Genomic DNA, 57,671 nt, shown 5'->3' on the forward strand with positions numbered 1-57,671 from the left:
CCGTTGTCCTGCCAGACACCCCACTCGCCGGTGGTCCCGGGCGTCTCACCCTGGGTCCACCACCGTGCGGTGTACTTGCGGCCGTTGTGCTGGACGACGGCGCCGCTGGTGTAGACCGTCGCGGCGTTCCACAGCGGGCCGCAGCCGGTGGGCGGCGGTGGGTCGGTGGGGTTGCCGGTGCCGTTGACGTTCACGTCGGAGCAGGCGTAGAAGGCCATCGCCGTGTCGTAGATGTTCCACACCGCGAGGATCTTGTGGCGTCCGCCGGGCAGGCCGGTGAGCTGGTGCGTCACCGATGCTCCCGGCTGGGCGTTGCCGTTCGTGAACGTCTGGTGCAGACGGCCGTCCACGTAGTACTCCCAGTTGAGCGTGCGGTGCATGGCGGTGTTCTTCCACGTGAACGCCGTCGCGCTGCCGATCGACGTCACGCGCCAGCCCTTGCCGTCGTCGTCCAGCACGGTGAAACTGCTGCCGCCGCTGCACTTCTGCGAGCCCTTCTTGGCCTCGACGCTCTGCGGTTCGTACTGGATCTGGCCGCAGTTCGCGACGGCGCCGGTGGCGCACTGGTCCTGGCGGCTCGGGGGACTGGTCACCCAGCCGTGCGCGCTGGCTGGGGATGCCGGCACGAGCACGGTGAGCAGGGGTGCGGTGAGGATGGCGACCGCTATGGACGCCAACCTTTTTCGGAGTGTCATGTCGCTCCTTCGGGAAGCGAAGGCCAACCGTCGAGGACCGGGCTGTCAATCGACGTGGACCTTTTTATAAGGAAACGGCTAGACATTGATGTTTGTCAACGACCTGGTATGGACCACTTCCGGGAACCTGCCGGAGCCGGGCACCAGCGGTTGACATGCGCCGATGCCTGGCTGACTCTGTGGAGACTCCACCGGCCGCCGGATCAGGCGATCCGGCACGCATGAGGGGGCACCCCCGCCATGTCCCTGTCGCCCCGCACCCGCCTGGCCGCGTTCGCGGTCGCCGCCGTCGCCCTTCCCGTGCTCGTCGCCGTTCCGGCCGCCTCGGCCGCACCGGTCACGGTCGCCGCCGACGCCCTCGACGGCACCTGCGCGACCCTGCGCGTCCACAACGGTTCCAGCGACCTCGGTTACGCGGTCCGCGACGGCGCCGGATACCGCTTCGCCGGCTCGGGCGCGACGCCGTTCCGGCTGGAGGCCACGCAGCTGGGCCGCTACGAGGTGCTCGGCCCGGACGGCAGGCCCGCCTACCAGAGCGTCATCGGGTTCATCTTCGCCGGCGACTCCTACGGCGACCGCGCCGACTTCACCGTGGCGCGGGTCGGCGACCGGTACCGGTTCACGGCGACGGCCACCGGCCAGACCATGGGCTCGTTCCTGGGGCGGCTCGGTGGCGCCGGGTCCGCGTACACCGTCGCGCTCGCGACGGCCACGGGCTGTTTCACCCCGCCGGACATCGATCCGGGTGTCACCGGTACCGCCGCGCCGGGCGTCGACAACCAGGGCAGACTCGTGGGAACGGTGGACGCGCACGCGCACGTCACCGCCGCGGCCGCGTTCGGTGGCCGGATGCACTGCGGCGAGGCGTGGGCCTCCGGCGGCGTGCAGGTGGCGCTCGCGGGCTGCGACACGCACCGCAGCCTCAACGTCGGCGCGCTGTTCGAGGCGATCGTCGGCGGCACCGACGCGATCAACTCGCCCGAGGACGGCTGGCCCACGTTCGGCGACTGGCCGCAGCACAACTCGCTGCTGCACGAGCAGTCCTACTACCGGGGTATCGAACGTTCCTGGCGGGCCGGCCAGCGGGTCCTCAACGCGCTGCTGGTGGCCAACCGCGCGATCTGCGAACTCTTCCCGTACCGGGACACCTCCTGCGACGAGATGGACCAGATCCGGGTCCAGGCGCGCTACCTGTACTCGATGCAGGACTACATCGACGCGCAGAACGGCGGCGCCGGCAAGGGCTGGTTCCGCATCGCCACGACACCCGCGCAGGTGCGTGCGATCGCGGCCCAGGGCAAGCTGGCGGTCACCGTCGGCGTGGAGAACTCGGAGATCTTCGGCTGCCGCGAGGTGAACGACGTTCCGCAGTGCACCACGGCCCAGATCGACGCCGGCCTCGACGAACTGCAGGCGCTCGGCGTCTCCGGCCTGTACCCGGTGCACAAGTTCGACAACGCCTTCGGCGGCACGCGCTTCGACTCGGGCCTCACGGGGGCGTTCGTCAACCTGGGCAACCTGCTCTCGACCGGGCACTGGTGGACGGCGACCAGTTGCACCGGGCCGTCCGACAACGAGCAGCCGCTCGTCAGCGACGATCTGGTCCGGCTGCTGAGCTTCGGCGTCGTCAACCTGCCGCCCGGCGCGGTGCTGCCGGTCTACCCGAGCGGCAAGATCTGCAACACCCGCGGACTGACCGGTCTCGGCCGCCATCTGGTCCAGCGGATGATGGAACGCGGCATGATCATCCACGTCGACCACATGAGCGTGAAGACCGCGCAGGCCGTGCTGGACATGGCCGCCGCGGCCAACTACCCGGGCGTCACGTCGGTGCACAGCTGGTCCGACCCGACGATGGTCGACCGGATCCTGACGGTCGGCGGGTTCGTCGCCTCGTACGCGCACTCGGTCCCGGAGTTCCTGGCCGAGTGGCGCACCAACCGGGCGGCCCCGCACGGCAACGCGATCACCGGCTACGGCTACGGCACCGACGTGAACGGCCTCGGCGACCAGGCCAACCCGCGCCCGGACGCCGCCGCGAACCCGCTCGTCTACCCGTTCACCGCCCCGAACGGCACCACGGTGAACCGGCAGGTCTTCGGCACCCGCACGTTCGACGTCAACACCGACGGCGCCGCGCAGTACGGCCTGTTCGCCGACTGGACCACCGACCTCATCGGGCAGGCCGGCGCCGACGGCGCACAGCTGCGCCAACAGCTGATGTCCGGCGCGGAGGCGTACGTGCGGATGTGGGAGCGGTCCATAGCCTGGTAGTTGGCGCCCGGCCGGCAGTCGTTTCTGTCGTACGGCCCACCTACGATCCCGCGTCATGAGCCGTACGACGCCGCCGCGCCCGTTCGACATCACGGCCGTCTTTCCCGAGCTGCGGGAGCACTCGGCGACGGCGACCCGGCTGCATCCCCGGCCGGGCGCGCCGACGGCCGCCGACAGTTCGATCGGGGGACCGCTGCGCTGGCCGGCCGACGAGCCGTGGCCGCACTGCGAGGAGGGCGACCTCCATTACGCGCACCGCGTCCTGACCCCGTCGACGGTCCGCCGCATGCGCCGGATCTACGCGGCCGCGCAGGCCAGGGCGGACGCGACGGGCACCCGCTACGCCCCCACCGCCGAGGAACGCGCACAGCTGCCCGATCCCACCTTCTCCGAGCCGCACGGCCTCCTGGAGCAGCCGATCCCGTACGTTCCCGTGGCACAGCTGTACCGGCGGGACATCCCCGACTTCGCCGGGCCCGACGGCACGGACCTGCTCCAGGTGCTGTGGTGCCCGCTGGACCATCCGGAGGACCAGTACTGCCCACGGATCCGGCTGTACTGGCGCCGCGTCGCGGACCTCGGCCCCGTGCTGACCGAGGTGCCCGAGCCGCCGGTGGTCAACGACAGCTACCTGCCCGTCCCGTGCGCCGTTCACCCGGAGCGGATCCTCGAACACCGCAACGACGGCATGCTGCCGGACGGCCTCGACGCCCGGATCCGGGCCTGGGAGAAGGAGAGCGGCCTCCGGTACCACGCCGACCTGTCGCTCGCGCCCGGCTGGAAGGTGGGCGGCTTCGCGCACTGGGGTCTGACCGACTGGTACGCGGTCACGTGCAAGGAGTGCGGCACCTCGATGACGCTGCTGCTCACGGTGGCCTCGTTCGAGTGGAACGGCACCGGCGGCACCTGGCGCCCGATCGAGGAGCCGGCGGGCGCCGGGTCGAATCCGACCAGGGTGGTCATCGGCCGGGGCTACGACCTGTTCGTCTTCCGGTGCCCCGAATCCTTCGACCATCCGCACGCCACCGCGATGCAGTGACCCCGCGCCGCCGGACGCGCCCGGGTCAGGCCGGCGCAGGGCTCGGCGACACCGGCGCCGTGTCAGGTGGGGCGTCGGTAGCCGCACCCGCGCGCCGCGCGCGGAATCCCCCGGCGACGCACAGCACCACGCCGACGGCCGACCACACCAGCAGCACGGCCAGCGGGCCGTTCGCGGCGTGCCCGTCGAAGAACGCCGTCGAGCGCAGCAGCGCCCCCGAGGCCCCCGGCGGGAGGAGCTGTCCCAGGTCGCCCGACCGGCCGGGCAGCATCTGCGGCGCGGAGGTGGCCCCCGACAGCGGGTTGCCGACGAGCATCATGAGCGCCGCGCCGATGCCGAGCCCGGCCGTCCCGAGCAGGGACTCCAGGCCGAGCAGGGTCAGCGCGGTGGCGGCCACCGACAGCGCGATCACCCCGGCGTTGGCCAGGTAGTTCCCGTCGATCGACCCGAGCCAGAACTGCATCAGCGCCGCCATCGCCAGCCCACCGGTCACGGCGAACGCGAGCGCCCCGACCACCCGACGCGCGGTGCCGCGCACCCGGCTCGTGATGAGGAACGCGGCGAGCAGCCCACCGATCACGAGCGGCAGCGCGGCGGCGCCCAGTCCCGCCCCGCGCGGGTCGTCGGAGGGCAGCGGCGCGAGGTCCCGCACCGGTACGCCGCCGGCCTGCCCGCCCAGCCCGGCGGCGACCCCTTGCAACGCCTGCGCGACGACCGGGCTGCCGGCCGACGCGATGATCACCTGGGGCGCGCCGGTACTGAGGTCGATCGCGCCGTACACCTCGCGATCGCGGACCGCGCGTTCGGCCGCGGCGGTGTCCGGCACCCGCACCACGTCGAACGCCCCCGGCTGCCGCTGCTCCAGCGCGGCCGCGACCCGGTCGGTGGCGGCCGCCGGTCCGGCCAGTGCGATCGGCACGTCGTGCACCGAGGAGCGCACCACCGGCCACGCGAACGCGGTCAGCAGCACGCTGATGACGGCGGTGAGCAGGGCGACGGTCGCCGCCACCCGCCGCCACGGGCTGGATGTCCCCACGGGGTGCCCCCTAATTCCACGACTGTAGAGTTCCTCGCCACCATAGAATTCCACACGTGTAGAAGTCAACAGTCGGTGAACTGCGCTACCGTCGGGGCCGTGACACAGGCGGGGCGGCGACCGGGCGGGAGCGGCACGCGCGCGGCGATCCTGGCGGCCGCGCGCGAGCAGTTCGCCGACAAGGGATACGGCGGCGCGTCGTTGCGCACCATCGCGGCGGCCGCGGGCGTCGACCCGGGCCTGATCCGCCACTTCTACGGCAGCAAGGACGACCTCTTCGCCGCCGCGCTGGAGGTGCCGGAGGAGATGGCCGAGCTCATGGTCCGCGCCCTGACCGGCCACCCCGACGGCCTCGGCGAGCGCGTCCTGCGCGCCTACCTGGCCGTCTGGGAGGACCCGGCGATGGCCGGCCCGCTGCTGGCGGTGGTGCGTTCCGCCGTCACCTCCGAACGCGCCGCCGAGCGCCTGCGCACCCTCATCGGCGCGCGGCTGCTGGCCGAGGTCGCGCCGCATCTGGGGCCCGACGGCGACGTGCGGGCCGGCATCACGGCCGCGCACCTGATGGGCATCGCGGTGTCGCGTTACGTCTTCCGCGTCGAACCGGTCGCCAGCCTCGACCGGGAGGTCCTGATCGGCGTGTGCGCCCCGGTGATCCAGGCCTATCTCACGGGACCGCTGGGCAGGAACTAACCCCGCAGGCGGTGGAGTTTCAGCGCCAGGTGCAGGCAGAGGCGTTCGTTGCCGTCCTTGAGGTCGGTCTCGGCCAGCTGCTCCACCCGCTGCAGCCGGTAGTAGAGCGTCGTGCGGTGCAGGCGGAGCTGCTCGGCCGTCGCGTGGGCGTTCCCGGCCAGGTCGAGGTATGCCTCCAGGGTCTCGAGCAGCACCTGGTTGGAGTCGTCGCGCAGCAGGCGCTCGAGGCCGGGGTGCACCCCGGCGAGCTGCTGACCGTCCATTCTGGACAGTACGCGGTAGATCCCCAGGTTGGCCCAGGAGACCACCGGCCCCAGCGCCGGCAGCTGCACGCCGACCCGCGCCGACTGCAGCGCCTCGTCGTAGGACTCGATGGCGTCGGCGAGGCCGGCCCGGGTCTGTCCCACCCCGACGACGGCTCTGGCCACAGAGGACAGTCGCCGCGTGGACGCCTGCAGCGCCTCGCTCAGATGGGTGGCCACGCGCGTCACGGACGGCCGCCCGGCGAAGCGCCCGCCGAACGTCAGCAGCACCCCGTGGTCGTGCCGTACCAGGTGCAGCGCCTCGCGGATGCCGACCCAGCGGCGGGTGCTGACGAGCGCCTGTTCCAGGGCGATGCGGGCCACCTCGTCGAGCGCGTGCCCGCGCGGCGGCACGAGGTGCGCGACGAGCGCCACGGTCGGCCCGTCGCCGGCCACCACCCCGTCGGCCAGCAGCGAACGCACCGCCGTGTCGCGGGTCTCCGCACGGTCCACCAGAAGCGTGCGGGCGGCCTCGGCCTCGCGCTGCGACGCCAGTTCCCCCAGAAGGTTTTCCCGGTAGAGGGCGAGGGAGAGGTCCCCGGTGGCCTCGGTGACGATGGCGATGTCGGCGTCGGTCATGTCCTCGTCGGCGTCGATGAACCAGACGAAGCCCAGCAACAGGTCCTGGTGCCAGATCGGCACGCAGACCCGGGGGAGCAGCTCGAGCGCCTCGCACGCCGGGGTGCGCACGGGCTCGCGGGCCTTGTTGATGCCGACGTCGCGGAACCACGCGATGACGTCCGGGGTGGTGTGCCGGCGCAGGATCGACGTGCGGCGCACCTCGTCGATGACGCCGGTGTGCTCGGAGTAGACGACCACGCGCTGGCGCCGGTCCTCGATCAACGCGGGCCGCCCGACGCGCGCGGCGACGGTGTCGACGATACGTTGCAACTTCGCCTGCATATCGCCCTCCATCTATCGTCGGAAACCTTCGCACGTATCGACGGGTATTTCGGCAGGTGTCGGAAGACCGCAAGGGTTAGCCCTTCCTACCGTTGCGCGGATGAACGCCTGGCAAGGGGTCGTGGTGGCGCTGCCGACGCCGTTCCGCGCCGATCTCTCGCTCGACCTGGACCGGCTGCAGGAGCACGTCGGGTGGCTTGCGGCGGCCGGCTGCGACGCGGTGAGCCCTTGCGGCCCGCTGGGCGAGTACCAGAATCTCAGCGACGCCGAGCGGGCCGACGTGGTGCGCGCGACGGTCGAGGCGGCGCCGGCCGGGTGCGCCGTCGTCGCGGGCGCCGGCGGATACGGCAGCAGGCAGGCGACGTTCTGGGCCGCGCAGGCCGCCGACGCGGGCGCGCGGGCCGTCCTGGCGCCGCCGCCGCACCCCTACCGGGCGAGCGACGCCGAGGTGGTGGCGCACTACCGGGCCGTCGCGGCCGTGGGGCTGCCGGTCGTGGTGCACAACGACCCGTCGACCCTGGTCGAGTTGCCCCCGGACCTGCTGGCCCGCATCGCCGAGACGCAGGGGATCGCGGCCGTCACGACGATCGGCGCCGACCTGCACCGCCTCCGCGACCTGTGCCCGCACCTGGACCTGGTCGCCGGCGCCGACGACATGCTGCTGGAGGCGGTGGTCTGCGGTGCCACCGGCTGGCTGGCCGCGCTGCCCAACGCCTTTCCCCGCCTGGGCGTGGACGTCTACGCGCGCTGCGCGAGCCGGGACGTCTCCGCCGCACTGCCGCTCTACTCCGACCTCCACCCGTTGCTGCGCTGTTCGGGGTCGGTCCAGGCGGTCAAGTTCTCGATGGAACTGGCGGAGCGCTACGGCGGGCCGTCCCGACCGCCCCGTGCCGCGCTGCCGGCGCACGACCGGGCCGCGGTGACGGCCGCCGTCGCCCGGGCACTCCTGCATGTGTAGAACGTGCAACATCGAGTTACCGACATCTGCACGGTGACCCCAGGCGTCGACGCCCATAGATTCGCCCCAACCTTTGGGGAGGTGGGTCTCGATGTTGAGCACCAGAAGGCGATGGCGTCCGGCCTTCGTCGCGTTGGTCGCCACCGCCGTGGTGGTCTCCGGTGCGAGCGCCGTGTCGGCGGCTCCCGGCAACCCTGCGGGCGGCACCGGGCCGTTCGAGATCCTGGATCCGCAGAACTGGGCGAACCCCGACACGATGACCTGGGACGACTGGGTCCCGGTCCCCGGCAAGAACTGGGCCGACCCGACCGTTCGCGGATCGGTGCGCAACTTCCGCATCGCCCTGGTGACGCTCGACTACCCGGATCAGCCGTTCGTGGTGACCCAGCCGGCGCGCTCGACGGTGTTCGGCAACCCGCAGGCGACCGCGGCGAACATCCCGCGCGCCAACGTGGCGCAGTTCTACCAGGACTTCCTCAACAAGCCGATCGGGCTCAACCGCGGGCACACCCTGCACGAGTACTGGATGCAGGACTCCAACGGCCGCTACGGCGTGGACCTGACCGGGTTCGGCCCGTACCAGATGCCGTCGAAGTCCTACCAGTACGGCATCGACAGCGGGTTCAACCCGGGGGCGTGCCCCACCGGTGAGCAGTGCTCGAAGAACATCCGCACCGACGGGCTCGGTGCCTGGCGGGCCGCGGTCGGCGACGACGTCGCCAACTCCTTCGAACTGGTCTTCATCCTCGGCGCCGGTCAGGACGAGTCCGGCACGTGGCAGGAGTTCGGCCAGATGATGTTCCAGAACAAGGAGGACGTCCCCGACGCCTGGGGGCCGCCGGACCCGGCGCTGCCCAACTGGTCGGCGACCCGCTACGTGCCCTGGACGTCCTGGAAGGCGGCGGCGTCGATCTGGCCGAACGCCGGCGGCGGCTCCTCGACCCAGGCCGAGTCGAGCGGCCAGTCGACCTACGCGCACGAGCTGACGCACCTGCTCAACATCGGCGACAACTACAACAATCCCTATGGAACGCCACTGAGACGCGCCTACAGCGGCATTTGGAGCATGATGTCGCGGGGCACGTTCAACGGGCCGGGCGGCCCGCACAGCCGCTGGCAGATCCCGCCGGTCAACGGCGCCTCGATGGGTTCGCTGCACATGGTGCGGGACAAGGCGAAGATCGGCCTGCTCGGCGAGGAGAACATCCTGCGCCTGTCGCGTGAGGCGCTGGCCTCCTCGGGCATGGTCGTCGCGAAGGTGACGGCGCGGGCCGTGGACGCCGGGCCGAACGGCATCACCGGCATCAACATCGCCATGAACCGCGACCGTTCGCCGCGCTGCGACGTCAACACCGAGGTGCTCTGCGACGGCGGCAACTACAACAACTACACGGTCGAGGTGGTCGACCGGATGGGCGCGGACTCGTTCACTCCCGACCAGGGCGTGCTGATCAGCAAGACGAAGAACGCCGACAACGCCCCGTTCGTCTGGGTGGTCGACGCCAATCCGCAGGACATCGACATGGTGGACTTCTACCAGCCGAACGGCACCCCGCAGAAGATCACCATGGGCGATTACCGCCAGCTGTCCGACGCCCTGTTCCACGCCGGTGCGCAGTCCGGCAGCGAGTACGAGTACGTCGACGAGGCGAACCGGCTGAAGTTCTACATCATCGACCTGAAGCGGGACGCGGCCGGCGTGCTCTCCTACACGGTCGCGGTGAAGTCCCTCGACGGGACCGGCGGTCCCAGCGCGCACGGCGTCGCGCTCGGCGACGGCGCGGTCAGCACCCCCAACAGCCGGCCCACGCAGCGCGGGGTGACCTGCTCGTTCGAGCTGACCAACACCGGCACCTGGTCGGCCGGCGGCCAGCAGCACCCGGAGAACGTCAACGCCTACACCAGGTCCGACGTGTACCGCCTCTCGGCCACTGTGGACGGTCAGGGCTGGCGCACCCAGGTGCCCAACGCCCTCGCGACCGCCGAGTTCGGCAAGTCGACGACGGTGCGGGTCTCGGTGGGAGCGAGCCAGTCGGCGGCGAGCACCGGCGTGGTGAACGTGACGGCCACGTCGGAGAGCGACCCGTCGAAGACGGTCACCAAGCAGTGCCGGGTCGAGAAGTCCTAACCCTGACCCTCGCGGCGGCTCTGGTCTGCGGAGCCGCCGCGGGGTGTTCGGGGGAGGACACGTCGAAGCTGACGGTGCGGCTCCTGGTGCGCGACATCAATCTGCGCGCCGAGGGCGTCGACTGCGCCGGCACCGGTCCCTACCAGCACGTCCACAACAGGTCCGCCTTCACGGTGCTCGACGGCGCGGGGAAGCGGCTCGCGTCGGGCGAGCTGCCGCCGGGCCGGTCGGTCGGCACCTTCGAGGAGGACCTCGGGGTCGAGAAGGTGCCGACGTACTGCGAGTTCGCGGTGCCGGTGGAGGTCGCCGACCGGGCCGCCTACCGGCTGGTGGTCGAGGGGAAGGCGCCGATCGACCTGAAGAAGGACGCCGGCAACCTCGTGGCGGTGGTGCCGTGAAACGCCTCGCGTGGCTCGTCGCGCTGCTCCTCCTGGCGGGCTGCGCGGCCGATCCGAAGCCGCCGCCGCCGATCGGCGGGAAGGACGCGCTTCCCGGGCCTGTCCCGAGTGGACTGTCGCTGCGGCCCACCCCGTCGGGCGCGGTGGCGGCGCCGGCCGTTCTTCTTCCGCTCACCGACGGCTCCGTGCTGAACGTCGCGGACCTGTGGGCGCAACGTCCCGTGGTGCTGGTCTTCTTCAGTTCGTGGTGCACCCAGTGCGCCGCCCGGCAGGACGCCCTGAGCGAACTGGCCCGCGGCTACGCGGACCGGGTGCTCTTCGTCGGCGTCGCCGCCGAGGACAAGGACACCGACCTGCAGGACTACCTGAGGGCGCATCGCGTCGACTACCCGGTGGCGGTCGATCGCACCCGCGCGGTGTGGGAGTCCTACGCGGTGCGCGAACCCCCGGCGATCGCGCTCGTGGCGCCCGGCGGCGCGTTGCTCCGCGGCTTCACCGGCGGCCTGGACGCACCGGCCCTCGACGCCCGCCTGCGCGAATTGATCCTGGCATGATCTACCGCGGCCTGAAGTCACCCCTGGAACGGTGCCTCGCCGCCGTCCTCATCCTCGTGCTCGGCCCGGTCCTGCTGCTGTGCGCCCTGGCCGTCCTCTTCGACGGCGGCGGCCCGGTCCTGTACCGGCAGACCCGGGTCGGGCGGCACGGCGTCCCGTTCCGGATCCTCAAGTTCCGCACGATGTGCGTGGACGCGGACCGGCGGGTCATGCCGCACGTCGGCTCGTCGGTCCTCTTCAAGCTGCGCCAGGACCCGCGGGTGACCCGGGCCGGCCGGTTGCTGCGCCGCTGGTCCCTCGACGAGCTGCCGCAACTGGTGAATGTCCTCCTGGGACACATGTCCCTGGTCGGCCCCCGGCCGGCACTGTCCACAGAGGTCGCACAGTATCCGCCGGCCATGTACCGCCGGCTGGACGTGCGCCCCGGGATGACCGGCCTCTGGCAGGTCAGCGGCCGTTCCGACCTGCCGTGGGACGAGGCCGTGCGGCTCGACCTGCTGTACGTGGAGCAGCGGTCGTTCGCGCTCGACGCGCGGATCCTGCTCCGCACACCGGCCGCCGTGCTCACCGGCGACGGAGCCTACTGAAAACCTACTGACCAGCCCTATCAAGACAGTCAGGTATCGATGCACAAAAGTGACGGTGCTAGATTGCCGCGACCCGGCGAAGCAGCCGGTCAGGGGAGGCGGAGCGTGGCACAGCGCACCGGGTGGCGGCCGCTGAGGATCGCCATGATCGGCCAGAAGGGTGTGCCCGCCACGCACGGCGGCATCGAACGCCACGTCGAGGAGATCTCGACGCGGCTGGTCGCACTCGGCCACGACGTGACCGTCTACTGCCGCACCAACTACGGCGCCGAGGCCGCCGACGGCGCCCGCGACCTCGGCCCGGTACGGCTGCGCCCGGTGCGCACCGTCTCCAGCAAGCACCTCGACGCGATCGTCCACAGTGGCCTGTCGACCATGCTGGCCGTCGGTGCCCGACCGGACATCGTGCACTACCACGGCCTCGGGCCGGGACTCGTCGCGCCGCTGCCCCGGGTGCTGTCCCGGGCGCGCATCGTGCAGACCGTGCACGGCCTCGACAACCAGCGCGCCAAGTGGGGGAGGGGCGCCCAGTCGGTCCTGGGCCTCGCCTACCGGATGAGCGGCCGGGTCCCGCACGCCCGCGTGGCGGTCTCCCAATGGTTGGCCGCGCACTACGACCAGCGCTTCGGCAGCCTCACCCGCTACCTGCCGAACGGCGTCAACGAGCCCAAGCACCTGCCGCCCGGCGAGATCTCCGAGCGCTTCGGGCTGCTGCCCGGCCGCTACGCCCTCCTGGTCGGCCGCCTCGTGCCGGAGAAGTCCGCGGACCTGCTGATCCGGGCGTTCCGCCGGGTCGACAACGACCGGTACAAGCTGGCGATCGTGGGCGGCTCCTCGTACACCGACGAGTTCGTCGCCGAGTTGCAGCGGCTGGCCGACGGCGACCCGCGCATCGTCCTCACCGGCTACGCATACGGCGACGTGCTCGCCGAGCTGTACTCCAACGCCGCCCTGTTCGTGCAACCGTCCCATGTGGAGGGTCTGCCGCTGACGCTGCTCGAGGCGGTCTCCTACGGGCTGCCGGTGGTGGCGAGCGACATCCCGCCGCACCGCGAGGTGCTGGTGCGCGACGGACTCGGGCGGCGGATGTTCCGGGACGGGGACGAGGAGGATCTGGTGCGGGTGCTCTCGACCGCGCTCGCCGACACCATGGGCGAGAGCGAGGGCGTCTTCGACTACCGTGACCGCGTGATGGCGCACTACCACTGGGACGACGTCACCCGGGAGCTGGAGCACCTCTACCTAGACCTGGTGTCGTGAGCCCGTTCGTCGTCGGCTTCCTCTGCGGGGCGGGGCTGCTGGCCCTGACCCGGTTCCGCGCGTACGTGCTGCTGATGCTCGGCGTGCGGGTCATGGTGGACCTGTTCAAGGGCGGCGAACGCCTCACCGGCGCCACGACCCTGCTGGCCGTGCTGTTCCTCGTGACGGCGGGGCTGTGGCTCGCGGCGCGGCTGCACTCCCACAAACGACTCAAGGGCTCGCCGCTCGGGGTCGCCCTGCTGCTCGTGGCGGCCACGGCCGGCGTGAGCGCGCTCGGCTCCACGTTCCCCGCGGCGAGCCTGCCGGAGGTGCTGCGCATCCTCACCGTGGTGACGATGTTCGTGGTGCTGGAACAGCTGCTGCCGGAGCGCGGGACGACCGCGCGGGTGCTGATCGCCTGCTACGCGGGCCTCGCGCTGGCGCTCACGTACACGGCGGTGCTGACGCTGACCGGCCACCCGCCGTCGGAGGTGAAGGGCAGCTTCACCCGGATCAGCGGCCCGTTCACGCAGTCGACGACGTTCGGCCGGTACCTGATGTTTCTTGTGGTGTTCGGCTGCGGGATCCACCGGTTCGCCCCGAAACGGTGGAAGTCGGCGCTGACCGTCCTCATCGGACTGTCGCTGGTGTTCCTCGCCGCCACGAACACCCGCAGCGCCATCATCGGCACCGCGCTCGGACTGCTGGTCGTGGCGCTGCTGCACCGCAGTGCCGCGCTGGTGGGCGTGCTGGTCGTGGCGGCGCTCGGGACGGTGCTGCTGCTGCCGGCCGTCTCCGACCGCTTCGCGCAGCTCGGCGACGCGCGCACCACGGGCGGCGACCCGACCGGTAACACCATGGCCTGGCGGCTCGACTACTGGTCCGAGATCGTGGGGTTGGCCGATCGCAACCCGGTCACCGGCATCGGCCCCAACGTGACGCAGCGGGAGACGGACGAGGCGAAGCGGCCGCACAACGACGTGCTGCGCGCGTACGTCGAGACGGGCGTGCTCGGGCTGCTGGCGTATCTGGCGATGCTGGCCGCCTGCCTGCATACTGCGTCCCGGGCGCTGCGCAGGGCGCCGCCGGGCACGTTCGCGCGCGGGATCGCGGTCGGCTTCGCCGGTTGCGCGGTCGCGTTCGTGGCGGTCAGCGCCGTCTCGAACGTCGTGTCCAATGTGGTCACCATGTGGTACTTCATCGCCTTCGCCGCGCTGGCGTCGGCCGTGCGCCGCACCGACGAAGAGAAGACAGAGACAGAGAGCAGTGGAAATAATGGAGTACCTGCGCTCAGCGCGTAGACGCTGGTGGATCGTGCTCGGCATCCCGCTGCTGGCCGTCGCCGGGACCGCCGCCGTCGGGCTCGCCGCGGCGCAGCGTTACACCGCGACCGCCTATGTGGCCGCACCCGCGCTGCCGTTGACCGGCACCCAGGCGGTGAACCAGTTCGTCGCCGGCTTCAGCGCGGCCGTCACCGCGCCGGTCGTCATCGACGGCGTGTCGAAGGAGACCGGCGTGCCGGCCGGCACCCTCCGCGACGGGCTCGCCGTCGAACAGGTCGGCGCGAGCAGCCAGCTCACCGTCACGTACACCACCACGAAGCGGGACACCGTCGCGCCGGTGCTGCGCGAGGCGACCAAGCGCGCGTTGACGTTCCTCTTCTCGTCGCAGGTGACGATCGCCAGCGGGCAGGTCGACGCGGCACAGTCCGATGTGGACGCCGCGACGAAGGCCATCACGGTGTGGGAGACGGCCAACCGGGTGTCCCAGCCGGACAAGCAGTACCAGGCGACCCTCAACGAGATGGCGTCGCTGCGCCAGCAACTGCTGTCGATGCAGGCCGTCGGCAACCAGACCGGCGCCCGCGCAGCGCAGGCGGCGATCGACGCGGCGCAGCGGCGCCTCGACGAGCTGGGCCCGAAGCTGCCGGACTACCAGGCGCTGGTGCTCGCGCGCGACGCCGCCACCGGCACCCTGTCGCGGGCCCGCGAGACGCTGCAGGCGGCGCGGGCGCAGCAGGCCGCGGCCGATCCCGAGAAGGTCGCGACGATCGGTGCGGTCGGGCCGGTGTCGCGCGGCAAGGATCTGCTGAGGACGCTTCCGGCCGCCGCCGGCGCCGGGCTGTTGCTGGCCGTTCTTCTGGTGATGGGGCTGGAGTGGCGAGCCGCGCGCCGGCGATGATTTCCGGGGTGGCGCGCGGCGGCGTGCTCAACCTCGCCGGCGCGGTGGTCAACCAGGCCGCCCTGTTCGGCACGATGCTGTTGCTGGCGCGGGTGCTAGGCGCGGCCGACGTGGGGCGCTACGCGCAGTGCTACGCCGTGCTGGCCCTGCTCAACCTCCTCGCGCTGTCCGGGTTGCGGGCCGGGCTCACCCGGTTCGTCGCGGTCGACCTCGCCGACGGCGACCCGGGTGCGCTGCGCGGCACCGTCCACATCGGACTGTCGGTGTGCGCGGGTGCCGCCGTGCTCGTGGGCGGCGCGCTGGCGCTCGCTGCGCCGTTCCTGGCCGCCGCGCTGCACGACGACGGGCTCACCACCGGGCTGCGGCTGGTCGCGCTGACGCTGCCGGCGTCCGCGCTCGGCGAGGCCGCGCTCGCCGCGACGCGGGGGTGGCGCACGCAGCGGCCGTCGGCGTTCATCGGGCAGGGCTTCGAGCCGTTGGCCCGGCTGGCGCTCACCGCGCTCGCCCTCGCCTGCGGCCTCGGGCTGGCGGGCGCGTTCTGGTCGCTGGTCGTCGCCGCGTGGGCCGCTGCCGCGTTGTCCATCCTCGCGCTCCACCGCCGCGTGGGAACGGTCGAAGCGGCCCCACCCCGCCCGCAGCTGCGCCGGCTCTTCGGCTTCTCGACGGCCAGCTGGGCGGCCTCCCTCGCCACCACCGGACTCCTGTGGCTCGACACGCTGCTGCTCGGGGCGTTCGACGATCCGGACGTCGGCGTGTACCACGTGGCGACCCGGCTGGTCACGCTCGCCGTGTTCGTGCTCGCCCCGGTGAACGCCGCCTTCGCGCCGGCCATCGCCGACCTGCACCACCGGGGCGAGTTCGACGGCGTGCGGCGGCTGTACAAGGCGGCGACGGGATGGGTGGTGCGGCTGTCGGTGCCGGCGTTCGTGGCCCTGCTCGTGCTGCCCGGCGACCTGCTCGCGCTCTTCGGGCCGGCGTACCCGGCCGGCGCGGCGGTCACCGTCATCCTGGCGGCCGGTCAGCTCGTCAACGCCGCCACCGGCCCCTGCGGCACGCTGCTGAACATGTCCGGACGGGTCACGCTCAACCTCCTCGACAACGCGGCCGCGCTGGCCCTGAACGTCGTCCTCAACGTGTGGCTGATCCCCGCGCACGGCATCGTCGGGGCGGCCGTCGCGTGGAGCGCCTCGCTCGTGGTGGTCAACGTCGCCCGTGTGCTGCAGGTGCGGCGGCTCGTCGGCGTCCTTCCCGTGACGCCCGGACTCCTCAAGGGCCTCCTCGCGGGCGCCGTCTCGTTCGCGGTCGCGCTCCCGCTGTCGCCGCTGCCCGTGCTGCTGCGGCTGGTCGTCATCGGGGCGGTGTACACGGCGGTCGTGCTCGGCCTGCGACTGTCCACAGAGGACAAGGAAACGCTGCGGGCGGTCCTGCGGCGGAAGGCGGCCGCGTGAGGCGCCGCGCCGTCGACGGGCTGCGCCGGGCGGTGCGCGGCGCGCGGGCCTACATCGGGCCACCGGGGGACCTGCCGGCGTTCGTCATCATCGGGGCGCAGCGCTGCGGCACCACGTCGTTGCACCGCTGGCTCTCCGAGCACCCGTCGGTGACGCCGGCCACCGGCAAGGAGCTGCAGTACCTGACGCTGCACTACGCCCGCGGCGAACGCTGGTACCGCGGCCACTTCCCGCGCGGGGCAGTCTCCTTCGAGGCCACCCCGTACTACCTCTTCCACCCGCTGGCACCCGAACGGGCCGCGGCGGCGCTCCCGCACACGCGCTTCGTGGCGGTGCTGCGCGACCCCGTCGAGCGCGCCTGGTCGCATTACCTGCACAGCCGCGCGTACGGGCTGGAGCCGCTCTCCTTCGTGGACGCGCTCGCCGCCGAGGAGGAACGCCTCTCCCGTGGCGACGACCGCGCCCGGCGCGCCTTCTCGTACGCGGCCCGCGGCCGGTACGCCGAGCAGCTGCGCCGCTGGTACGCGCACGTCCCCCGGGAACGGCTCCACGTCCTGCGCACCGCCGACCTCGCGGCCGGCTACCACGGACTGCTCGACTTCCTGGGGCTGGAACGGCACACGCCCGCCTACGTCAGGCACACCCGCCGGGCCGACCCCGCGCCCATGCCTCCTGAGGCGAGGCACGCGCTGGAGAAGACGTTCGACCGAAGCGACCGGGAACTGGCGACGCTCCTGGACTGGCCCGACCCCCTCTGGCAGTGATCACCTCTCGCGCGAGCGGATGAGTCGGGTCGCCGCGACCGCCCGGAGCAGCGCCACCACCCCCGCCAGGACCGCCACCGCCACCAGCGCCGCACCGAGGTCGGGCGTCCACAGCAGCGCCATCCGCAGGTCCGCTCCCATTGCGGCGGGCACCCCGAGCGTGACCGCGCCGATCAGTACCGCGCATCCGAGCACCCACCACGCCGCGGTGCGCGCCCGCCCGCGCGGCCGCGCGACGAGGACCGCCGCCCGGGCGACGCCGACCAGCAGCAGCGCCGCGATGAGCACCGCCGCGCCGAGCGACCAGCGCAGCAGCGGATCCGGTGCGAGGGCCGGCGCCGCAGCGTCCCGAGCGAGCGCGAACGCCCGCGCGGCGAGCGCGCCGTCGAGGGCCGGGCTGTAGGCGTTCGCGAGGTAGACGACCGCGCGGCCGCGCTCGGGCATCAGGATCACCTGGGCGAACGATCCGGGAGTGGCGCCGGCGTGCCACACGATGCGGGTGCCGTCGAGCGTCCCCTCCCGCCAGCCGAGGCCGTAGCGCCCACCGCCGCCGGTGTCGACCCGGCCGGTGTGCAGCTCGGCGAGGCCGGCCGCGGTGAGGTTCGCCTGCGCGAAGCGGACCAGGTCGTCGAGGGTGGAGGCGACGTAGCCGAACGGCGCGCCGGACTGGTCGTAGCCGCGGTCGAACGCCCGGGTCCGGCCGAACAGGTAGCGATGGCCCGGCGGCACGCCGATCCGGGAGGCCTCCGACGCGGTGGCCGCGGAGCGTCCCATGCCCAGCGGCGCGAACACCGCATCGCGCAGGTACTCGCCGAACGGCTGCCCGGAGACCGCTTCCACGATCGCGCCGAGCACCGCGTAGTTGGCGTCGCTGTACCGGTGGGTCGTGCCGGGCGGCGCCTGCGGCGCGACGGTGGCCAGTTCGCGGACGGAACGCGCGAGGCCCTCCGGCGTGTTGTCGAACCGGTCGGTGCGGATCGCCCACTGCGCCAGCCCGCTGGTGTGGGTGAGCAGGTGCCGCACGGTGACCCGCCCGGCCGCGTCCTCGTCGGCGAGCCGGAACCACGGCAGGTGCCGGCGCACCGGGTCGTCGAACGTCAGCCGCCCGGCCTCGACCAGTCGCAGCACCGCCGTCGCCGTGAACGGCTTCGACACCGACCCGATCAGGAAGGGCGTCTGCGTCGTGACGCCCGCGCCGTGCGTCTCCGAACGGAGCACCGCGTCGCGCGACACGACCGCGAGGGCCGTCCCGGGAGGCGGCGCCGGAGCACCGATCGCCAGCAGTGCCGACGGAAAGCACAGCGCCACCAACAGAATCCAGACACGCATGCCACGTCCCCCATAACCGTATGGCTGTATGGCAAACATTGATACCGTATCGCGGTATGGTTATGCAATGCCGCGCACCGCCGATCACGACGCCCGCCGCCGCCAGGTCGCCGAGGCGGTCGCGCAGCTCGTGGCGACCGACGGCTTCGACGCGGTCACGGTCGCGCGGACGGCCGCCGCCGCCGGCATCTCCGTGGGGCTGGTGCAGCACTACTTCCCGAGCAAGGACGAGATGCTGCTGCACGCGTTCACGCTGGCCCGGGAGCGGATCGAGCGGCGGGTGCACGACGAGGTCGAACGCGCCGACCGGGCCGGTGCGCGGATCGAGCACATCCTGCGCGACGCGCTGGCCGAACTTCTTCCGCTGGACGCGCGTCGCCGACGGGAGTGCCGGGTCGAGCTGGCGTTCACCGGGCGGGCGATCGACAACCCGCGGCTGGCCGAGGCACTGGGGCGCAGCAACGCGCACGTGCGGGCGCAGCTGGCCCAGGCCGTGCACAACGGCAAGGAGTGCGGCGAGGTCGAGCCCGCCGTCGACGGGAACGCCGCCGCCCAGCGGCTGCTCGCCCTCGTCGACGGGCTGCGCCTGCACGCATACACCGAGCCCGACACGGTCACCGCCGACGCCGCCCGCGACGCGCTCGCCGACCAGCTCGCGCGCGTCTTCACCGGCCGCTGCCACCACCGGAAAAGCACTCGCGGCGGCCGATAGCCTGGCAGCAGGCGACGACGGAGACGAGTAGCGCCACGTCCACCGGAGTCGGAGAGAGCCGCCGGCAGCTGCGAAGGCGGACTCCGGCCGCGGCGCGAAGACACTCCCGAGCCACGCAGGACAAGAGGCCGTGGCGACGCGGCGAAGGTGTGGTGGCACCGCGAGGCTCCCGCTCGCCCACACCCCTCAGGGACCTACCCGAGGAGGTGACCTCCGTGCGACGGACGATGTCGGACCGGCTTCCCGAACACATCGGCCAGCAGATCAGACTCATGGGCTGGGTGCACCGCCGGCGCGTGCTGCGCGACGTGGCGTTCCTGATCCTGCGGGACGCCCACGGGCTGGCGCAGATCGTGGTGCGCGACGGCGGAAGGCTCACGCCGTTCCCCGAGGAGACGCCGGTGTCGGTGGTGGGTGAGGTGATCGCGCGGCCGGCCGCGCCCCACGGCGTCGAGGTCGTCGAACCCGCGATCACGGCGCTGAGCGACCCGGCGGCGGCGCCGCCCTTCGACCTCTACCGGCCCGAGCTGAGGGCGGGCCTGCCGACGCTGCTCGACCACGCGCCCGTCGCGCTGCGCCACCCGACGCGCGCCCACGTGCAGCGGGTCGCGGCGGCGGCGGTCGGCGCGTTCCGCGGCGCGCTGGAGCGGCAGGGGTTCGTCGAGATCCACACCCCGAAGATCGTCGGCGCGGCGACCGAGAGCGGCGCCGACCTCTTCGCGCTGGACTACTTCGGCCGCCCCGCCTACCTCGCGCAGTCGCCGCAGCTCTACAAGCAGATCATGGTCGGGGCGCTGGAGCGGGTCTACGAGGTCGGCCCGGTCTTCCGCGCCGAGCCGAGCGACACCGCACGCCATCTCGCGTCGTACGTCTCGCTCGACGCGGAGCTGGGCTTCATCGAGGACCATCGGGACGTCATCGCCGTCTGCCACCTCGCCCTGCGCGCCATGCTTCAAGCCATTCCGTCGAACGACCTGAGGGTGCCCGCGGAGCCGCTCATCGTGCACTTCACCGACGTGGCCGAGGGCGAGGACCTCTCGCCGGCGGACGAGCGGCGCATCGGCGAGTGGGCCGGGCGCGAACACGGCACCGACGCCGTCTACGTGACGGGCTACCCGACGGCGCACCGGGCGTTCTACACCCATCCGGACCCGGCGCGCCCCGGCCACTCCCGCGCGTTCGACCTCATCTTCCGCGGCGTCGAACTGGTCAGCGGCGCGCAGCGCCTGCACCGCCACGACGACTACGTGCGCGCCCTGGCCGAACGCGGCGAGACCGACCTGACCCCGTACGCCGCCTACCTCGACGCGATGCGCCACGGCATGCCCCCGCACGGCGGGTTCGCGTTCGGGCTGGAGCGGTTCGTCGCCGCGGCGCTCGGCCTGCCGAACGTCCGCCACGCCGCCCTCTTCCCGCGGGACCTGCACCGCCTCGCTCCCTGAGGGCTACTCATGGGCACGCGCGGGCTGCCGATGTCGGAACGTGTCGCCGGACCGGCTGCCCGCGCAGATCCCGTCGTTCGGGCCCTGGCACCACCTGGGCCTGCGCGTGTACGCGCTCATGTCCCGCGGCCACGCGACGGCGGCGCTGCGCCTGTCCGAGGAGGTCGAACGGGTCGCCCGGTTCCTCGGCGACGACCGCGCCGTCGGCCAGGTGCTGCAGAGCCGCATGTACGCCCTGGTGCGCCTGGAACGCCTGCCCGACGCGCTGGCCGTCGGCGACGCCGTGCTGGAGCTCAACCGCCGCGCCGGCCTGCGGGTCGCCGAGGCGAAGGCGCTGGCCGACACGGCGGAGATCCTGGTCAAGCTGGGCCGCCTCGACGAGGGGCTGTACCGGCTGGCGGCGGCGACGGTGCTGCTCGACGCGGCCCCCGCCGGGCACCCGCGCTACGGTGCCGCGCTCTCCTCGGTCTGCGGCGCGGCCCAGGGCGCCCAGCTGTACGAACTGGCCGACGACGCCTGCGCCCGCGCGCTGCGTGCGTCGCCGTGGCAGGCGAACTCGCTCACCCTGCAGCGCGCCGAACTGTTGCTGGAGTGGGCGCTGGGGCTGGAGCACGTGGGGCAGGCCGAGGAGGCCGAACGGATGTTCGCCCGCAGCGTGGAGCTGACCGAGCGATGGCTCGCCGAGCACAGCATGCTGGCCGACGAGGGCGGGAAGGCCGCCGACGCGCCCCTGGCCGCCGCGAACCTCGCCGTCGGGCTGGCCAAGGTGGGCCGGCACGCGGCGGCCGAGAAGCTGGCTGTGTCCCTGATCGGGTCGGGCGCCACCGACATGGACTCGCGCAAGGCGCACCTCGCGTACGGGCTCGTGCTGCGTGCGCGCGGCGACCGGGCGGCCGCGCGGCGGGAGTTCGTCGCCGCCGAGGAACTGGCCGACAGCGACTGGGAGCGCACCACCTACCGCTACGAACTGGCCCTGCTGGCGGTCGACGGCGACGAGCCCGCCGAACGCGCGGTGCTCGCGGCGCTGCGCGGGCAGGCGCGGCACCTGTGGCGGCAGCGGCTGGAGCGGCGGGCGATGATGCAGCAGGCCCGCCGCCGCGTCGAACTCGAGGCCGCGCAGGCCGAGGCGCAGCGCGTCGCCGCCCAGGACCCGCTGACCGGCCTGGGGAACCGGCGGCAGTTCGACCGGCGCATCGCCGGGCTGGACGAGTCGTACGTGCTGGTGCTCATCGACGTGGACCGGTTCAAGGAGATCAACGACGGCTTCTCCCACCAGGTCGGCGACCGGGTGCTGTGCGAGGTGGCCGCCACGCTGCTGGCGCACTGCCGGGCCGAGGACAGCGCGGTGCGCCTCGGCGGCGACGAGTTCGCCATGTTCCTGCGAACGGACCTGCCGGGCGCCGCCCGGGTGGCCGCCCGGATCCGGGAGGTGCTGGCGGCGCGGGACTGGGACGCGTTCGGGCCGGGGCTGCGGGTGACGCTGAGCATCGGGCTGGCCAGGTACGCGCGGGGGATGGACGGCGCTGCGCTGTACGACCGGGCCGACCGCCAGCTCTACACGGCCAAGCGTGCCGGAAGGGACCGCGTATCTGCCTGACCTCGGTGAATGCCTTTGTGAATATCAATCGCATTGGTGATGGTCCATCGGGCGTCCGTCTGTGCCTATTCGGTCAATCGTGCGTGGCGTGCGGCCTGATTAAGCTGCGCCGTGTTCCGGGGCCGAGGTCTTGCCCCGGCGCCAACTTGATCTCAGGGCGGGCACGCCCGCGAATCGTGGAGCATGATGTCCGAAACGGAGATCGGTCAGGGTAAAAGGCGTGCGGCTTCGATCCGCGCGGACGTGGTACAGATCGGTGACAACAACATCCAGATCGTGCGGTATGGCCGACCGGGATCCGAACATGACGCCCTTGAAGTCGAAACGGCGCGCTGGGACGGGTGCCCGTATCTCGGCCTACGGCAGTTCGAGGAACGACATTCCCCGGTCTTTTACGGCCGTCGACGTCTGACCGACCGGCTCATCGAGCGTATTCGCCACCAGTTGGCCGAACGGGGACCACTGGTGGCGGTCGGCCCGTCCGGCGCAGGCAAGTCGTCGTTGCTGCGAGCCGGCCTGATGGCTGCCCTTGCGACGGGCGCTGATGTCCCGGGATCCGAGCGATGGCTCCGGCTCGCGATCACCCCGACAGCCACCCCGCTCACCACACTTGCCACGAAACTCGCGACGCTCGCGGGCGCCGATCCGATTTCCACGCTCGATGCGCTCACCGCCGCACCCCATCGAGCGCACCTCCTGATCGGTCAAGCGCTCAGTCGTTCGGATCATGACTGCGGTTCCGGATCCTCGCCACGCGTGACATTGGTGGTCGACCAGTTCGAGGAGTTGTTCACACTCGTCGAGGACGATTCGCAGAAGGATTGCTTTCTGGAGGCTTTGCGGGCAATCGCGGCGGAGCCTGTATCGTCGGACGGCAGCCCGGGAGCATTGGTCGTCCTGGGCGTGCGCAGTGACTTTCTCGATCAAATCACGGCCGTTCCGTTCCTGCGTGATGCTATCGAGTCTGGGCCGTTCGTAGTCGGTCCGATGAACGAGTCGGAACTGCGCGAAGCGATCGTCGGGCCGACAACCGAAGCCGGTGTCGCCGTGTCGAGAGAACTCTGCGATGTGATCCTCGAGGATCTTCGCGAGCAGACCAGGAAGGTCGGCTTCGACAACGGTGCGCTTCCCCTGCTTTCGCAGGCCATGTTCGTCACGTGGCAGGGAATGTCGGGCGACGTGCTCATGGTCGAGGACTACTACCGCGCGGGAGGAGTGGCGGGTGTCGTCCATTCCTGTGCCGAGGCCGCGTTCGAGGGCCTCGACGATTCGCAGCGGGAAGCCGCGCGGCGCCTGTTCCTGCATCTCGTGGTCGCGGCTGATGGCAAACTCACCCGCCGGTCGGCCTCCCGCCGTACCCTGACGCAGCTCGTGGGTAGCGACGTTCGCGGAGTACTCGAGGCCTTCGCGGCGCAGCGATTGATCACCTTGGACGACGACCGCGTCGAGATCGCCCACGAGGAACTTCTGCGGTCCTGGTCGCTGCTACGCGACTGGCTACAACCGCAGCTGACCGACCAGGTCCTTCAGCGAACCCTCGTCGAGGACACCGACGAGTGGGTGAGGAGCGGGCACAATCGGTCATACCTCTACGGCGGTGAACGACTCGTAGTGTTCCGGGACGCCGTCGAACGGTGGACAGCGGATTCGGCAGCGGGTCTTGAGGCGCCACCCGCCTCGGTGGAGTTCTTGGGCGCAGGCGTCAAACGCGAACGTCGGCGGCGGAAACTCGTTCTATGCGTGGCGGCGGTTCTGGTCGCACTCTTTGCCGCCAGCGCGGTTGCTGCGGTGGTTGCCCGGGAGAATGCCGAACGTGCTGACCGCAGCGCGGACCACGCCGACTACCAGCGGAGGTTGGCTGAGTCCCGGCAATTGGCCGGGCAAAGCCGCCAGTTCAGCGGTTCCGACCGCTACCAGTCGATGAAGTTCGCGGCTGCCTCTCTCGCCGTGGCCGAGACCGACGAGGCCCGCGAAGCGGCCAGTTCCCTGCTTGCGGAGTATCACTTCAACCTCAGCCACCCGGTCGGTGTGCGTTCCGTGGCCGCGAGTCTGGACGGTCGTCTCCTCGCTTCCGGTGCCGAGGACGGGACGATCCGTCTGTGGAAGCCCGAAACCGGCGAGCAGGTGGGCCGTCCCGTCGTTGGCCATGCGAGTCCCGTGGTCTCGATGGCGTTCAGCCCGGACGGCAAGTGGTTGGCGACCGGCGGAGACTTCAACGATTGGACCGCACGCGTCTGGGACGTGGCCACCGGGAAGATGATCAGCCCTCCGATGGGCGGCCACCAGGAGCGGGTCGGCGCCGTGGCCTTCAGCCCGGACGGCACCCTGTTGGCCAGTGCAAGTGACGATCGGATGGTCCGTCTGTGGGATTCGAGGACCGGCGAGCAGGTACGCACGCGGTTGGAACACGGGGGTCCGGTCGTCGCGATCCGGTTTCTGTCGGCAGGCAAGCTGTTGACCGCCGGCAATGTTGACGGGCATGGCGTCATCCGGACGTGGGACCTCACCAGCGGAAGCGCACTGCCGGCCGAAATCAGAACGACAAGGGAGATCGTCGACATCGACCTGAGTCCGGATTCCACAACCCTAGCCGTGGTCCAGGGAGCGGCCGGCGAGCCGGGCGACATTCAGCTGTGGAACATCAAGACGAACAGACCCGCAAGCCCGCTACGCCCTCAGCCCGAGGCTACAGGCGTGGTCAGGTTCAGTCCCGACGGCACGCAGATAGCGGTCGCTGCAGGCCGGATGATCGACGGTGGGGCGTCGATACGGCTGCTCAAGGGCTCCGACGCGACCGCGCTCGCCGCGGCGCCACCGGGGCACGCCGGCGGAACGCGGTCACTCGCGTACAGCGGCGACGGCCGAATGCTCATCTCCGGTGGCGCCGACAGATCCGTCCGGCTCTGGAACCCGGAGAGCGGCCGCCCGTACGGCTTCGCCGTCACGCTGCCAGAGCAAGGCTATTGGGCCGTGAGTTCGGACGTCGCGAAGATTGCGGTGGCCACCAGTGGCGCTGGGTCGACCTACGACGTGCGTCTGTTCGACACGACCAGTGGACGTGCGTTAACCGGAGCGATGCATCTTCCGGGTTTCGTTGATGGGATCGCGTTCAACGGTGACTCCACAATTATGGCGACGGCGTACTCCACGCAGGAGGGGGGAGCTGTCCTCTACTGGGACGCTGGTAACGGCCGCGTGATGTCCGGACCGTTTGCCACCCCAGGGCCGGTGATGAACATGCGATTCACCCATGGTGGGGAGTTGAAGGTGGTCACGACATCTCCCGATGGTGAATGGCTGCAGGTCTGGGACGGACGATCGCCAACCGCTAATGGTCCGCGAATGCCTGCAGGAGACAGTCGTGGTTATACGATCATCAGCCCGGACGGCAGGTCTTTCGCGGTAGTGGTGGACCAAGCCTCATCAATCGTGTCCTGGCGGCACGAGCCGCGTGGCGCGACGAGCGTCCGGCTCGGGCCGCATGACGGATACGTCAGAACGGTTGAGTTCAGCCCGTCCGGAAGGCTTGTAGCGGTGTCGTTCAATGCCGGCGGAATCGCTAGCGGCGACCCCGGTGTATATGTGTGGGAGGCGGTCACGGGGCGCTTACGGTCGGGGCCGTTGCGCCACTCCGGGAGCGTCAGCGACGTCGCCTTCAGCCCGGACGAGGAGGTTATCGCAGTGGCCCACCGATCGGCGAACGGATCGTCTCGTGTTCAGCTGTGGGATGTGCGTGCCGTCAGGCCGCTCGGAGCGCCGATCGTCATCGTGCAGGCGAACTCGATCACCCCGCGTGACTACGAGCCGCAGCTGACTTTCTCGTCCGACGGGAACACCCTGTTCACGTTCGATTCCCACATCGCCGCCTGGGATTGGCAGCTGTACCGGAGCCCGCGCGAGGCGCTCTGTCGACAACTCGCGGGGATCACGCAGCGCGAATGGGACGCGATCGTGCCCGGTGCGGCGGTCGTCCGGGTGTGCTGAAGGTGCTCCGCACTCGGTGGCGAAGCCGGGCCGCGGCGACAGCCGCTCAGCCGCGGACCGTCGCGAGGACCTCGGCCGGCGCGCGCGGCGTGCGGATCAGCACCGGCGCCTCACCCACCTCCACCGCCCCGGCCTTCGGCTCCCCACTCCCGAGGACCGCCGCCGTCAGCCCGTCCGCCGCCGGCACCTTCACCGGGCCGCCGGAGGCCCACACCACGAGCGCGCTCGCGCCGCCCTTCCGGAACGCCACTCCCGTCAATCCCTTGCCGGACACCACTTCCACCGAGGCCCCGCGCGCCTCCGAAGCCAGCGCGGCGAAGACCGTCCCGGCGAGCCGCGTCTTCCCGTCCGGGTCCAGCAGGCCGTAGCGGACCTCGCTGCCCTGCTTGTTGTCCGGGTTGTAGGCCAGCGGCAGCCACATCACCGGGCCGAGGCCGCCGGCCACGAGCTGGGCGACCGTCTTCACCATCTCCTGGGAACGCCGGACGTCGTCGCCCTCGCCGTCGCGCCAGAACTGCCCGACCTCCCACGCCTGCACCGGCGTGCCCTGCGGGGTGCGCGCCCGCAGGTAGTCCAGCAGCGCCGGCACCCCGTCGAACGGTTCGTAGTAGTGCACCTGCCGCACGTCCACGACCTTGTCGGCCAGCAACTTCTCCGTCACGGCGAGGAACTCCACGTGCCGCCGGTCGGCGTCGGTGGCGAGCGCGGTGCGCAGCCGCGCGGCGTCGGAGGCGTCCGGGATCTGCTGGCCGCGCGTGCCGATCCGGCGGGCGAAGTACGCCCGGTACGCCGCCACCGCGTCGGCCTCCTTGCCGTCGCGCAGCAACCGGTCGACGACCCCGAAGCCGTATCCCACGCTGCTGATCCCGGAGTCCGCCACCTTCGCCTTCGGATCGGCCGCCCGGATCGCCCGCGCCGCGGTGGTGACGAGGCGTTCGTAGTCGGCGGCGCTGCCGGACCAGTAGCTCTGCGAGTTCACCTCGTTCTCCACCGCATACGTGGGAACGCCGTAAGCCGCGTAGCGGCGCACCACACCGTCCACGAAGGACGCGTAGGCCGCCAGGTCGCGCGGCATCGCCGACTCGGTCTTGCCCGCCTGCCCGCGAACGTGCTCCGCGGTGCCGTCGGTCGCCCAGCACATCCCGACGCGGATCTTCAGGTTGAGCGTGATGCCGAGGGCCCGGGTGCGTTCGGCGACGCGGTCGACGTCGCTCCAGTCCGGCCGGCCCTTCTCCTTCTCGACCTCGCACCAGGTGAGCTCGTGGTACGTGGCCGACCCGGAGATGCTCCGCAGGTACGGCTCGAACTGCTGGTGCCGGTTGGGATCCCAGTGCGCCCCGAACGGCTGCTGCCCGCCGGCCGGCGGCGGCGCCGGGGGAGCGGGCGGGCCGGCGGACGGCTTCGGCGCCGGCGGCGTGGCGGTGCACCCCGCGAGAAGTGCAACCAGCAGGAGCGTCACTGCCCGTCTCACCGGTACCCCAACTCCCGCAGCGTCCCGCGCCCGAACGTCCACATGAGACACCGCAGCAGCGGATCCAGCCCACGCTTGTGCGTGCCGACCCGGGAGGCGTAGATCGGGCTGTCGGTGCCCGCGTCGGCCCGCCGCCGGGTGGCCTCGTCGGTGTACTTGTCGGCGACGTCGTGCGGCCGGTCCACATAGGACAGGACGGCCGGCTCCCACGCCTCGCCGAGGAACTCGAACAGCGCCCGCATCGTCTTCTCCGGCTCCGCCACGGCCTCCTCGTAGCGCACCTCGTGGTAGCGCCCGGCGGGCAGCGTGGCCCCGAACGCCCGCGCCGTGCGGATGTAGCGCCCCCACTTGACCGTCGCCTTGACCGCCGAACGGTAGCCGAAGCGCAGCCGGTGCGACACCACCACGTCCCGCCCGTCCCGGATCAGGTGCACGATCTGCGCGTCCGGGAACACCTCGAGCACGAACGGCAGCGACATCGTGTAGAGCGGCGTCTTGTCCGCCCAGCGCGCCTTGCCCCGCCCCTGCGCGTAGTCCTGGTGGATTCCCCCGAAGAACGCGCGGATGCGCCCCAGCCAGTCCTCGCGCGGGAACCCGAACCGGGACAGCCGTTCCCAGTCGCGGCCCACGAGGCGCTGCAGGTCGGGCAGGAAGCGGGTCTCCGGGCCGCAGCTGATCCGGGAGTGCGAGTCCAGCACCAGGCGCAGCAGCGTCGTGCCCGAACGGTGGCAGCCGACCAGGAAGATGGGCGCCTCAGCCATGCCGGGCCCCGTCGGCGAGCCGCGCGGTCAGCGCGTCGCACAGTTCGCGCACGCGCGGGTCGATCTCCAGCGGCCGGCGCACCGGCGTCCGCGCCGCGATGTGCGCGAAGTGTCCATTGTGGACGGGCATGCCCAGGAATTCGCACAACGCCCGCATCGACCCGGCCGGATCGGCGACCAGCGCGTCGTAGGAGAGCAGGTGCACGTCCGGCCGGGCGTCCAGCCCCAGCTCGAAGAGGAGCGAGTTGCGCAGGTACCAGAAGAGCGCGGCACCCGTGTGCGGCGTCATGGCGTCGTAGTCGAACGTCCCGACCAGTTCCCGCGCGGTCGGCGAGAGGCGCTGCCCCTGCCACCCGTCCCCGATCGTGCCGGCGGCCACCGCCCGCAGGGCGTCCACATTGGACGTCCCGAACTTCGCCACCTCCGAACGCGCCCGGTCGTCGACGTCGCGCCACAGCCACACCGCCCGCCCCGGCACGGGGCCCGCGAGGGCCAGCAGTTCGTCCACGCGGTGCGTGTCGCACAGTGGCTTCACCACCACGAACCGGTGCCGGCTGGCCAGCACGGTCGACACCAGCGCCTCCGCGGAACGCAGCCGGAACCGGTGGAACACGCGCCGGTCGTTCTCGCCGCGCACCTCCACACTCGGGTCGGCCGCGAACCCGCGCAGCAGCATGTTGGTGCCGGAACGCTGCAGCCCCACGACGTACACCGGAACGGCCTGCCCGGGTGCCACCCCGTGCGCCCGCCGCCAGCGGTGCCGGGCGGCCGCCTCGCGGAGACGTTCGACCGGATCGAGGCGGTCCTCCTCGACCAGCCGGCGCCACCCCTGGGTACGCAACCAGCGCACATGCCGCCCGATGCGGCGGGTGGTGTACAACAGCGCGGTCACGGTTCAGATCTTTGCACGCCCGTCGATGTACGGTGTGGCACTGATGCGGATCCTGCACGTCAACAAGTTCCTCTATCGGCGCGGCGGCGCCGAGGGATACCTGCTGGACGTCGCCGCGGCGCAGCGTGCCCGGGGCGACGAGGTGGGTTTCTTCGGCATGGCGCACCCGCTCAACGACGCTCCGCAGCGATTCGCCGCCCACTTCCCGCCGCGGGTCGAGCTGGACCCCGCGCCGCGCGGGGTGCTCCGCCGCGCCGCCGTCGCCGGCCGGATGGTCTGGTCGCCGCGCAGCCGGCGCGGGCTGGCGCGGACGCTGGCGCAGTTCCGGCCGGACGTGGTGCACCTGCACAACATCTACCACCAGCTGTCGCCGTCGGTGCTGCGCGCGGCGCGGGCCGCCGGCGTGCCGGCCGTGCTGACCCTGCACGACTACAAGCTCGCCTGCCCCAACTACCGCCTGCTGGCCGGCGGCCGGATCTGCGACGCGTGCGTCACCGGCGGTCCCTGGCAGGCCGCCCGCCGCCGGTGCAAGGACGGCTCCCTCGGGCAGAGCGCCCTGCTGGCCGGCGAGTCCTGGCTGCACCGCGCGCTGGCGGCGTACGGGCCGGTGGCGGCGTTCCTGGCGCCCAGCCGGTTCCTCGCCGACGTGATGCGCCGCGCCGGCGTCTTCCCCGAACGGCTGCGGGTGCTGCCGCTGTTCGTCGAGCCCGGCCCGGGCAAGGAGCGGCCGGGCGGCGGGGTCGTCTACGCCGGGCGGCTGTCGCCGGAGAAGGGCGTCGACACGCTGATCGAGGCGGTCGGCCGGCTCGACGGCGGCACGCTCGACATCGCCGGCGAGGGCCCCTCCCGCGCCGAGCTGCAGGCGCTCGCCGGGGAGGTGGCGCCCGGCCGGGTCCGCTTCCACGGCCGCCTCGCCCGGGCCGACCTGCACGCGCTGATCCGGACGGCGGCGGTCGCGGCGGTCCCGTCGCGCTGGCACGAAAACGCGCCGCTGGCGGTGCTGGAGGCGTTCGCCTGCGGGGTGCCGGTCGTGGCGACGTCCCTCGGCGGCCTGCCCGAACTGGTCCGCGACGGCGTCGACGGCGCGATCGTGCCGCCCGCGGACCCGGACGCGCTGGCCGCCGCGCTCGGCGGGCTGCTCCGCGACCCGGACCGGGCGCTGGCACTGGGCCGTGCCGGCCGCGACCTGGTCGCGCGGGACTTCACGCCCGACGCGCACCTGGCCCGCCTGGACGCCGTGTACGCCGAGGTGCGCCACGCCGGGGCACGCCGGTGACGGGGGGAGGTGCGCCCGTGCGGGTGCTGTACGTGGCCGGGACCGGCCGCAGCGGATCGACGCTGGTGGCGGCGATGCTGGGGCAGCTGCGCGGGGCGTTCGCGGCCGGCGAGGTGCGCTACGTCTGGCAGCGCGGCCTCGCCGACGGCCGCCCGTGCGGCTGCGGCACCCCGGTCCCCGACTGTCCCGTGTGGACGGACATCCTGACCGCCCCGCCCGCTGTGTCTGCCGCGACCGCGGTGTCCGCCGCGCCCGCCGGGGTCGCCTCACCCGCCGCGCCACCCGACGCGGCCGTCGCGGCGGCGTTCGGGGAGCGGCTGCGGCTGAGACTGCGGCTGCGTCGGTTGCCGCTGTTCCTGTGGCGGCGCGTCACCGGTCGCCCGCCCGTGCCGCCGCACCCGGACGACGCCGCCCTCGCCGCCCTCTACACCGCCGTCGCGGCGCGCACCGGCGCCGACGTGGTGATCGACTCCTCGAAGCTCCCGCCGTACGGGGCACTGCTCGGCGCGCTGCCCGGCATCGAGCTGAAGGTGCTCCACCTGGTGCGCGACCCGCGCGCGGCGGCGTTCTCGTGGGGGCGCCGGCGCGGACTCGACGGCGCGTCCGACCCGACCCGGATGGACCGGCCGTCACCGCTGCGTTCCGCCGCGCTCTGGCTCTGTTGGAACGTCGCCGCGCGGCTGTTCTGGCGCGGCGACGCCTACCTGCGGGTGCGCTACGAGGAGCTGTGCGCCGACCCGGGCGGGACGGTGCGGCGCGTCGCGACGTTCGCGGGGCTGCCGACGGGGCCGCTGCCGTTCACGGCACCGGGGGTGATCGATCTCGCGGTCACGCACACGGTCGCGGGCAACCCCGCCCGGCACCGCACCGGACCGGTGGCCGTGCGCGTCGACGACGAGTGGCGCGACGGCCTGTCGAGGCGGTCGTTCGCGCTGGTCACCGCCGTGTGCGCGGCCGCGCTCGGGCCGTTCGGCTACCGGGTGCGGCGCCGATGAGCCTCGCCGCCGTCATCGGCACCGGGCGCTGCGGCTCCAGCCTCGTGCAGGAACTGCTCTGCCGCCACCCGTCCACCGGCTTCGTGTCCGGCCTGGACGACAAGCTTCCCCGCCTCAACCTCACCGGCCGGTGGAACGGCGCGCTCTACCGCCGTTCGGCGCCCCGCCCGTCCGGCATGACGTCGCTGTCGCACAGCCGCCGCCTCCTCGAACGCGGCCGCCTGCGGGTCGCCCCGTCCGAGGCCTACGCCCTGCTGGAGCGGCACGTGTGCGCCGGCTACGGCCGGCCCTGCCGGGACCTGCTGGCCGCCGACCTGACCCCGCACGCCGCGGCCCGCCTCCGGTCCTTTGTGGACGATCGGCTCCGGGCCCAGCGCTGCGACCTGCTCCTCCAGCACGTCACGGGGTGGCCGAGGACGGGTTGGCTGCGTACGGCGTTCCCTCGGATGAAGGTGGTGAACGTCGTCCGCGACGGGCGCGCGGTGGCCGCGTCGTGGCTACGCATGGGTTGGTGGGACGGGTGGCGCGGCCCGGACGCCTGGATCTACGGCCCGCTGCCGGCGGACCTGCGGCGGGAGTGGGAGGAGTCCGGCCGCTCCTTCGTCGTGCTGGCCGGCCTCGGCTGGCGGATGCTCACCGACGCCGCGACCGCCGCCCGCGCCGCCGCGCCGGAGGGCAGCTGGCTGGACGTGCGCTACGAGGACCTGATCGCCGAACCGCGCAAGGAGACGGCGCGGATGCTGGAGTTCCTCGGCCTGGAGTGGACGCCGGCGTTCGAACGCGGCTTCGCCCGCTACCGCTTCGAGCAGGGCCGGCGCGAGGCGTGGCGGGACGAGCTGAGCCCGGCCCAGATCGCCGAGCTGGAACGCACCCTCGATTCCTACACCTGAACTGATTCCTACATTTGAACGTATCCAGCGCGAGCGCCGGCACCCTAATGTCCGCGCATGCGCGCCAGGAGCCTGTGGACCGCACTCGTCCCGCTGATCGCCGTAGCCGCCTTCTCCCAGGGGGCGGCGGCCGCCGGGACAGTGCCGGAGATCGTCGTCGCCGACGGGGTGACGCAGCCCGTCTTCGGCTACGCCGACGCCGTCCGCGAACGCCTCTTCGTCGAGTCGACGTTCGACAGCGACAGCGACGGGCTGCGCGACATCATCGCGTTCGACGTGATGCGCCCGCGCGCCACCGAGCAGGGCCTCAAGGTGCCCGTGGTGATGGACGCCAGCCCGTACTACTCCACGCTGTGCCGGGGCAACGACTCCGAGTGCAAGGCGGACGTCGACGGCGACGGGCTGCTCGACAGGTGGCCGCTCTTCTACGACAACTACTTCGTGCCGCGCGGCTACGCGGTGATCCTGCTGGACATGGTCGGCACCAACAACTCCACCGGCTGCCCGACCACGAACGCCAACCAGGACAACCTCTCCGCCAAGCAGGCGATCAACTGGCTCAACGGCCGCGCCACGGCCCGCAACGCCGCCGGCGAGGTCGTGACGGCCGACTGGCACAACGGCAGGACGGGGATGATCGGCAAGTCGTACGACGGTTCCCTGGCGATGGCCACCGCCGTCACCGGCGTCGAGGGGCTGACCACGATCGTCCCGATCAGCGGGCCCACCGAGTACTACGACTACGTGCGCAGCAACGGCGTCGTGACGCGCGGCAACAGCTACGTCTCGTACCTGGCGAACGTCGTCACCAACCCGGACCGGCGCGACTACTGCGCACCGGTGCGCGACGCGCTGGGTGCCGCCGACGGCGACGAGACCGGCGACTACACCGCCTTCTGGAACGAGCGCAGCTACGTCAAGAAGGTGCCGAACCAGCGCGCGAGCGTGCTGCTGTACCACGGCGTCAACGACGACAACGTGCGCGCCGACCACTTCAGCAAGTACTGGTACGCCCTCGCGGAGAACAACGTGCCGCGCAAGCTGTGGCTGTCCCAGGAGGGGCACGTCGACCCGTTCGACTCGCGGCGCGCGGTGTGGGTGCGCACGCTGCACCGCTGGTTCGACTTCTGGCTGCACGGCGTCCCGAACGGCATCATGGACGAGCCCCGCGTCGACCTCGAACGCGCCGCCGACGTGTGGGAGACGCACGCCGACTGGCCCGTTCCGGGCAGCACCGGCACCGAGGTCTTCCTCCAGCCCACCGGCCGGGTCGGACTGGTGCCCGCGGCGGCCAACGCGACGGCCGGCTTCCAGGACAGCCCGACGCAGTCGCAGGCCACGATGATCGGCAACCCGGACGCGGTGCAGCCCAACCGGCTGGCGTTCCTCTCCGCCCCGCTGACCGCCCCGTTGCACATCTCCGGCACCCCCGAACTGAAGCTGCGCGCCTCGGCCGACAAGACCGACACCAACTTCGGCGTGATTCTGGTCGACTACGGAACGGCCGAACGGGTCAACCACCGCGCCTCCGGCGAGGGCATCGTCACGCTGTCCACAGAGGACTGCTGGGGGCTGGGCAGCGCCACCGACGACCCCTGCTACCGGCAGACGCAGAAGCGGGTGGCCACCTCGGACGTGGAGGTGGTGACCAAGGGCATCATGGACGCCCAGAACAGGCAGTCGATCCGGGTCGCGGTGCCGCTGACGCCCGGCGAGCTGGCCAACTACAGCTTCCCGCTGCTGCCGGAGGACTACGTGTTCGCACCCGGGCACCGGATCGGCGTCATCGTGGTGGGCAGCTACCCGCAGTACTCCAGCCAGGCCGACCAGACCCGGGCGAACATCTCGCTGCAACTGCGTTCGAGCCGGATCGTGCTGCCGGTCGTCGGCGGAACGGCGGCGGCGCACGCGGCGGGCATCTGAGGCCGTAGAGTCCGTTCCCGATGAACAGCGGCTTCCTCGACACCGGCCGGCCCCCGTTCTGGTGGACCATGGTCGGCGCCCTGGTGGCCGGCCTCGTCCTGGCGCTCGCGCTCACCTACGTGGTGGTGCGCGAGCCGGAGCCGAGGGCCGCCGGCACGGCGGTGGCGCCCCCGCCGCCGAGCTTCACCCCGGAGACGGCCTCGTCCGCTCCCGCCCCGAGCGCCGTCCCGACGAGTCGCGGGCCCGACCTCGACCGCGCGCTCGCCGGCACCTGGGTCGGCTCGTACCGCTGCCGCCAGGGCCGCACCGGCATCACGATCGTGATCACGCCGGTGGTCAACGGCAGGTTCCGGGCGACGTCCAAGTTCTACGCCGTGCCGGACAACCCGGGCGTCCCCTCTGGGGAGACCGTGATGGTCGGCGTCCGTTCGGCGACGACCGTCATGCTCGCCGGCGAACGCTGGATCACCCGGCCCAGCGGCTGGACCTGGGTCGACATGGTCTTCGAACTGAGCGAACCGGCACCCCGGCACCTGGAGGGCCGGATGGCGGACGAGGAGTGCGGCGCGATCGTGCTCGACAAGCAGAACGACGACTGGACCGACCCGCCGGTCTGAGCCCGCGCACACGGATTTGTTAGGCTTTCCGCGCATGTCGGGGCCAGGGGAGCGGCACACGTGGAGCCAACGCAGACCAACGCCGTTCCCGTCCGTGACCGGATCTTCACCCTCGCCAATTGCGTGAGCTTCGCCCGGCTGCTGGGCGTGCCGATCTTCCTGTACCTCTTCTTCGTCGCCGACGCCCCGGTCGCCGCCGTCGGTGTGCTCATGGTCGGCGGCACCACGGACTGGATCGACGGCTGGTTGGCCCGCCGGATGAAGCAGGTCAGCCGGCTCGGTGAGCTGCTGGACCCGTTCGCCGACCGGCTGTACATCGCCGCGACGGTGGTGGCGTTCACGGTGCGGGGGGTGCTGCCATGGTGGTTCACCGGCGCGCTGCTCGTGCGGGAGGTCACCGTCGGTGTCGGGCTGGCGGCGCTGCGTTCGTTGGGCTACCAGCCGTTCCGGGTGCACTACGTGGGCAAGACGGCGACGTTCCTGCTGCTGGCGGCGTTCCCGCTGCTGCTGCTCGCCGACGCGGTACCGGCCACCTGGGACGTGTCGCACGCCGCGGGATGGTCGCTCGCCTGGTGGGGCATCGTCCTGTACTGGGTGGCCGCCGCGTTCTACCTCTTCCAGGTGGTGGACCTGGCCAGGAAACGTGAGGTGGCGACGTGAGCAGCCCGCCGCCGGACGATGCGGAGGTCACGCGCCCGCTGCCGCGCCCGGACGCGTCCCCGCCGCCGGACCCGGAGACCACCGTCGCGCTGCCCCGCCCGGACGAGCCGCCGGCGGCGTCCGATCCGCAGGACGATCCGCAAGCCACCCGCCCGCTGCCGCGCCCGGAAGCCCCAGCGGCCGACCCCTCCCCGGCCGATTCTTCCCCGGCCGACAACGTGGCCGACGTCGAGCCGGTCCGGCCGTGGCCGCACGCGGAAGAGCCCGGGCACCCGCCCGCCGATCAGGCCGGTGACCGGACCGGCGAGAAGGCCGCGGACGATGCGCCCGCCGAGCAGGCCGTGAGCCGGGCGCACGACGCCCCCGTATCGCAGGCCGCGGGCCCGGCGGAGCACCTGGCGGCCGCGGATCCGGCGGAGCACCCGGCCGCCGCGGACCCGGCGGAGCACCCGGCCGCCGCGAAGCACTTCGAGCGGGCGACCGACACGGCCGGGGACGAGCAGCCCGACGCCAAGCCCGCCCGCCCGCGACCCTCCGTCTCGATCGACCTGCTCGCCGACCTGTTCCGCAACCCGCTCGACCCGGGCTACGAGGCCGCCGCCCGCCGCCGGGCCGAACGCGGCGAGCCACCCGCCTGGGCCCGGCGCGGCGGCCGGGCGGTCCGCACGGTCGCGCTGGTGCTGGTCGGGTTCCTCCTCGTGGTCGCCTATCAACAGGTGGTGGCGAGCGAGCCGCAGACCACCCAGGCCCGCGACGACCTGGCCAAGGAGGTCGCCGACCGGCGCGCCGAGGCGGACGGGCTGGCCAAGGACGCCGAACGCCTGCGCGGCGACGTCAACCGCCGCCGCGACGAGGCGCTGGCCGCCGACCCGGAGCTGGCCCGGCTGCGCGACCTCGAGGCCCGGGCCGGCCTCACGAGGATGACCGGCGACGGGGCGATGGTGAAGCTTTCGCCGGCCGCCGCCAAACGCGACCCGGTGACCGGCCAGACGGCGGAGGAGGACCCGGGGCGGGTGCTCGACCGCGACCTCCAGGAGATCGTCAACGCCCTGTGGCAGCTGCACGCCGAGGCCATCGCGATCAACGGACAGCGGCTGACCGCCACGTCCACGATCCGTTCGGCCGGCGGCGCCATCCTGGTCGACTTCCGGCCGGTCACACCCCCCTACGAGGTGTCGGCCATCGGACCGGACGACCTGGACAAGAAGATGTCCTCGTCGGCGACCGGCAGGAAGTTCCAGCGTTTCGCCAGCCTGTACGGGATGCAGTTCGAGGTCCGGGCGCGGGAGGGGCTGGTGCTGCCGGCCGGTGCCGACCCGGGGCTGCGATACGCTACCCCGCCGCCGCAGCCGTCCCCCTCGGCTCCGGTGTCGCCGTCTACGTCACCCTCGGGAGGGAGATGATGGCCGCCGTACTCGCGTTGGCCGCCGGGGTGGTGCTGGGACTGCTGTTCCCGCCCACGGTGCCGGTGCTGCTCCAGCCGTACCTGCCGATCGCGGTGGTGGCCGCCCTGGACGCGCTCTTCGGCGGCATCCGGGCGAAGTTGGACGGCATCTTCGACGACAAGCAGTTCGTGGTGTCGTTCGTGTCCAACGTGCTCGTGGCGGCGTTCATCGTCTATCTGGGGGACCAGTTGGGCGTGGGCGGGCAGCTGTCGACCGGCGTCGTGGTCGTCCTCGGCGTGCGGATCTTCGGCAACGTCGCGGCCATCCGTCGGCACCTGTTCCGCGCATGAGCGAGGAGAGCAAGGAGCCGGTCGAGGCCGAGGAGACCGTCGCCCTGCCGCGTGACGTTCCCACGGATCCGGGGGAACGGGAGACGCGGCGCAAGCGTCGGATCTCCACCGCCGGCGCGATGATCGGTGTCCTTCTGGCCCTGCTCGGCTTCACGCTGGTGGCCCAGGTGCGCAGCAACAACCAGGACACCGAACTGTCGGCCATGCGCCCCGAGGACCTCATCCGCATCCTGTCCGACCTGGACGCCCGCGCCGAGCGCCTGCGCCGCGAACTGGCGGAGCTGGAGGACTCCAAGCGTCAGCTCGAGTCGGGCGCCCAGGGCCGGGAGGCGGCCCTCGCGGAGGCGAAGCGGCGCGCCGAGGTGCTGGGCATCCTGGCCGGCACGCTCCCCGCCGAGGGGCCCGGGATCGAGGTGACGTTCGCGGCCCGCGACGACAAGATCAAGGCCACCTCGATCCTCGACGCCGTGGAGGAACTGCGCGGCGCCGGCGCCGAGGCGATGCAGATCGTGGGCGCGTCGGGACCGGCGGTGCGCATCGTCGCCGGTTCCTACTTCGTGGACTCGGGCGATTCGATCGACGTCGACGGGCTGGTGCTGAGCGGCCCGTACCGGATCCTGGCGATCGGCGACCCGCCCACGATGCAGACGGCGTTGACGATTCCGGGTGGGGTGGTGGACGACGTGCGACAACGCGGCGGTAACGTGACCATGCGCCAGCCGGAGATCGTCCGGATCACCGCGTTGCACAACGACGGGCCGCTTCGGTACGCCCGTCCCGCGTGACGCGGCGATTTGCGGTCCGAGGCCACGCGCGGTGCCCCGCACGTGATGAGATGTGACCTGACCGACCTGAGAGGACAGCGGTGACCATCCCGGAAAACCTGCGTTACACGGCCGAGCACGAGTGGGTGTCGGACGCCGCTGGGACCGAGCCCGTGCGGGTGGGTATCACCGACTTCGCGCAGGACTCGCTGGGGGACGTCGTGTACGTCCAGTTGCCCGAGCCGGGCACGCAGGTCACCGCGGGCGAGTCCCTGGGCGAGGTCGAGTCGACCAAGAGCGTGTCGGAGATCTACGCGCCGGTGTCGGGTGAGGTCGTCGCCCGCAACGACGCGCTCAACGCCACGCCCGAGCTGCTCAACAGCGACCCGTACGGCGAGGGCTGGTTGGTGGAGATCCGGCCCAGTGACGCCGCCGCGGTGAGCGCTCTGCTGGACGCGGCGGCGTACCGCGACCTCACCGAGAAGTAGTACCCACAAGTCGAGGCGGCCGCCGGCCGGGGTGTCCGCCAGTAGTGAACAAGCCAGTCTTGCGCATGGCGCCGAGTTTTCCGTGATCGTTGCCCGCGCGTCCGGTTGACCCTTAAATCCGGGCGTGACTAGGCTCGCTCAGTCGAACCGTGGGACGGATGGTTCGGCCCCGAGGCGAGGTCAGAGCGGCTCGATGCGCCACCCGAGGTAACACGAAACACCAATGACTTTGCCCGACTTTGTAATCCGTGAGGTGATCCGATGACGCGCCAGGACGACGAGTTTCCCCCACTCGACGTCACGTCCACGCTCAACCTTGGCGCGTTGGACGACGCCGTCGAACAGGATTTGCCGGATGTGAGCGCCAGCCGGGTCTCCGGCTCGCTGCCGCCGGGGACGGCGCTGCTCGCGGTGCGGCGCGGCCCCAACGCCGGCGCCCGGTTCCTGCTCGACCATGACGTGACGACGAGCGGCCGCCACCCCGACAGCGACATCTTCCTGGACGACGTGACCGTTTCCCGACGCCACGCGGAGTTCCATCGCGAATCGGGTGTTTTCACGGTGCGCGATGTGGGAAGCCTCAACGGCACCTACGTCAACCGGGAGCGGGTCGAGTCGGCCACGCTCACCAACGGCGACGAGGTCCAGATCGGAAAGTTCCGGTTGGTGTTCCTGGCGGGACCCCGGCCGGACGAGCGGTAGCGGTTGCTCCTACGGGAGACACTGGCCTGACGAGGGCGGAGGCGGCGCGGCGTTGGGGGAGCGATGACCGGTTCGAACGGTTCGGTCGCCCGGCGCTGGGGCGCCGCCGACCCGGATGACGCGGGCGTCGTTCCCGCCGCCCGCGCCGGTCGTGGGCAGCAGGAGGATTCCGCCGACCCGCTGATGAGCATCGGCGAGGTGTTGGGGCACCTGCGCGTGGAGTTCCCGGACGTCTCCATCTCGAAGCTGCGCTTCCTGGAGGCCGAGGGGCTGGTCGAGCCGCGGCGCACCCCGTCGGGCTACCGGAAGTACACGTGGGCCGAGGTGCACCGGCTGCGCTACGTGCTGTCGGCGCAGCGGGACCACTACCTGCCGCTGCGCGTGATCCGTGAGCAGCTGGCCGCGATGGACCGGGGTGAGGCACCGGCCGGTGCGCCGTCGCCGCGGCCGCCGCTGGTGGCCGTTCCGGCGGAGGAGATCGCTCCGGTGTCGCCGGCGCCGGAGACGCCACCGCGGGTGCGCCGCGCGGAGCTGCTGGAGCGCACCGGCGTCGGCGAGGACGTTCTCACCGACCTCGAACGCCACGGCATCGTGGCCGCCGACGGCGGCTGGTACTCGGCCGACGCGATCGACGTGGTGACCGTGGCGGGCGCACTGGCGGAGTTCGGCGTCACGGCGCGTCACCTGCGTGCCTACCGGACCGCGGCCGATCGGGAGGTCGGCCTGTTCGCGCAGCTCGTGGCGCCGCTGGCGCGCAGCAGCAACTCCGCCACCCGGGCCCGCGCGGCGGAAAACGTGCGGGAGCTGTCGGCGCTGACCCAGCGGCTGCACGCGGCGCTGGTCCGCATCGGGTTGTCCGACACGCTCGGTCGCTGACCGGTCGGGGGTTCGGTCCGAGTGGTTACCAACCGTGGCGGAATCGGGTGGAGATCATCACGCGGCACGCCTGAGCGGCCTCGCGAGTGGCCCGATGGCGGGTCACTGCGTGTACCGTGCAGGGAGATGCTCAGGGGACACGGAGGCGGGCAGTGCGCGAGCTGAACGTGGTTGGGGTTCGGGTTGAGCTGCCCAGTAATCAGCCGATCGTGTTGCTCAAGGAGGTCGACGGCGACCGCTACCTCCCGATCTGGATCGGGGCGGTGGAGGCGACCGCGATCGCCTATGAGCAGCAGGGGGTCAAGCCCACGCGGCCGTTGACCCACGATCTGCTGCGGGACATCCTCGCCGCCCTCAAGACACCGCTGCGGGCGGTGGAGATCGTCGAGATGCGGGACAACATCTTCTACGCCGAGCTGATCCTGGGCGACGGGGTGCGGGTCTCCGCGCGGCCGAGCGACTCGATCGCGCTCGCGCTGCGGGTGGGTGCGCCGATCCGCTGCGCCGACCAGGTGCTCACGGAGGCCGCGATCGTCATCCCGGACGAGCAGGAGGACGAGGTGGAGAAGTTCCGCGAGTTCCTCGACCAGGTCCGTCCGGAGGACTTCGCCGGCTGAGCCGGGGTCGTCCGGTCGGCCGTTCCGGGTGCAAGTTGCGGACGGTAGTAACTGCCCGTAATGGGTCAAAGGGGACCGGGGCCTGACGGATCGGCGTGTCGGACCGGCGTGTCGTATGCGTTACCAGCGATTTCCCAGGCTGTCGTTGGGTAGTGTTCGCATGTCGGCCACGAACGGCTGAGCCGACATCTGAAGGCATTGCCGACGGGAACGTCTCCGACAGGTGGGCAACCGACAATGACCGCTATCGATCCGGAATTCGCCGGCACCGATGACGCGATCGGGTACCGGGGTGTGACGGCGTGTCACGCCGCGGGCATCAGCTACCGGCAGCTCGACTACTGGGCCCGCACGGCGCTCGTGGTTCCGAGCGTGCGGGACGCCTCCGGCTCGGGCACCCAGCGGCTGTACTCGTTCCGCGACATCGTGGTGCTGAAGGTCGTCAAGCGGCTCCTCGACGCGGGTGTCTCCCTGCAGAACATCCGCCGCGCGATCGAGACGCTCCGCTCGCGCGGTGTCGCCGACCTCGCCGGGATCACGCTCATCTCCGACGGCACGACGGTGTACGAGTGCCGTTCCCCCGAGGAGGTCGTCGACCTGCTCCAGGGCGGGCAGGGGGTCTTCGGCATCGCCATCGGCGGCGCCTTCAAGGAGATCCTGGGCACCTTGTCGCACCTCCCCGGTGAGCCGGGCGCCGCCGCCGAGCCGGTGGAGCCCGACGAGGGTGGCGACGTCGGCGACGAGCTGGCCGCCCGCCGCGCCCGCCGCCGCGCGGGCTGAGGTTCCGCACTCTCTGCCGGCGACACTCTCTGCCGGCGGTTCCTATCTTGGCACAAGAGTAGCCACTTTGTTGTGGAATGTCCATTTCGCGCTCGAGGTGGAGCCGCTGTGGTCTTGGTCGCGGGTCATGACCGCCGCGAGATCAAGCTGGTAGCGTCGTTCGCGCCGCAGCACCCCACGTGGGAGAGACCGCCGGGTTGGCACCCCGGTGGCGCCGAAGGGGCAATTCCTCCCCGGAACCTCTCAGGCAAACGGACCACGGCGGGGCTGGCGCCTGGAGGGACGCGTTCCCGACAGTGGGGGAGGGGGTAAGCGAAGCCTGTCCCTCTCTCCATTCCGGGAGCCCGCATGACCGACCTCGTCCCGTTCAGCCGGCGCCACATCGGCGCGACCGCCGAGGAGCAGCGGCGGATGCTCGAAACGGTCGGCTACACCTCGGTCGACGAGCTCATGGACGCCGCCATCCCGGACGTCATCCGCGACCACACGCCGCTGGACCTGCCGCCCGCCGCCACCGAGGCGGAGACCCTCGCCGAACTGCGCGCGATCGCCGCGGCCAACCGGCCCATGGTCTCGATGATCGGCCTCGGCTACTACGGCACCCACACCCCGCCGGTGATCCGCCGCAACGTCTTCGAGAACCCGGCCTGGTACACCGCGTACACGCCGTACCAGCCGGAGATCAGCCAGGGCCGGCTGGAGGCGCTGCTCAACTTCCAGACCGTGATCAGCGACCTGACCGGCCTCGCGACGGCCAACTCCTCGCTGCTGGACGAGGCGACCGCCGCCGCCGAGGCGATGACGCTGGCCCGGCGCGCGTCCAAGGCCAAGAGCGACGTGTACGTGGTCGACGCGGACGTTCTGCCGCAGAGCCTCGAGGTGATCCGCACGCGGGCCGAACCGCTCGGCATCGAGGTGCGGGTCGTGGACGTCGACGCGGACGGGCTGCCGGCGGAGTTCTTCGGGCTGCACCTGCAGTACCCGGGCGCGTCGGGGGCCGTTCGGGATCACGAGGCGCTGGTCGCCGCCGCCCACGAGAAGGGCGCGCTGGTCACCGTCGCCGCGGACCTGCTCGCGCTGTGCCTGCTCCGGGAGCCGGGCGCGATCGGGGCCGACGCCGCGGTGGGGTCCGCGCAGCGCTTCGGCGTTCCCCTGGGGAACGGGGGACCGCACGCCGGATACCTGGCCGTGCGCGCGGGCCTGGAGCGGATGCTGCCCGGTCGGCTCGTCGGCGTCTCCCGCGACGCGGACGGCAACCCGGCGTACCGCCTCGCGCTGCAGACCCGCGAGCAGCACATCCGGCGCGAGAAGGCGACCAGCAACATCTGCACCGCGCAGGTGCTGCTGGCGGTGCTGGCCAGCATGTACGCCGTCTACCACGGGCCGGACGGGCTGCACGGCATCGCCGCCCGCACGCACCGCACGGCGACGCGGCTCGCCACCGCCCTGCGGGTCGGCGGGATCACGCTGGCGCACGAGCACTTCTTCGACACGGTGACGGCCGTGGTGCCGGGGCTCGCGACCGAGGTGGTCGAGGCGGCGGCGGCGCGCGGGATCAACCTGCGCCGGGTGGACGCCGACCGGGTCGGGATCGCCTGCGACGAGACCACGACCGAGGATCACCTGCGGCTGGTGCTGGACGCCTTCGGGGTGACCGTCGACGGGTTCGGGGACTCGCTGGAGTCGCTGCCCGAGGGGCTGCGGCGGTGCACCGACTACCTGACCCACCCGGTGTTCCACTCGCACCGTTCGGAGACGGCGCTGCTGCGCTACCTGCGCCGGCTGGCCGACAAGGACTTCGCCCTGGACCGGGGCATGATCCCGCTGGGCTCCTGCACGATGAAGCTCAACGCCACGGCCGAGATGGAGCCGGTGTCCTGGCCGGGCTTCGCCGACGTGCACCCGTTCGCGCCGAAGGACCAGGTCGACGGCTACGAGCGGCTGATCTCGACGCTGGAGGCGTGGCTCGCCGAGCTGACCGGGTACGACGCCGTCAGCGTCCAGCCCAACGCCGGCTCGCAGGGCGAACTGGCCGGGCTGCTGGCGATCCGGGCGTTCCACCTGGCCAATGGCGACGACCACCGGGACGTGTGCCTGATCCCGCAGTCGGCGCACGGCACCAACGCGGCGAGCGCCGTGATGGCCGGGATGCGCGTGGTCGTGGTGGCCACCGACGACGACGGGAACGTCGACCTGACCGACCTCGACCGCAAGATCGAGGCACACCGCGAACGCCTCTCCGCGATCATGGTCACGTACCCGTCCACGCACGGCGTGTACGAGGCCGGGATCGCCGAACTGTGCGCCAAGGTGCACGACGCCGGCGGCCAGGTCTACGTCGACGGCGCCAACCTGAACGCCCTGCTCGGCTACGCCCGGCCCGGGCGCTTCGGGGCCGACGTGTCGCACCTGAACCTGCACAAGACGTTCTGCATCCCGCACGGTGGCGGTGGTCCGGGCGTGGGGCCGGTCGCGGTGCGCGCGCACCTCGCGGACTACCTGCCGGGGCGCGGCGTCGGAGCGGTCTCGGCCGCGCCGCACGGTTCCGCCGGCATCCTGCCGATCTCGTGGGCGTACATCCGCATGATGGGCCCGGACGGCCTCACGCGTGCCACCGGTGCCGCCGTCCTCGCCGCGAACTACGTCGCCGCGCGGCTGCGCGAGCACTACCCGGTGCTGTACGCCGGCGCGAAGGGCCTGGTCGCGCACGAATGCATCCTCGACCTGCGGGGCATCACGAAGGCGACCGGCGTGACCGTCGACGACGTGGCGAAGCGGCTGATCGACTACGGGTTCCACGCGCCGACGATGTCGTTCCCGGTGGCGGGGACGCTCATGGTGGAGCCCACCGAGTCGGAGGACCTGGCCGAGCTGGACCGGTTCTGCGCCGCGATGATCGCGATCCGTTCGGAGATCGCTCAGGTGGCGACCGGCGTGTGGCCGAAGGACGACAATCCGCTGGCGAACGCGCCGCACACGGCGGAGGCGGTGACGGCGGACGAGTGGCCGCACGCTTACCCGAGGTCGGTGGCGGCGTATCCGGCGGGGGGCGACCGGAGTGCGAAGTACTGGCCGCCGGTGCGTCGGATCGACGGAGGCTACGGCGACCGGAATCTGGTCTGCTCGTGCCCGGCGCCGGAGGCGTTCGAATCGTGATCCCGAGAGTGGACGGTCGGCCCCGCCCTTCATGAGGGGCGGCCGTCCCTATCGGGTCGTCGTGGTGCTCACCCGCCCAATGGGCGATGTCCGCTCTGGAGGAAGCGTGTCGGGCGGTCGGGCCGACCCGGGTGACCGGGTGGCGGAGCCGCCTGGGCGGGCGGTCGGGCGAGAATCAGGCGGCAGCGAGAACGGGCTTGTGCGGCGCGGGGCCGCGATGCGGAGCGACGGTGCTGCCGTCCGGCATCAGCTCGCCGGTGTCGTCGAACACGATGACGCCGTTGCACAGGAGGCTCCAACCCTGCTCGGGGAAGGAAGCCGTGACGCGTGCGGCGTCGTGGTCGATCGCGTCGGCGGGCGGACAAGGGGTCGAGTGCTTACACATCTTGGGTCTCCGGATGGACAGGTCGGGGTGGAGCATGTCGGTGGTTCCGGTGCTGCGGGTCGATTCGGTTGTGTGGTTGTTCACATGACCAGTGACGCACGCTATCAAGCCATACCACGCTCCTCCGAGCATGTGACGGCAACTTTTAGGGATTCTTCACCAAACGTATGACCCGCCTTGAGAATGTTGTCTGGGATGCCGGGATTTCGGTCACTCAGCGTTTAACTTCTGCAGCTACGCGCTGTCACTCCGCCCCGTCAGAAATTGGTCGCTATGAGTGGCGTCTAGGTGACGGCGGGGATTGGTCGCGCTCTCTCGAAGCCTTTCTGTCCGGTTTCGACCTGCTGGCAGGCGATCTGACATATGGCAACTTCGAGTTACGGCAGCGCGGAGTAACTGCTCACTCCGTGTGTGGGGCCATGGTGCTGATCTCGGCCGCGGCGGGTGCATATCTGTCCGGTTCTGCCCTGATTGGTGCGCCCACCCCGGCGCCCGCTTTGCCGGATGTCGTCGCCGTCGTTTTCGGCCCGGGTCGCAGCACATTCGTTACCGACTCGTCAAGACCTTCCCACCGGCGCTCCTGGCGGCTCGGTGCCTGGGAGCCGTCGTGGACGCCGCGGGCCCACGCCACGGCCGTGTCCCGGGTGCGGGAGGCGATCGGCCGGGGCGACGTCTACCAGGTGAACGTCGTCGGCCACGCGAGCGCGCCGTACGCGGGCGATCCCGGCCCGGCCCTGCACCGGGTGGCGGACCTGTCCGGCGCGCGCTACGGGGGCGTTCTGGGCGGTGCGGGGTGGGCCGTCGCGTCGGCGTCCCCGGAGACCCTCGTGGCGGTCTCGAACGGGGTCGTGCGCACGCTGCCCATCAAGGGCACCCGGCCCGCCACCGAGGCCGGCCGCGCGGAACTGCTCGCCTCCGAGAAGGAACGCGCCGAGCACATCATGATCGTCGACCTGGAGCGGAACGACCTCGCCCGCGTCGCCCGCACGGGTTCGGTGCGCGTGACGGAGCTGTTCCGGCTGCGCGCCTGGTCCGGCCTGTGGCAGGCGGAGTCCTGCGTGGAGGCCGAACTCCTGCCCGGCACCGGCCTGTCCGCGCTGCTCAGGGCGGTCTTCCCGGGCGGCTCCGTCACCGGTGCCCCCAAGCGCGCCGCCCTGGAGTTGATCGCCGGGCTCGAACCGGTCGGCCGCGGCCCGTCGATGGGGGCGTTCGGCTGGGTCGGCCCCGACGCGATCGACCTCGGTCTGACGATCCGCACCGTGGCGGTGGACGCCGAACGCGTGCACGTCTGGGCCGGCGGCGGCATCACCTGGGACAGCGACCCCGAGGCCGAGGTCGCCGAGGCGGCCGCCAAGGCGGGCCCGATCAGGGCCGCCCTGGCGTAGCCGCCGGCGAGAGCGTCGGTCGTCAGGACGTGGCGGCGTCCACGTCGGCGTGGGCCGCGGGGATCGTGCCGAGGCGGCCTGCCTGGAAGTCCTGGTAGGCCTGCACCAGCTCGGCGCGGGTGTTCATCACGAACGGCCCGTACGCCACGACCGGCTCGCGGATCGGCTTGCCGCCCAGCAGGTACACGTCCAGGCTCCCGGTCGGCGCCGCCTCGAGCGTGAGCGTGTCGCCGGCCCCGAAGACGGCGAGCTGCCCGTGCGCGAACGGGCGCCCCTTGCCGCCGACCGAGCCCCGGCCGCCGAGCGCGTAGGCGAGGGCGTTGAAGTCCGTCCGCCACGGCAGCGTCACCGAGGCGCCGGCCGCCAGCGTCACGTGGGCGAGCGTGATCGGCGTGTACGTCGACCCCGGCCCGGCGTGCCCGGCGATCTCACCCGCGATCACCCGGATCAGCGCACCGCCGTCGGCGGAGCTGAGCAGGGCCACCTTGGCGCCGGTGATGTCCTGGTAGCGCGGTTGCGCGAACTTCTGCGCGCGCGGCAGGTTGACCCACAGCTGCACGCCGTGGAAGAGGCCGCCGCTGACCACGAGGTGCTCGGGCGGCGCCTCGATGTGCAGGATGCCGGCGCCGGCCGTCATCCACTGGGTGTCGCCGCCCCCGATCAGGCCACCCCCGCCGTGCGAGTCGGAGTGCGCCATCTCGCCGTCGATCATGTAGGTGACGGTCTCGAAGCCGCGGTGCGGGTGCCAGGACGTTCCCTTGGGCTCGCCCGGGCCGTAGTCGACCTCGCCCATCTGGTCCATGTGGACGAACGGGTCGAGCGCGCGCAGGTCCACGCCGGCGAAGGCGCGCCGGACGGGGAAGCCCTCGCCCTCGTAGCCCTTCGGCGCGGTGGTGACGGAGGTGACCGGGCGGTCCCGGTCGGTGCTCGGGTCCGGCAGCGGCACGCGGGGCAGGTCGAGCGGGTTCGCTGCGGTCACGGCAGGCATGGTGGCCTTCTTTCTCGTTCTGTCCCGTCTCGAAGGCGACGGAGGTGAAGCACTTAGTTGCGTAAGCAACTACCGACGAGTGTGCGTCGAGAATGTTGTGTTGTCAACTATCTGCCGTTGGTGGCCGTCTCAGTCGCCGACCGGGCCGGCCATGGCCGCGCGCAGGGTGTTCGCCAGGTCGGCGTCGGTGCTGCGGTACGACGGGGCGCCGGTCGCCGCCGACAGGGCGCGCAGGGCGTTCACGTCGGCGTCGGCGCCCAGGGCCACCGTCACCACCGGCACGCGGCGGGTGTCGGAGGCCAGCGCGGCGTGCGCCTCCTCCGCCGTCGGGCCGCCCGTGTCGTCCTCGTCCCGGCCGTCGCTGATCAGCACCACAACGGTGGTCGTTCCGGGGTGGAGGCGGGCGCGCATGCTCGCCTGGGCCGCGATCGCGGTGTCGTACAGGCCGCAGTTGCCGCCGGGCTCGGTCGTCCCGAGCACCGTCGGGAGGGCCATGTGCGTGGCGCGGGCGGGTCCCGGGGGCAGGAGTTCGCGGTGGTCGCGCATGCCGTCCAGGCGGGTCGCGTAGATCCAGATCCCGACCTGCGCGTCGGGCCCCAGGTCCGCCGTCACGCTCACCGCCGCCTCCTTCATCACCTCCCATCGGGAACGCCCGTAGCCCTGCGCCCGCTCCGCCGTCGACCCGGAGACGTCCAGCACCAGGAGGGCGTTCACCGGGCGGGAGAGGGCGGTCCACCGCTGCGCCGCGCGGCTCGGGGCCGTCACGTCCAGCGGGAACCCGGTGGGCGACGGCGCCTCCAGCCCGGCCGCCCGCAGCCGCTGCTGCCCCGCCGCCGAGCGCAGATACTCCAGGAACGCCCGCGCCACGCGACGGCGTTCGGCCGGGGCGTCGAGCAGCGCGTACGGGAAGTCCGCGTCGGCGGCGGCGTCGAGCGGGCGCACGCTCACCAGCGGCGTGCGCGGCGCGGCGGCGTTGTAGGCGCGCACCTCCCGTTCGAGCGCGGGGAACGCCGACGCCAGCGCCGTCGCGCCGCCCGGCCCGGCGGTGTCCGCCCGGCGCAACGCGTCGAGCAGCGGCTCGCCGTCGTCCTCGGTGGCGGCCCGCGCCTCGCGCAGCGCGGCGGCGCCGTCGAGTTCCTGGTCGCTGAGCGCCGCGTTGGCGTCCCGGTCGAGCAGCGCCACCAGCCCGTGCAGCGCGGCGGTGGAACGCAGCGGGTCCCGCACGGCGAGCCGGAACGGCCCCCACTCCGGGTGGCCGGAGGCCTCCCAGCCGGGCCGGGCGATCAGTTCGCGCCAGCGCGGGGGAGTGTTCGTCCAGCCGATCGCGGCGGCCATCGGCGCCGGCATCGCCAGCACGACCGGGCTGCGCCCGAGGCTCTCCGCACCGCGGCGGTTGGCCGGCAGCCAGGCGGAGGAGTCCGGCACCCAGGCGTCCGGCAGCACCGCCCCGACCCCGTAGGTCAGCTCCTGCGCCACGAGGGCCGGTTCGCGGGGGACGACGGTCACCGTGGCGCAGCGGCCGTCGACCTTGGGCTCGCCGGCGGTCCACTCCTTGGCGAGCGCCGCCAGCACCCCGGACACGCCGGGGGTCACCGCGACGGTGGCTCGTGACGTTCCCCCGCAGGAGGCCGCGGAGATGAACGCGTAACCGGCGGACGCGCCCGACAGCGCGACGGCGGCGGCCACGATCCCGACCACCCACGGCACGGCGAGGTGCGCGCGCCGGTGGGTACCGGTGCGGGCCCGGTGGACAGATGGCATCGACGGATGCCTTTCGAGGGGAACGTCAGGCAGGGGCCGGATCAGTGTATGTGTCCGACACGGTGGGTGAAGTGTCCCGCGCGGCGGCGAGCGGTAGATGCCGCTTTGTTAGCGTCCCGTGCCATGACGATGCGGCCGATCCGTCTATTGGGCGACCCGGTGCTGCGGACGCCCGCCGAGCCGGTGACGGCGTTCGACGGGAGCCTGCGCGACCTCGTGGACGACCTGATGGACACGCTGCTCGGCGCGGAGGGGCGGGCCGGGGTGGCGGCCCCGCAGATCGGGGTGCCGCTGCGGGTCTTCGCCTACAAGGCGGGCGGGCGGGTCGGCTACGTGGTCAACCCGGTCCTGACCGTCGGCGACGAGCCGCAGGAGGGCGACGAGGGCTGCCTGTCCATCCCCGAGCTGTACTTCCCGCGCCGGCGCGCCATGGAGGCCACCGTCGAGGGCCTCGACCGGGACGGGAACGCCGTCACGGTCTCCGGCAGCGGCTTCCTCGCGCGGGCGTTGCAGCACGAGACCGGCCACCTCGACGGGGTGCTCTACATCGACGGGCTCACCGGCGACCCCCGACGCCAGGCGCTACGGGCGGTGCGCTCGGCACCGTGGGCACGGGCGCCCCGATAGCTCCCCCGGCGGGCGGCGGTAGCCGCAGCACCGCGCACGCGGCGTCGAGCAACGTCGTGCGCAGGTCGTCCTCGGTGACCTCCGGCAGCAGGCTGCCCGAGCTCATCGCCACGCCGATGGTGTCGAGCGCGACCTGGGCGCGGATCCGGTCGGGGCCGCTCGGTTCGGGGCCGGCGAGCCAGCGCTGTACCTGCCGGACGGTGGCGGTGACGTTGTCGACGGTCGGCGCGAACACCGCGAGCACCGCCCCGGCGTCGCGCATCAGCAGCGTGACGATGGCGCGGTGGCCGAGCATCATGTCGAGGTAGGCGTCCAGCGCGAACCGCTTGTGCTCCGGCGTCTGGGGCAGGGCGACCACTTCGGCGCCGAGGCGTTCCCAGCCCTTCACCAGCGGGTCGACGATCGACGTGAGCAGCGCCTGCTTCGACGGGTAGTGGTAGTAGAGCGACGCCTTGGTGATGCCGACCCGGTCGGCGATCTCGCGCAGGCTCGTGACCTCGTACCCCTGCCGTACGAACAGCTCCAGCGCGGCCGCTCTGATCTGGTCGCGCGTGTCTTCCATTTGTCCAGTTTCCCCTTACGTCGGATACCCGCGTGACTGTATCGCGGCTGTCGCTGGTACATTTTGGATCTTACCTACCGTGCGGCAGGTAGAGACTGGCAAAGGGGGAGCCGCATGTTCGACAGATTCGCGCGGGTGGTGGTGCACCACCCGTGGAAAGTGATCGGCGTCTGGCTGGTGATCCTGGTCGGGTCGATGTTCGCGCCGCGCCTCGCCGACCTGGTCAACACGGACCAGGCCAACTTCCTCCCGGACAGCTACGAGTCGGTCAAGGCGCAGCAGCTGGGGAACGAGGCGTTCGGCAAGAAGGACGACGGGGCCAGCGTCACCATCGTCATCAAGCGCACCGACGGCGGCGCGCTCAGCGAGACCGACCGCGCCCGGGTGGCCGAGACGGCCCAGAAGATCAACGCCAAGGGCATCGAGCGGGTCAAGGGGGCGTTCGCCGGCGAGCAGACCGTCTCGCCCAACAAGCAGGTCCAGCTCGTGACCGTCGGCCTCGAGGGGCTGCCCGACGATCCCAAGCTCGGCGACGCCGTCCACGCGCTGCGCACCGAGACCGGCGGGGCGCTCGACGGTTCGGGGCTCTCCTACGCGGTCACCGGCGACGCGGCCCTCGTCGTGGACAACCAGGACGCGTTCGACGACGCGCTGCTGATCGTCAGCATCGTCACGCTCGTTCTGGTCATCGGGCTGCTCCTGATCATCTACCGGAGTCCGCTGGCCGCACTTCTTCCGGTGGTCACGGTCGGCATCGTCTCCGTCGTCGCCAGCGGCCTCATCGCGACCGCCGCGAAGACGTTCGACCTGCAGGTGGACCCGTCGCTGTCGACCATCCTCACCGTCGTGCTCTACGGCGTGGGCACGGACTACATCGTCTTCCTGCTGTTCCGCTACCGGGAGCGGCTGCGCGCCGGCGACTCCGCCAAGGAAGCGCTGGCCGTCGCCCTGGCCCGGGTCGGCGAGGTGATCGCCTCCGCGGCCGCGGCCATCGTGATCGCGTTCGGGGCGCTGATCCTGGCGATCTTCGGCGGGTTCCGCAGCCTCGGGCCGGGCCTCGGCATCGCCGTCGTGGTCATGGCGATCGCCGCCGTCACCCTCGTTCCGGCCATCGTCTCCCTCGTGGGAACGAAGGTGTTCTGGCCCTCCAAGGCGTGGCGGAAGACCCCGCGCGGGGCGGTGTTCCAGCGGCTCGGGCAGTTCACCGGCCGGCGGCCGGCGGTGGTCGCACTTCTTTCCGGGGGCATCCTGGTGCTGCTGTCACTGGGCGCGCTCGGCATCAAGGCCGACTACGACCAGTTCGGGCAGCTGCCCGGCGACACCGAGTCGGCGCGGGGCATCAAGGATCTGCAGGCCGGGTTCCCCGCCGGGGCGCTCAACCCGACGACCGTGTACGTCAAGTCGAACGGCGGGGCGCTCGACGCCGCCGCGCTGGAGCCGTATACGCAGAAGTTGACGCAGGTCAAGGGCGTGGGCGGGGTGATGCCGGGGCCGGACGGGAAGCCGTTCGCGCTCAACCCGGACGGCTCCGTCGCACAGATCAACCTCCTGCTGACCAGCAGCCCGTACGCCAACGCCGCGCTCGAGATCGCCGGCGAGACGCTGCGCGACGCGGCACACTCCCACGCGCCGCCGAACAGCACGGCGTTGGTGGGCGGGGTCAGCTCCGTCTTCGCCGACATCCGCGACGCCAACACGCGCGACCTGTGGGTGATCTTCCCGACCGCCGGTGCGCTGATCGCGTTGATCCTCGCGCTGATGCTGCGCAGCCTCGTGGCGCCGCTGTACCTCATGGCGGCCGTGGTGCTCGGGTTCGTGGCGACGCTCGGGGCCACCGTGCTGGCGTTCCAGGGGGTGCAGGACCGGGCCGGGCTGTCGTTCTCGCTGCCGATCATCCTCTACCTGTTCGTGGTGGCGATCGGCACCGACTACAACATCCTGATGATCGCCCGGCTGCGCGAGGAGGCGCGGCTCGGCAACGATCCCCGCACCGCCGCCGACCTGGCGATCGAGCACGGCGGCCCGTCGGTCGGCGCGGCCGGTGTGATCCTGGCGGGGACGTTCGCGTCGATGCTCTTCGCCGGTGTGGCGTTCCTGACCGAGATGGGCTTCGCGGTGTCGGTGGGCATCCTGCTCTCGGCGTTCGTCATGTCGATCTTCCTGGTGCCGAGCGTCACGGCGCTGCTCGGCCACGCCGCGTGGTGGCCCGGGCACGGTGACGCGGTGCGCAACGGGGCCGCTCACGAAGACGTTCCCACGGAAGAACCGCAACCGGTGCGATAGCCGGAACCGGTGGACGGCGCCCGGCGTTGATCGGCGCGGCGCCGTCCACCACGATGTACCCCGATGACGGAGAAGATGGACCGGCCCACCCGCCGGCTGCTGCGCGACGCCGACGGCCTGATCCGGATGTGGCTCATCGGCGCCACCGTGGTCGCCCTCGCGATGCTCGCCGGCCCCAACCGCTGGTTCGGCGCGGTGCTGCTCGCGATGCTCGCCGCCGGTCTGATCCTCAACGCCACCGTCCTGCGCGACGGCGTGCCGGTGACCGCGTCGACCCAGCCCGACCTGCACGCGCTGGTGCGCGGCGTCGCCGCGGAGATCGGCGCGAAACGCAAGGTCGACGTGCGGCTCACCGCCCGGGTCGAGGTCCGCGCCCGCGCCACCCGCCTGCGGCGGGAGCTGCGCATCGGGTATCCGCTGCTGGCGTTCGTGACGAGGGCGGAGCTGCGCGGGCTCGTCGCCGCCGAGCTGACCCTGTTGGAACGCCCCGACGCGCGGCTCGCCACCCGCCTGCGCGACCGGTGGGCCGCTTCGCAGCCGGACACGGCGGCGGACGAGGCCGACCGCGCCCTGCTCGCCCCGCACGCCGCCGCCCTGCTGCCCGACCTCGACAAAGCGGCCGTGGCCGCCGCCGGGGGACCCGGGGTGGCGGCCCGGGCGTACGCGCTGGTGCGCACCGGGGCGTTCGAGTACGCGCTCTATCTGGACGACAACCGGGGGCCGGGGCCGGGTTCGGGGATCCTGGACTGGGACGACGGCTGGCGGCGCCTGCTCGCCCGGGGCATCGGCGACCTGGAGTGGAGCGCCGAGGACGCCGCCTCGCTCGCCGACGCGCACCCGGGGCTGGTGGCGCAGCTGCGCTGGTTGGGAACGCGTTCGTGGCCGCTGAAGGCCGCGAGCGAGCCCGTGCCGCTCGCCCCGCTGACCGCACGGCAGCGCACCTGGCTGGCGCGGCAGACGTGGCGCATCTCCGGGCCGCGGTTCGTGCGGTGGACGACGTTCGACGCGGCGCCGGGCGAGTGGTGGCAGCAGCGGGCCACCCGGCAGGCCACCGAGTACCGCAAACTCGCCGCCGAGGTCTCGGGCGGGCTCGGCAGCATCCCCGGCGACGACGTCGAGGTCGTGCGGGTGCTGGCCGGCGTCGACGAGCAGCCGGCGAAGGAGAGCGGGACGGTGAGCACGTTCGGGGTGCTGCACGCGGCCGGGGTGCTGGTCGAGGACGCGCTGCTGCGGCGCGGGTGGACGCTTTCGCACCCGGCCGTGCGCGGCGAACTGGTCGGACCCGACGGGCAACGGGTGGACCCGCGGGCCATCCGGAGCGCCGTGGCGGAAGGGGCGCAGGGGTACCCGACCCTGCGGACCTGGCTGAACCGCGCCTGAACACGGCGTTCACCTGCGCATACTGTGCGCGTGGACCGGCGGACGCGTCGCCTCCTGCGCGGTCGGACGAACCGCGTGGGGCCCGTCGTGTCCGTCGTGCTGCTGGTGCTGCCGTTGGCGCTGGCCCTGGCCGACCCGAGCCCGCGCACGCTTTTCGGCAGCCTCTGCGGACTTCTCGGCGCCGTGTTCGTGCTGTGGCTCGGGCCGCTCGGGCGGCGGCCGGGGTTGCCGGTCACGGCGTTCACGCAGCCCGCGCTGCACGCATTGGTCCGGGGTGTCGCCGACGGGCTGGGCGTGCGGCGCAGATACGACGTGCGGCTGGTCGGGGAGCCCACGGTCGAGGCGAGGGTCGGGCGCCTGCGCCGCGAACTGCACATCGGCCTGCCGCTGCTGGCCGTCCTGACGCGGGCCGAGCTGCGTGCGCTGGTCGGCGGCGCGCTGGCGATCCTGGACCGCCCGGACGGCGAACTGGTCGCGAAGCTGCGCCGCAGGTGGAGCGTTCACCTGCACGAGAACGCGCGGGACGGGCTGGCTCCGCTCGCCGCCGAACTCATCCCGCCGCTCGACGCGGCGGCCGCCACGGCTGCCGGGAGAGCCGACGTGGCGGCGTGGGCCTTCGCGCTCCAGGAAGCGGCCGACCTGGAGTACGTCCTGTACCTGGAGGACGTGGCCACACCCCCGCCTCGATGGTGGGCCAGGGCCGTCATCGACCTGGACGAGGGATGGTGCGCGCGCCTCGCGCACGGCATCGACGACCCCGTGTGGGACCGGGAGACGGCCGAGCAGTTGGCGTTCGCGCATCCGGGGCTGGCCGACGAGGCGCGACTGCTCGGCGGCCGGCACATGGTGCTGCGCACCTCCGACGACCCGGTCGAAGTCCTGCCGCTGAGCGTGCGGCAGCGGCGTCGGCTGGCGCGCGTGACCCTGGACATCCCCGCTACGTACCTCGTCGTCTGGTGCCGGATCGTGGACGCGCCGCAGGCGTGGTGGCGCAGGCGGGCCCGCCGGGAGGCCGACGAGTACCGGCTGGCGGCCGGCACCCGTTCGCGCGCCGTCGACGTCCTGGTCCTGACGGTGCTGGCCGACACGTCCACGCCGCACGAACTCCGGCACGCCGCGACCGTGCTGGTCGAGGACGCGCTGCTGCACACCGGCCGGCGGCTGGAACATCCGGCCGTGCGCGGCGTGCTGATCGGGCCCGACGGGGAGCGGATCGACCGCAAGGCCATCGACGAGGCGCTGGCCGAACCCGGCTACCCGACGCTGCGCGGGTGGCTCCAGAATGAGCCGTGCTGACTGAGAGCCAGGGCGTGGCGGTGGACGGGACGACCCAGCCGGAATTGCACGCCCTTGTGCGGGCCACGCTCGGCCGGCTCCGGCTGGAGCCCCCGGACCGGGTGCGCCTGACCTGCGGTCCCGACATCGAGGCGCGGATCGACGGGCGCCGCCGCGAGCTGCACGTCGGCATCCAGGCGGTGCCCTGCCTGAGCGTCCCCGAACTGGCGGCCGTCATCGCCAGCCGGCTGCACCTGCTCGCCCGGCCGGACGCGAGGAAGGCGGTGCGGCGGGCCGAGGAGTGGTTCGACGTCGGCAGCGAAGCGTTCGACGAGCCGGCCGACTCCGACAGCCGCATCCGGCGGCGCTGGGCGCAGCTGGCCCCGGTCGGCCGCGAACTCATCGAGCCGGCCGACCTCGCCGCCGTCGCGGCATGCGGCTCGGTCGAGGTCGCCGCGCGGGCCCTCGCGACGGCCAACGAGGTGTCGCTGAAGTACATCGAGTACCAGTGGGAAGTCATCGACGCGGCCCGCCCGCTGGGGCTGCTCGCCGGGACGTCGGTGATCGTGGACTTCGACGACGGGTGGCCGCGCTGGATCGGGCCCGGGTCGGACAACTGGCTGTCGGACGACGCCGAGGAGCAGGCCATGCTGCATCCGGGGCTGGCGTACGCGATGCGCCTGATCGGCGACGGGCCGATCGAGGTGCGCGTGGCGCCGGACAGCCTACGGCTCGCGCCGCTGTCCGAACGGGACCGGCGCAAGCTGGCGCGGGAGAGCGCCCAGGCCACCGGAAAGATCCGGTGGGTGACGTTCGCCGAGTCGCCGGCGCAGTGGTGGCAGCAGCGGGCGGCCCGGGAGGTGTCGGCCCGCTACGGGAGTGAGTTCCGCAAGCGGCCGCCGACCCCGGCGGACCGGCTGCGCCTGGCCGAGGAGTGCGCCGCCGCCCGCGCGGCCGCCGCACCCGGCGAATGGGACGACCGCGCCATGGTCGACGGGTTCGCGCCGCTGCTCGAGGACGGGCTGCTTCCGCACGGCTGGCGGTTGGAGCATCCCGCCGTGCGCGGGGTGCTCGTCGGGCCGGACGGGGCGCGGATCGACCGGGAGATGATCGTGAAGGCGCTGGCCGAACCGGGCCTCGGGACGCTGCGGGAGTGGTGGGAGCCGGCCCGCACCTAGCCCGCAACCGGCACGTTTTCGCAGCTCAGAGCGTGTTCTCCGGGTCTCGGCGGGGCGGGCAACCGGGCGGCACCCGGCATGGTCCCGGGCGCACTCCGCACGGTCGGCATCTTTCTCGGCATGCGTACTTCTGCCGCGAACGCCGCCGTCAAGTCCCTCGTCATCGGGGGCGCCGCCGCCATCGCCGCCCTGTTCGTGGGCGTGGGTGCCGCGCAGGCCGCCCCGGCCGAGGGAACGATCGCGAACGCCGGCGCGGCGGGTGCCATCAAGGACGCCTACATCGTGACGCTCAAGGACGGGGCCGCCGCCGGCAGCCTCGCGACGCGCTACGGCGCCGCGGTCACCAACGACCTCTCCACCGGCTTCACCGCCACGCTCTCGGAGAAGGCCGCCAAGCGGCTCGCCGCCGACCCGGCCGTGGCGTCGGTGGAGCAGGACCGCAAGGTCGCCCTGCCGGCCGCCGCGACCCAGACCGCGGCGGAGTGGGGGCTGGACCGCATCGACCAGCGCGACCTGCCGCTGGGCAAGACGTACGTGTACCCGAACACCGCCGCGAACGTCACCGCCTACGTCGTCGACACCGGCGTGCGGCTGACCCACGGCGAGTTCGCCGGCCGGGCCACCAGCGGCTACGACTTCGTCGACCGGGACGCCGACGCCGGCGACTGCCAGGGCCACGGCACCCACGTCGCCGGAACGGTGGCCGGTAGGACCTACGGCGTGGCCAAGGCCGCGAAGATCGTCTCGGTGCGCGTGCTCGGCTGCGACGGTTCGGGCTCGTACAGCGGCATCATCGCCGGCGTCGACTGGGTGACGAAGAACGCCGCGAAGCCCGCCGTCGTGAACATGTCCCTCGGCGGCACCGCCTCGGCGGCGCTCGACGCGGCAGTGAAGAAGTCGATCGCGGCGGGCATCACCTATGCCGTCGCGGCCGGCAACGAGAACACCAACGCCTGCAACGTCTCGCCGGCCCGCACGCCGGAG

General features: G+C 72.3%; 50 protein-coding genes and 1 riboswitch (2 of these 51 cut by a window edge). Of the genes, 39 read left to right on the forward strand and 11 right to left on the reverse strand.

Translation table 11 applies throughout. The features are described from left to right. Nucleotides 1–695 carry the 5' portion of a lytic polysaccharide monooxygenase gene (locus Val02_RS05255; protein ID WP_203897735.1) on the reverse strand. The gene continues 10 nt to the left of window position 1, outside the view, so 695 of the gene's 705 nt are visible here — the first part of the coding sequence; the start codon lies at nt 693–695; the stop codon falls past the left edge of the window. Nucleotides 696–935: 240 nt separating this feature from the next. Between Val02_RS05255 and Val02_RS05260 the strand changes: the two genes are divergently transcribed. Continuing rightward, nucleotides 936–2,969 (forward strand): membrane dipeptidase, encoded by a 2,034-nt coding sequence (locus Val02_RS05260; protein ID WP_203897736.1) that lies wholly within the window; start codon nt 936–938, stop codon nt 2,967–2,969. Between the two features lie 55 nt (nt 2,970–3,024). Continuing rightward, nucleotides 3,025–4,008 carry a hypothetical protein gene (locus tag Val02_RS05265; protein ID WP_203897737.1) on the forward strand — a complete coding sequence of 328 codons (984 nt, stop codon included), beginning with the start codon at nt 3,025–3,027 and terminating at the stop codon, nt 4,006–4,008. A 25-nt stretch (nt 4,009–4,033) separates the two neighbouring features. Here the strand turns inward: Val02_RS05265 and Val02_RS05270 are convergent, their stop codons facing one another. Beyond that, nucleotides 4,034–5,044, reverse strand: a complete 1,011-nt coding sequence (locus Val02_RS05270; protein ID WP_203897738.1) for a hypothetical protein — start codon at nt 5,042–5,044, stop codon at nt 4,034–4,036. A gap of 99 nt (nt 5,045–5,143) precedes the next feature. On the opposite strand from Val02_RS05270, the gene Val02_RS05275 reads away from it, so the two are divergent. Further along, nucleotides 5,144–5,734: a TetR/AcrR family transcriptional regulator gene (locus Val02_RS05275; RefSeq protein ID WP_203897739.1), complete on the forward strand. Its 591-nt coding sequence runs from the start codon at nt 5,144–5,146 to the stop codon at nt 5,732–5,734. Here Val02_RS05275 and Val02_RS05280 read toward each other — a convergent pair. Then, nucleotides 5,731–6,951, reverse strand: coding sequence for a PucR family transcriptional regulator (locus Val02_RS05280; RefSeq protein WP_203897740.1), 1,221 nt, complete (start codon nt 6,949–6,951; stop codon nt 5,731–5,733). The genes Val02_RS05275 and Val02_RS05280 overlap by 4 nt on opposite strands. Nucleotides 6,952–7,039: 88 nt before the next feature. Between Val02_RS05280 and Val02_RS05285 the strand changes: the two genes are divergently transcribed. The 10 genes from Val02_RS05285 (at nt 7,040) to Val02_RS05330 (ending at nt 17,196) form a co-directional block, all read left to right on the forward strand. Continuing rightward, nucleotides 7,040–7,897, forward strand: a complete 858-nt coding sequence (locus Val02_RS05285; RefSeq protein ID WP_203897741.1) for a dihydrodipicolinate synthase family protein — start codon at nt 7,040–7,042, stop codon at nt 7,895–7,897. Nucleotides 7,898–7,988: 91 nt separating this feature from the next. Beyond that, complete coding sequence (locus Val02_RS05290) at nt 7,989–10,025, forward strand: M6 family metalloprotease domain-containing protein (RefSeq protein ID WP_203897742.1); 2,037 nt, start codon at nt 7,989–7,991, stop codon at nt 10,023–10,025. Further along, entirely contained in the window at nt 10,004–10,423 is a 420-nt protein-coding gene (locus Val02_RS05295; protein WP_203897743.1) for a hypothetical protein, read from the forward strand. The genes Val02_RS05290 and Val02_RS05295 overlap by 22 nt, the downstream gene beginning before the upstream one ends. Next, nucleotides 10,420–10,977, forward strand: coding sequence for a TlpA family protein disulfide reductase (locus tag Val02_RS05300; RefSeq protein ID WP_203897744.1), 558 nt, complete (start codon nt 10,420–10,422; stop codon nt 10,975–10,977). The genes Val02_RS05295 and Val02_RS05300 overlap by 4 nt, the downstream gene beginning before the upstream one ends. Continuing rightward, entirely contained in the window at nt 10,974–11,564 is a 591-nt protein-coding gene (locus tag Val02_RS05305; protein WP_203897745.1) for a sugar transferase, read from the forward strand. The genes Val02_RS05300 and Val02_RS05305 overlap by 4 nt, the downstream gene beginning before the upstream one ends. 105 nt (nt 11,565–11,669) lie before the next feature. Next, the gene (locus Val02_RS05310) at nt 11,670–12,824 is read left to right on the forward strand and encodes a glycosyltransferase family 4 protein (protein ID WP_203897746.1); all 1,155 of its coding nucleotides are present in this window, start codon (nt 11,670–11,672) and stop codon (nt 12,822–12,824) included. Beyond that, nucleotides 12,821–14,104 (forward strand): O-antigen ligase family protein, encoded by a 1,284-nt coding sequence (locus Val02_RS05315; protein ID WP_203897747.1) that lies wholly within the window; start codon nt 12,821–12,823, stop codon nt 14,102–14,104. Before Val02_RS05310 ends, Val02_RS05315 begins: the two co-directional genes overlap by 4 nt. Further along, nucleotides 14,079–14,984: a Wzz/FepE/Etk N-terminal domain-containing protein gene (locus Val02_RS05320; RefSeq protein WP_203897748.1), complete on the forward strand. Its 906-nt coding sequence runs from the start codon at nt 14,079–14,081 to the stop codon at nt 14,982–14,984. The genes Val02_RS05315 and Val02_RS05320 overlap by 26 nt, the downstream gene beginning before the upstream one ends. Next, nucleotides 14,960–16,432 carry an oligosaccharide flippase family protein gene (locus tag Val02_RS05325; protein WP_203897749.1) on the forward strand — a complete coding sequence of 491 codons (1,473 nt, stop codon included), beginning with the start codon at nt 14,960–14,962 and terminating at the stop codon, nt 16,430–16,432. Before Val02_RS05320 ends, Val02_RS05325 begins: the two co-directional genes overlap by 25 nt. Further along, nucleotides 16,429–17,196: a sulfotransferase family protein gene (locus Val02_RS05330; protein WP_203897750.1), complete on the forward strand. Its 768-nt coding sequence runs from the start codon at nt 16,429–16,431 to the stop codon at nt 17,194–17,196. The genes Val02_RS05325 and Val02_RS05330 overlap by 4 nt, the downstream gene beginning before the upstream one ends. On the opposite strand, the gene Val02_RS05335 is transcribed toward Val02_RS05330, so the two are convergent. Continuing rightward, nucleotides 17,197–18,525, reverse strand: a complete 1,329-nt coding sequence (locus Val02_RS05335) for a serine hydrolase domain-containing protein (protein WP_203897751.1) — start codon at nt 18,523–18,525, stop codon at nt 17,197–17,199. It abuts the gene before it with no gap. A 67-nt stretch (nt 18,526–18,592) separates the two neighbouring features. Between Val02_RS05335 and Val02_RS05340 the strand changes: the two genes are divergently transcribed. The 4 genes from Val02_RS05340 (at nt 18,593) to Val02_RS05355 (ending at nt 26,260) form a co-directional block, all read left to right on the forward strand. Continuing rightward, nucleotides 18,593–19,237, forward strand: a complete 645-nt coding sequence (locus Val02_RS05340) for a TetR/AcrR family transcriptional regulator (RefSeq protein WP_203897752.1) — start codon at nt 18,593–18,595, stop codon at nt 19,235–19,237. 215 nt (nt 19,238–19,452) lie between these two features. Beyond that, nucleotides 19,453–20,679: an amino acid--tRNA ligase-related protein gene (locus Val02_RS05345; RefSeq protein WP_203897753.1), complete on the forward strand. Its 1,227-nt coding sequence runs from the start codon at nt 19,453–19,455 to the stop codon at nt 20,677–20,679. Nucleotides 20,680–20,719: 40 nt separating this feature from the next. After that, the gene (locus Val02_RS05350; protein ID WP_203897754.1) at nt 20,720–22,276 is read left to right on the forward strand and encodes a GGDEF domain-containing protein; all 1,557 of its coding nucleotides are present in this window, start codon (nt 20,720–20,722) and stop codon (nt 22,274–22,276) included. A 183-nt stretch (nt 22,277–22,459) separates the two neighbouring features. After that, nucleotides 22,460–26,260, forward strand: a complete 3,801-nt coding sequence (locus Val02_RS05355; protein WP_203897755.1) for an nSTAND1 domain-containing NTPase — start codon at nt 22,460–22,462, stop codon at nt 26,258–26,260. Between the two features lie 46 nt (nt 26,261–26,306). On the opposite strand, the gene Val02_RS05360 is transcribed toward Val02_RS05355, so the two are convergent. The 3 genes from Val02_RS05360 to Val02_RS05370 are packed head-to-tail and all read right to left on the reverse strand — an operon-like array spanning nt 26,307 to nt 29,384. Further along, nucleotides 26,307–27,731, reverse strand: a complete 1,425-nt coding sequence (locus Val02_RS05360) for a hypothetical protein (protein WP_203897756.1) — start codon at nt 27,729–27,731, stop codon at nt 26,307–26,309. Further along, on the reverse strand, nt 27,728–28,492 hold the full coding sequence (locus Val02_RS05365; protein ID WP_203897757.1) for a sulfotransferase family protein: 765 nt from the start codon (nt 28,490–28,492) through the stop codon (nt 27,728–27,730). Before Val02_RS05365 ends, Val02_RS05360 begins: the two co-directional genes overlap by 4 nt. After that, entirely contained in the window at nt 28,485–29,384 is a 900-nt protein-coding gene (locus Val02_RS05370) for a sulfotransferase domain-containing protein (RefSeq protein ID WP_203897758.1), read from the reverse strand. The genes Val02_RS05365 and Val02_RS05370 overlap by 8 nt, the downstream gene beginning before the upstream one ends. Before the next feature lie 43 nt (nt 29,385–29,427). Here Val02_RS05370 and Val02_RS05375 point away from each other — a divergent pair, with 43 nt between their 5' ends. From Val02_RS05375 to gcvP, 15 genes are all read left to right on the forward strand, one after another. Continuing rightward, the gene (locus tag Val02_RS05375) at nt 29,428–30,660 is read left to right on the forward strand and encodes a glycosyltransferase (protein ID WP_203897759.1); all 1,233 of its coding nucleotides are present in this window, start codon (nt 29,428–29,430) and stop codon (nt 30,658–30,660) included. A 17-nt stretch (nt 30,661–30,677) separates the two neighbouring features. Then, on the forward strand, nt 30,678–31,655 hold the full coding sequence (locus Val02_RS05380) for a sulfotransferase (protein WP_203897760.1): 978 nt from the start codon (nt 30,678–30,680) through the stop codon (nt 31,653–31,655). Further along, the gene (locus Val02_RS05385; protein ID WP_203897761.1) at nt 31,652–32,545 is read left to right on the forward strand and encodes a sulfotransferase family protein; all 894 of its coding nucleotides are present in this window, start codon (nt 31,652–31,654) and stop codon (nt 32,543–32,545) included. The genes Val02_RS05380 and Val02_RS05385 overlap by 4 nt, the downstream gene beginning before the upstream one ends. 57 nt (nt 32,546–32,602) lie before the next feature. Beyond that, complete coding sequence (locus tag Val02_RS05390; RefSeq protein WP_203897762.1) at nt 32,603–34,468, forward strand: CocE/NonD family hydrolase; 1,866 nt, start codon at nt 32,603–32,605, stop codon at nt 34,466–34,468. A gap of 20 nt (nt 34,469–34,488) precedes the next feature. After that, nucleotides 34,489–35,085, forward strand: a complete 597-nt coding sequence (locus Val02_RS05395; RefSeq protein WP_203897763.1) for a hypothetical protein — start codon at nt 34,489–34,491, stop codon at nt 35,083–35,085. Between the two features lie 60 nt (nt 35,086–35,145). Further along, nucleotides 35,146–35,745 carry a CDP-alcohol phosphatidyltransferase family protein gene (locus tag Val02_RS05400; protein WP_203897764.1) on the forward strand — a complete coding sequence of 200 codons (600 nt, stop codon included), beginning with the start codon at nt 35,146–35,148 and terminating at the stop codon, nt 35,743–35,745. 542 nt (nt 35,746–36,287) lie between these two features. After that, nucleotides 36,288–37,148 carry a DUF881 domain-containing protein gene (locus Val02_RS48620; protein WP_373317859.1) on the forward strand — a complete coding sequence of 287 codons (861 nt, stop codon included), beginning with the start codon at nt 36,288–36,290 and terminating at the stop codon, nt 37,146–37,148. Next, nucleotides 37,148–37,480, forward strand: coding sequence for a small basic family protein (locus Val02_RS05410; protein WP_203897985.1), 333 nt, complete (start codon nt 37,148–37,150; stop codon nt 37,478–37,480). The genes Val02_RS48620 and Val02_RS05410 overlap by 1 nt, the downstream gene beginning before the upstream one ends. Continuing rightward, complete coding sequence (locus tag Val02_RS05415; protein WP_203897765.1) at nt 37,477–38,265, forward strand: DUF881 domain-containing protein; 789 nt, start codon at nt 37,477–37,479, stop codon at nt 38,263–38,265. The genes Val02_RS05410 and Val02_RS05415 overlap by 4 nt, the downstream gene beginning before the upstream one ends. A gap of 80 nt (nt 38,266–38,345) precedes the next feature. Further along, complete coding sequence (gcvH, locus tag Val02_RS05420; RefSeq protein WP_203897766.1) at nt 38,346–38,732, forward strand: glycine cleavage system protein GcvH; 387 nt, start codon at nt 38,346–38,348, stop codon at nt 38,730–38,732. A gap of 261 nt (nt 38,733–38,993) precedes the next feature. Further along, nucleotides 38,994–39,434 (forward strand): oxoglutarate dehydrogenase inhibitor Odhl, encoded by a 441-nt coding sequence (gene odhI, locus Val02_RS05425; protein WP_203897767.1) that lies wholly within the window; start codon nt 38,994–38,996, stop codon nt 39,432–39,434. Between the two features lie 183 nt (nt 39,435–39,617). Then, nucleotides 39,618–40,310 carry a transcriptional regulator FtsR gene (gene ftsR / locus Val02_RS05430; protein ID WP_203897986.1) on the forward strand — a complete coding sequence of 231 codons (693 nt, stop codon included), beginning with the start codon at nt 39,618–39,620 and terminating at the stop codon, nt 40,308–40,310. 152 nt (nt 40,311–40,462) lie between these two features. Continuing rightward, a complete protein-coding gene (locus Val02_RS05435) occupies nt 40,463–40,927 on the forward strand; it encodes a bifunctional nuclease family protein (protein ID WP_203897768.1) in 465 nt (154 codons plus the stop codon). 237 nt (nt 40,928–41,164) lie between these two features. Further along, a complete protein-coding gene (locus Val02_RS05440; protein WP_203897769.1) occupies nt 41,165–41,707 on the forward strand; it encodes a MerR family transcriptional regulator in 543 nt (180 codons plus the stop codon). Nucleotides 41,708–41,877: 170 nt separating this feature from the next. Continuing rightward, nucleotides 41,878–41,976: riboswitch (glycine riboswitch) on the forward strand. A gap of 79 nt (nt 41,977–42,055) precedes the next feature. Next, the gene (gene gcvP, locus Val02_RS05445) at nt 42,056–44,863 is read left to right on the forward strand and encodes an aminomethyl-transferring glycine dehydrogenase (protein WP_203897770.1); all 2,808 of its coding nucleotides are present in this window, start codon (nt 42,056–42,058) and stop codon (nt 44,861–44,863) included. 175 nt (nt 44,864–45,038) lie between these two features. Here the strand turns inward: gcvP and Val02_RS05450 are convergent, their stop codons facing one another. Continuing rightward, nucleotides 45,039–45,248 (reverse strand): DUF5999 family protein, encoded by a 210-nt coding sequence (locus Val02_RS05450; protein ID WP_203897771.1) that lies wholly within the window; start codon nt 45,246–45,248, stop codon nt 45,039–45,041. Between the two features lie 167 nt (nt 45,249–45,415). Between Val02_RS05450 and Val02_RS05455 the strand changes: the two genes are divergently transcribed. Beyond that, nucleotides 45,416–46,633 carry a chorismate-binding protein gene (locus Val02_RS05455; RefSeq protein ID WP_203897772.1) on the forward strand — a complete coding sequence of 406 codons (1,218 nt, stop codon included), beginning with the start codon at nt 45,416–45,418 and terminating at the stop codon, nt 46,631–46,633. Between the two features lie 22 nt (nt 46,634–46,655). Here Val02_RS05455 and Val02_RS05460 read toward each other — a convergent pair whose 3' ends face one another. Both Val02_RS05460 and Val02_RS05465 read right to left on the reverse strand, forming a co-directional pair. Next, entirely contained in the window at nt 46,656–47,621 is a 966-nt protein-coding gene (locus Val02_RS05460) for a pirin family protein (RefSeq protein WP_203897773.1), read from the reverse strand. Between the two features lie 129 nt (nt 47,622–47,750). Then, the gene (locus tag Val02_RS05465) at nt 47,751–49,382 is read right to left on the reverse strand and encodes a substrate-binding domain-containing protein (RefSeq protein ID WP_203897774.1); all 1,632 of its coding nucleotides are present in this window, start codon (nt 49,380–49,382) and stop codon (nt 47,751–47,753) included. A gap of 123 nt (nt 49,383–49,505) precedes the next feature. On the opposite strand from Val02_RS05465, the gene Val02_RS05470 reads away from it, so the two are divergent. Then, nucleotides 49,506–50,009: a peptide deformylase gene (locus tag Val02_RS05470; protein WP_239152429.1), complete on the forward strand. Its 504-nt coding sequence runs from the start codon at nt 49,506–49,508 to the stop codon at nt 50,007–50,009. On the opposite strand, the gene Val02_RS05475 is transcribed toward Val02_RS05470, so the two are convergent. Continuing rightward, nucleotides 49,939–50,571, reverse strand: a complete 633-nt coding sequence (locus Val02_RS05475; protein ID WP_203897776.1) for a TetR/AcrR family transcriptional regulator — start codon at nt 50,569–50,571, stop codon at nt 49,939–49,941. The two genes, Val02_RS05470 and Val02_RS05475, sit on opposite strands and share 71 nt — an antisense overlap. Before the next feature lie 114 nt (nt 50,572–50,685). Between Val02_RS05475 and Val02_RS05480 the strand changes: the two genes are divergently transcribed. The 5 genes from Val02_RS05480 to Val02_RS05500 form a co-directional block, all read left to right on the forward strand. Beyond that, on the forward strand, nt 50,686–52,854 hold the full coding sequence (locus tag Val02_RS05480) for an MMPL family transporter (protein ID WP_203897777.1): 2,169 nt from the start codon (nt 50,686–50,688) through the stop codon (nt 52,852–52,854). A 63-nt stretch (nt 52,855–52,917) separates the two neighbouring features. Continuing rightward, nucleotides 52,918–54,234 (forward strand): M48 family metalloprotease, encoded by a 1,317-nt coding sequence (locus Val02_RS05485; protein WP_203897778.1) that lies wholly within the window; start codon nt 52,918–52,920, stop codon nt 54,232–54,234. Nucleotides 54,235–54,321: 87 nt separating this feature from the next. After that, the gene (locus tag Val02_RS05490; protein ID WP_203897779.1) at nt 54,322–55,530 is read left to right on the forward strand and encodes a M48 family metalloprotease; all 1,209 of its coding nucleotides are present in this window, start codon (nt 54,322–54,324) and stop codon (nt 55,528–55,530) included. Beyond that, the gene (locus tag Val02_RS05495; protein ID WP_203897780.1) at nt 55,524–56,687 is read left to right on the forward strand and encodes a M48 family metalloprotease; all 1,164 of its coding nucleotides are present in this window, start codon (nt 55,524–55,526) and stop codon (nt 56,685–56,687) included. Before Val02_RS05490 ends, Val02_RS05495 begins: the two co-directional genes overlap by 7 nt. Nucleotides 56,688–56,807: 120 nt before the next feature. Beyond that, nucleotides 56,808–57,671 carry the 5' portion of a S8 family peptidase gene (locus tag Val02_RS05500; protein WP_203897781.1) on the forward strand. It continues 315 nt past the right edge of the window, so only the first 864 of its 1,179 coding nucleotides appear in the window; the start codon lies at nt 56,808–56,810; its stop codon lies off the right edge, out of view.

The organism is Virgisporangium aliadipatigenens (assembly GCF_016863615.1).
Lineage (GTDB): Bacteria > Actinomycetota > Actinomycetes > Mycobacteriales > Micromonosporaceae > Virgisporangium > Virgisporangium aliadipatigenens.

Bases quoted from the DNA above. Each gene is read 5' to 3' on its own strand.
- Val02_RS05260 (WP_203897736.1), top strand. From the start codon at position 936: ATGTCCCTGTCGCCCCGCACCCGCCTGGCCGCGTTCGCGGTCGCCGCC.
- Val02_RS05265 (WP_203897737.1), top strand. From the start codon at position 3,025: ATGAGCCGTACGACGCCGCCGCGCCCGTTCGACATCACGGCCGTCTTT.
- Val02_RS05280 (WP_203897740.1), bottom strand. From the start codon at position 6,951: ATGGAGGGCGATATGCAGGCGAAGTTGCAACGTATCGTCGACACCGTC.
- Val02_RS05285 (WP_203897741.1), top strand. From the start codon at position 7,040: ATGAACGCCTGGCAAGGGGTCGTGGTGGCGCTGCCGACGCCGTTCCGC.
- Val02_RS05290 (WP_203897742.1), top strand. From the start codon at position 7,989: ATGTTGAGCACCAGAAGGCGATGGCGTCCGGCCTTCGTCGCGTTGGTC.
- Val02_RS05305 (WP_203897745.1), top strand. From the start codon at position 10,974: ATGATCTACCGCGGCCTGAAGTCACCCCTGGAACGGTGCCTCGCCGCC.
- Val02_RS05320 (WP_203897748.1), top strand. From the start codon at position 14,079: ATGGAGTACCTGCGCTCAGCGCGTAGACGCTGGTGGATCGTGCTCGGC.
- Val02_RS05335 (WP_203897751.1), bottom strand. From the start codon at position 18,525: ATGCGTGTCTGGATTCTGTTGGTGGCGCTGTGCTTTCCGTCGGCACTG.
- Val02_RS05340 (WP_203897752.1), top strand. From the start codon at position 18,593: ATGCCGCGCACCGCCGATCACGACGCCCGCCGCCGCCAGGTCGCCGAG.
- Val02_RS05355 (WP_203897755.1), top strand. From the start codon at position 22,460: ATGATGTCCGAAACGGAGATCGGTCAGGGTAAAAGGCGTGCGGCTTCG.
- Val02_RS05365 (WP_203897757.1), bottom strand. From the start codon at position 28,492: ATGGCTGAGGCGCCCATCTTCCTGGTCGGCTGCCACCGTTCGGGCACG.
- Val02_RS05375 (WP_203897759.1), top strand. From the start codon at position 29,428: ATGCGGATCCTGCACGTCAACAAGTTCCTCTATCGGCGCGGCGGCGCC.
- Val02_RS05385 (WP_203897761.1), top strand. From the start codon at position 31,652: ATGAGCCTCGCCGCCGTCATCGGCACCGGGCGCTGCGGCTCCAGCCTC.
- Val02_RS05390 (WP_203897762.1), top strand. From the start codon at position 32,603: ATGCGCGCCAGGAGCCTGTGGACCGCACTCGTCCCGCTGATCGCCGTA.
- Val02_RS05395 (WP_203897763.1), top strand. From the start codon at position 34,489: ATGAACAGCGGCTTCCTCGACACCGGCCGGCCCCCGTTCTGGTGGACC.
- Val02_RS05410 (WP_203897985.1), top strand. From the start codon at position 37,148: ATGGCCGCCGTACTCGCGTTGGCCGCCGGGGTGGTGCTGGGACTGCTG.
- Val02_RS05415 (WP_203897765.1), top strand. From the start codon at position 37,477: ATGAGCGAGGAGAGCAAGGAGCCGGTCGAGGCCGAGGAGACCGTCGCC.
- odhI (WP_203897767.1), top strand. From the start codon at position 38,994: ATGACGCGCCAGGACGACGAGTTTCCCCCACTCGACGTCACGTCCACG.
- ftsR (WP_203897986.1), top strand. From the start codon at position 39,618: ATGAGCATCGGCGAGGTGTTGGGGCACCTGCGCGTGGAGTTCCCGGAC.
- Val02_RS05440 (WP_203897769.1), top strand. From the start codon at position 41,165: ATGACCGCTATCGATCCGGAATTCGCCGGCACCGATGACGCGATCGGG.
- gcvP (WP_203897770.1), top strand. From the start codon at position 42,056: ATGACCGACCTCGTCCCGTTCAGCCGGCGCCACATCGGCGCGACCGCC.
- Val02_RS05450 (WP_203897771.1), bottom strand. From the start codon at position 45,248: ATGTGTAAGCACTCGACCCCTTGTCCGCCCGCCGACGCGATCGACCAC.
- Val02_RS05455 (WP_203897772.1), top strand. From the start codon at position 45,416: ATGACCCGCCTTGAGAATGTTGTCTGGGATGCCGGGATTTCGGTCACT.
- Val02_RS05460 (WP_203897773.1), bottom strand. From the start codon at position 47,621: ATGCCTGCCGTGACCGCAGCGAACCCGCTCGACCTGCCCCGCGTGCCG.
- Val02_RS05465 (WP_203897774.1), bottom strand. From the start codon at position 49,382: ATGCCATCTGTCCACCGGGCCCGCACCGGTACCCACCGGCGCGCGCAC.
- Val02_RS05470 (WP_239152429.1), top strand. From the start codon at position 49,506: ATGACGATGCGGCCGATCCGTCTATTGGGCGACCCGGTGCTGCGGACG.
- Val02_RS05475 (WP_203897776.1), bottom strand. From the start codon at position 50,571: ATGGAAGACACGCGCGACCAGATCAGAGCGGCCGCGCTGGAGCTGTTC.
- Val02_RS05480 (WP_203897777.1), top strand. From the start codon at position 50,686: ATGTTCGACAGATTCGCGCGGGTGGTGGTGCACCACCCGTGGAAAGTG.
- Val02_RS05485 (WP_203897778.1), top strand. From the start codon at position 52,918: ATGACGGAGAAGATGGACCGGCCCACCCGCCGGCTGCTGCGCGACGCC.